The organism is Rhizobium sp. RU36D (assembly GCF_900176345.1).
GTDB lineage: Bacteria > Pseudomonadota > Alphaproteobacteria > Rhizobiales > Rhizobiaceae > Allorhizobium.
Map to the genome: position 1 here is coordinate 1 of NZ_FWXU01000034.1, position 40,571 is coordinate 40,571.

53 protein-coding genes are annotated in these 40,571 nt (G+C 60.4%); 10 read left to right on the plus strand and 43 right to left on the minus strand.

Annotated features, from left to right (window positions below; genetic code table 11):
* Positions 1 to 160: 160 nt before the first annotated feature.
* From B9A97_RS26570 to B9A97_RS26775, 43 genes are all read right to left on the minus strand, one after another.
* A complete protein-coding gene (locus B9A97_RS26570) occupies positions 161 to 460 on the minus strand; it encodes a hypothetical protein (protein ID WP_084368853.1) in 300 nt (99 codons plus the stop codon).
* 40 nt (positions 461 to 500) lie between these two features.
* Positions 501 to 752, minus strand: coding sequence for a hypothetical protein (locus B9A97_RS26575; protein ID WP_143530729.1), 252 nt, complete (start codon positions 750 to 752; stop codon positions 501 to 503).
* Between the two features lie 14 nt (positions 753 to 766).
* Positions 767 to 1,102 (minus strand): hypothetical protein, encoded by a 336-nt coding sequence (locus B9A97_RS26580; protein ID WP_084368855.1) that lies wholly within the window; start codon positions 1,100 to 1,102, stop codon positions 767 to 769.
* On the minus strand, positions 1,086 to 1,460 hold the full coding sequence (locus B9A97_RS26585; RefSeq protein ID WP_143530730.1) for a hypothetical protein: 375 nt from the start codon (positions 1,458 to 1,460) through the stop codon (positions 1,086 to 1,088). Before B9A97_RS26585 ends, B9A97_RS26580 begins: the two co-directional genes overlap by 17 nt.
* An 88-nt stretch (positions 1,461 to 1,548) precedes the next feature.
* Positions 1,549 to 2,049 carry a hypothetical protein gene (locus B9A97_RS26590; RefSeq protein ID WP_084368857.1) on the minus strand — a complete coding sequence of 167 codons (501 nt, stop codon included), beginning with the start codon at positions 2,047 to 2,049 and terminating at the stop codon, positions 1,549 to 1,551.
* Positions 2,050 to 2,073: 24 nt separating this feature from the next.
* Entirely contained in the window at positions 2,074 to 2,814 is a 741-nt protein-coding gene (locus B9A97_RS26595) for a peptidoglycan recognition protein family protein (protein ID WP_084368858.1), read from the minus strand.
* Between the two features lie 41 nt (positions 2,815 to 2,855).
* Positions 2,856 to 4,004 carry a phage late control D family protein gene (locus B9A97_RS26600; protein ID WP_210189735.1) on the minus strand — a complete coding sequence of 383 codons (1,149 nt, stop codon included), beginning with the start codon at positions 4,002 to 4,004 and terminating at the stop codon, positions 2,856 to 2,858.
* 1 nt (position 4,005) lies between these two features.
* Positions 4,006 to 4,233, minus strand: coding sequence for a tail protein X (locus tag B9A97_RS26605; RefSeq protein WP_084368859.1), 228 nt, complete (start codon positions 4,231 to 4,233; stop codon positions 4,006 to 4,008).
* Positions 4,234 to 4,236: 3 nt separating this feature from the next.
* Positions 4,237 to 4,671, minus strand: a complete 435-nt coding sequence (locus B9A97_RS26610; protein WP_084368860.1) for a phage tail protein — start codon at positions 4,669 to 4,671, stop codon at positions 4,237 to 4,239.
* A complete protein-coding gene (locus tag B9A97_RS26615) occupies positions 4,671 to 6,851 on the minus strand; it encodes a phage tail tape measure protein (protein WP_084368861.1) in 2,181 nt (726 codons plus the stop codon). Before B9A97_RS26615 ends, B9A97_RS26610 begins: the two co-directional genes overlap by 1 nt.
* Before the next feature lie 130 nt (positions 6,852 to 6,981).
* The gene (locus B9A97_RS26620) at positions 6,982 to 7,254 is read right to left on the minus strand and encodes a phage tail assembly protein (RefSeq protein ID WP_179145409.1); all 273 of its coding nucleotides are present in this window, start codon (positions 7,252 to 7,254) and stop codon (positions 6,982 to 6,984) included.
* 45 nt (positions 7,255 to 7,299) lie between these two features.
* Positions 7,300 to 7,824 carry a phage major tail tube protein gene (locus B9A97_RS26625; RefSeq protein WP_084368863.1) on the minus strand — a complete coding sequence of 175 codons (525 nt, stop codon included), beginning with the start codon at positions 7,822 to 7,824 and terminating at the stop codon, positions 7,300 to 7,302.
* Between the two features lie 38 nt (positions 7,825 to 7,862).
* Positions 7,863 to 9,092: a phage tail sheath protein gene (locus B9A97_RS26630; protein ID WP_084368864.1), complete on the minus strand. Its 1,230-nt coding sequence runs from the start codon at positions 9,090 to 9,092 to the stop codon at positions 7,863 to 7,865.
* A gap of 98 nt (positions 9,093 to 9,190) precedes the next feature.
* Complete coding sequence (locus tag B9A97_RS26635) at positions 9,191 to 9,415, minus strand: hypothetical protein (RefSeq protein WP_084368865.1); 225 nt, start codon at positions 9,413 to 9,415, stop codon at positions 9,191 to 9,193.
* Between the two features lie 170 nt (positions 9,416 to 9,585).
* On the minus strand, positions 9,586 to 10,068 hold the full coding sequence (locus B9A97_RS30065) for a hypothetical protein (protein WP_084368866.1): 483 nt from the start codon (positions 10,066 to 10,068) through the stop codon (positions 9,586 to 9,588).
* 9 nt (positions 10,069 to 10,077) lie between these two features.
* Entirely contained in the window at positions 10,078 to 10,944 is an 867-nt protein-coding gene (locus B9A97_RS29965) for a phage tail protein (RefSeq protein WP_084368867.1), read from the minus strand.
* 8 nt (positions 10,945 to 10,952) lie between these two features.
* Entirely contained in the window at positions 10,953 to 14,174 is a 3,222-nt protein-coding gene (locus B9A97_RS26650) for a DUF4815 domain-containing protein (protein ID WP_084368868.1), read from the minus strand.
* A complete protein-coding gene (locus B9A97_RS26655; RefSeq protein ID WP_084368869.1) occupies positions 14,174 to 15,370 on the minus strand; it encodes a phage tail protein in 1,197 nt (398 codons plus the stop codon). The genes B9A97_RS26650 and B9A97_RS26655 overlap by 1 nt, the downstream gene beginning before the upstream one ends.
* Entirely contained in the window at positions 15,367 to 16,236 is an 870-nt protein-coding gene (locus B9A97_RS26660) for a baseplate J/gp47 family protein (protein ID WP_084368870.1), read from the minus strand. Before B9A97_RS26660 ends, B9A97_RS26655 begins: the two co-directional genes overlap by 4 nt.
* A 26-nt stretch (positions 16,237 to 16,262) precedes the next feature.
* Positions 16,263 to 16,658 carry a GPW/gp25 family protein gene (locus B9A97_RS26665; protein WP_084368903.1) on the minus strand — a complete coding sequence of 132 codons (396 nt, stop codon included), beginning with the start codon at positions 16,656 to 16,658 and terminating at the stop codon, positions 16,263 to 16,265.
* Entirely contained in the window at positions 16,645 to 16,908 is a 264-nt protein-coding gene (locus B9A97_RS26670; protein ID WP_084368871.1) for a hypothetical protein, read from the minus strand. Before B9A97_RS26670 ends, B9A97_RS26665 begins: the two co-directional genes overlap by 14 nt.
* A 12-nt stretch (positions 16,909 to 16,920) precedes the next feature.
* Positions 16,921 to 17,454 carry a hypothetical protein gene (locus B9A97_RS26675; RefSeq protein WP_084368872.1) on the minus strand — a complete coding sequence of 178 codons (534 nt, stop codon included), beginning with the start codon at positions 17,452 to 17,454 and terminating at the stop codon, positions 16,921 to 16,923.
* The gene (locus B9A97_RS26680) at positions 17,451 to 18,260 is read right to left on the minus strand and encodes a hypothetical protein (protein ID WP_084368873.1); all 810 of its coding nucleotides are present in this window, start codon (positions 18,258 to 18,260) and stop codon (positions 17,451 to 17,453) included. The genes B9A97_RS26675 and B9A97_RS26680 overlap by 4 nt, the downstream gene beginning before the upstream one ends.
* Complete coding sequence (locus tag B9A97_RS26685) at positions 18,257 to 18,637, minus strand: hypothetical protein (protein WP_084368874.1); 381 nt, start codon at positions 18,635 to 18,637, stop codon at positions 18,257 to 18,259. Before B9A97_RS26685 ends, B9A97_RS26680 begins: the two co-directional genes overlap by 4 nt.
* Before the next feature lie 8 nt (positions 18,638 to 18,645).
* The gene (locus B9A97_RS26690) at positions 18,646 to 19,707 is read right to left on the minus strand and encodes a major capsid protein (protein WP_084368875.1); all 1,062 of its coding nucleotides are present in this window, start codon (positions 19,705 to 19,707) and stop codon (positions 18,646 to 18,648) included.
* Between the two features lie 86 nt (positions 19,708 to 19,793).
* Positions 19,794 to 20,501 carry a head decoration protein gene (locus B9A97_RS26695; RefSeq protein WP_179145410.1) on the minus strand — a complete coding sequence of 236 codons (708 nt, stop codon included), beginning with the start codon at positions 20,499 to 20,501 and terminating at the stop codon, positions 19,794 to 19,796.
* A gap of 50 nt (positions 20,502 to 20,551) precedes the next feature.
* Positions 20,552 to 21,889 (minus strand): S49 family peptidase, encoded by a 1,338-nt coding sequence (locus B9A97_RS26700; protein ID WP_084368876.1) that lies wholly within the window; start codon positions 21,887 to 21,889, stop codon positions 20,552 to 20,554.
* A 10-nt stretch (positions 21,890 to 21,899) separates the two neighbouring features.
* Complete coding sequence (locus B9A97_RS26705) at positions 21,900 to 22,157, minus strand: hypothetical protein (RefSeq protein ID WP_084368877.1); 258 nt, start codon at positions 22,155 to 22,157, stop codon at positions 21,900 to 21,902.
* Entirely contained in the window at positions 22,154 to 23,776 is a 1,623-nt protein-coding gene (locus B9A97_RS26710) for a phage portal protein (RefSeq protein ID WP_084368878.1), read from the minus strand. Before B9A97_RS26710 ends, B9A97_RS26705 begins: the two co-directional genes overlap by 4 nt.
* Positions 23,773 to 25,764, minus strand: coding sequence for a phage terminase large subunit family protein (locus tag B9A97_RS26715; protein ID WP_084368879.1), 1,992 nt, complete (start codon positions 25,762 to 25,764; stop codon positions 23,773 to 23,775). Before B9A97_RS26715 ends, B9A97_RS26710 begins: the two co-directional genes overlap by 4 nt.
* Positions 25,761 to 26,417, minus strand: coding sequence for a hypothetical protein (locus B9A97_RS26720; protein ID WP_084368880.1), 657 nt, complete (start codon positions 26,415 to 26,417; stop codon positions 25,761 to 25,763). Before B9A97_RS26720 ends, B9A97_RS26715 begins: the two co-directional genes overlap by 4 nt.
* Positions 26,418 to 26,598: 181 nt before the next feature.
* On the minus strand, positions 26,599 to 27,186 hold the full coding sequence (locus B9A97_RS26725; RefSeq protein ID WP_084368881.1) for a hypothetical protein: 588 nt from the start codon (positions 27,184 to 27,186) through the stop codon (positions 26,599 to 26,601).
* A gap of 218 nt (positions 27,187 to 27,404) precedes the next feature.
* Positions 27,405 to 28,070, minus strand: a complete 666-nt coding sequence (locus tag B9A97_RS26730; protein ID WP_084368882.1) for a transcription termination/antitermination protein NusG — start codon at positions 28,068 to 28,070, stop codon at positions 27,405 to 27,407.
* Complete coding sequence (locus tag B9A97_RS26735) at positions 28,063 to 29,241, minus strand: helix-turn-helix domain-containing protein (protein WP_084368883.1); 1,179 nt, start codon at positions 29,239 to 29,241, stop codon at positions 28,063 to 28,065. Before B9A97_RS26735 ends, B9A97_RS26730 begins: the two co-directional genes overlap by 8 nt.
* A 7-nt stretch (positions 29,242 to 29,248) precedes the next feature.
* Positions 29,249 to 29,953: a DUF4031 domain-containing protein gene (locus B9A97_RS30270; protein ID WP_084368884.1), complete on the minus strand. Its 705-nt coding sequence runs from the start codon at positions 29,951 to 29,953 to the stop codon at positions 29,249 to 29,251.
* Positions 29,950 to 30,483: a hypothetical protein gene (locus B9A97_RS26745; protein WP_084368885.1), complete on the minus strand. Its 534-nt coding sequence runs from the start codon at positions 30,481 to 30,483 to the stop codon at positions 29,950 to 29,952. Before B9A97_RS26745 ends, B9A97_RS30270 begins: the two co-directional genes overlap by 4 nt.
* Before the next feature lie 76 nt (positions 30,484 to 30,559).
* Positions 30,560 to 31,117, minus strand: a complete 558-nt coding sequence (locus tag B9A97_RS26750; RefSeq protein WP_084368886.1) for a Rieske 2Fe-2S domain-containing protein — start codon at positions 31,115 to 31,117, stop codon at positions 30,560 to 30,562.
* Positions 31,114 to 32,433 (minus strand): MT-A70 family methyltransferase, encoded by a 1,320-nt coding sequence (locus tag B9A97_RS26755; protein WP_244564371.1) that lies wholly within the window; start codon positions 32,431 to 32,433, stop codon positions 31,114 to 31,116. Before B9A97_RS26755 ends, B9A97_RS26750 begins: the two co-directional genes overlap by 4 nt.
* Positions 32,434 to 32,459: 26 nt before the next feature.
* Positions 32,460 to 33,164, minus strand: coding sequence for a hypothetical protein (locus B9A97_RS26760; RefSeq protein WP_179145411.1), 705 nt, complete (start codon positions 33,162 to 33,164; stop codon positions 32,460 to 32,462).
* 233 nt (positions 33,165 to 33,397) lie between these two features.
* Positions 33,398 to 33,568, minus strand: a complete 171-nt coding sequence (locus B9A97_RS29970; RefSeq protein ID WP_179145412.1) for a DUF6525 family protein — start codon at positions 33,566 to 33,568, stop codon at positions 33,398 to 33,400.
* Positions 33,568 to 33,759 carry a hypothetical protein gene (locus B9A97_RS26765; RefSeq protein ID WP_084368889.1) on the minus strand — a complete coding sequence of 64 codons (192 nt, stop codon included), beginning with the start codon at positions 33,757 to 33,759 and terminating at the stop codon, positions 33,568 to 33,570. Before B9A97_RS26765 ends, B9A97_RS29970 begins: the two co-directional genes overlap by 1 nt.
* A gap of 9 nt (positions 33,760 to 33,768) precedes the next feature.
* A complete protein-coding gene (locus B9A97_RS26770; protein WP_084368890.1) occupies positions 33,769 to 34,257 on the minus strand; it encodes a hypothetical protein in 489 nt (162 codons plus the stop codon).
* A 264-nt stretch (positions 34,258 to 34,521) separates the two neighbouring features.
* The gene (locus B9A97_RS26775; RefSeq protein WP_244564372.1) at positions 34,522 to 34,863 is read right to left on the minus strand and encodes a hypothetical protein; all 342 of its coding nucleotides are present in this window, start codon (positions 34,861 to 34,863) and stop codon (positions 34,522 to 34,524) included.
* Between B9A97_RS26775 and B9A97_RS26780 the strand changes: the two genes are divergently transcribed.
* From B9A97_RS26780 to B9A97_RS26830, 10 genes are all read left to right on the plus strand, one after another.
* A complete protein-coding gene (locus B9A97_RS26780) occupies positions 34,862 to 35,578 on the plus strand; it encodes a LexA family transcriptional regulator (RefSeq protein WP_084368891.1) in 717 nt (238 codons plus the stop codon). The two genes, B9A97_RS26775 and B9A97_RS26780, sit on opposite strands and share 2 nt — an antisense overlap.
* Positions 35,579 to 36,029: 451 nt before the next feature.
* A complete protein-coding gene (locus B9A97_RS26790) occupies positions 36,030 to 36,212 on the plus strand; it encodes a hypothetical protein (protein ID WP_084368893.1) in 183 nt (60 codons plus the stop codon).
* Positions 36,213 to 36,308: 96 nt separating this feature from the next.
* Positions 36,309 to 36,683 (plus strand): helix-turn-helix domain-containing protein, encoded by a 375-nt coding sequence (locus tag B9A97_RS26795; protein WP_084368894.1) that lies wholly within the window; start codon positions 36,309 to 36,311, stop codon positions 36,681 to 36,683.
* Positions 36,680 to 37,474 (plus strand): hypothetical protein, encoded by a 795-nt coding sequence (locus B9A97_RS26800; protein ID WP_084368895.1) that lies wholly within the window; start codon positions 36,680 to 36,682, stop codon positions 37,472 to 37,474. Before B9A97_RS26795 ends, B9A97_RS26800 begins: the two co-directional genes overlap by 4 nt.
* On the plus strand, positions 37,471 to 37,749 hold the full coding sequence (locus B9A97_RS26805) for a hypothetical protein (RefSeq protein WP_084368896.1): 279 nt from the start codon (positions 37,471 to 37,473) through the stop codon (positions 37,747 to 37,749). The genes B9A97_RS26800 and B9A97_RS26805 overlap by 4 nt, the downstream gene beginning before the upstream one ends.
* Complete coding sequence (locus B9A97_RS26810) at positions 37,742 to 38,644, plus strand: DUF5131 family protein (RefSeq protein ID WP_084368897.1); 903 nt, start codon at positions 37,742 to 37,744, stop codon at positions 38,642 to 38,644. Before B9A97_RS26805 ends, B9A97_RS26810 begins: the two co-directional genes overlap by 8 nt.
* Entirely contained in the window at positions 38,641 to 38,844 is a 204-nt protein-coding gene (locus B9A97_RS26815; RefSeq protein WP_084368898.1) for a hypothetical protein, read from the plus strand. The genes B9A97_RS26810 and B9A97_RS26815 overlap by 4 nt, the downstream gene beginning before the upstream one ends.
* On the plus strand, positions 38,841 to 39,077 hold the full coding sequence (locus B9A97_RS26820; RefSeq protein ID WP_084368899.1) for a hypothetical protein: 237 nt from the start codon (positions 38,841 to 38,843) through the stop codon (positions 39,075 to 39,077). The genes B9A97_RS26815 and B9A97_RS26820 overlap by 4 nt, the downstream gene beginning before the upstream one ends.
* Positions 39,074 to 39,889, plus strand: coding sequence for a DUF6551 family protein (locus B9A97_RS26825; protein WP_084368900.1), 816 nt, complete (start codon positions 39,074 to 39,076; stop codon positions 39,887 to 39,889). Before B9A97_RS26820 ends, B9A97_RS26825 begins: the two co-directional genes overlap by 4 nt.
* A gap of 112 nt (positions 39,890 to 40,001) precedes the next feature.
* Positions 40,002 to 40,514, plus strand: a complete 513-nt coding sequence (locus tag B9A97_RS26830; protein ID WP_084368901.1) for a hypothetical protein — start codon at positions 40,002 to 40,004, stop codon at positions 40,512 to 40,514.
* The last annotated feature ends 57 nt before the right edge of the window (positions 40,515 to 40,571 follow it).

The following is a 40,571-nucleotide window of genomic DNA, read 5'->3' on the forward strand; positions in this document are numbered from 1 at the left end:
CGTCATGTCACGAAGCCCTCAACCAATAGCCGCCACCATCGCGGCGAACAGGGGAATTGTTTGCGAAACGCCAAGCCCTAGCAGGTACACCCTTGGTTAGGGTGGGGCTGCCGCCCAGGCTAAAACCGCCCGAGCCTATTTTCATGGTCTTCATCGGCAATCACTCCGTAATGACCGAGATGACGACCGGCTGGTCGCCATCGGGGAAAAAGTAAAGGTTCGTGCTGGCATCATCGAACGCGAAGGACATGGGCTGGCGCCAGCCCATCGGCATGAAATCGAAAGCCGCCGTGCCTTCATCTGCGTCAGAGTCGGGCGCCGCGCTCGGCACGGCAGCGGCGGTCTTGATATAGCCCGAACCCGATGGCGTGCGGATCAACGCCAGCACCTTCGCCTTGCCGGTCGATATTGCGGTCCATTCATTGGCGTTGCAGCGCACGCCTTTCGTTGCAGCCGTCATTGGGCGCTCCTATCGCTGGTGATGGTGGAGAGGCGACGGTTCACACCGCTGTTACGGTCACGTCGAGGGTCCGATCCGTGCCGGAGCGGATATAGACGTCCTGTCCAGCAATGCCGGCCATCGAGAAGGGTTGGCCCGCGAGGCATTCATGATAAGCGCTGTTTGCATCCGGTGCTGTCGTGCCGATATACACATGGATCGGCCAGACCCAGCTGTGCGAGATCAGCACGTTCTGCAGGTCTTCAGAGATCTTCAGCCAGGCGCCAACAGGCGCTGTCCTCATGGTAGTCATATGAGTTGTCCTTGTTAGCGTTCACGCTCTCGCCGGGCGATCTCGCGCTGGATGCGCAGTTCCTCGCGAATGCGATCAAGTTCAATGTGCATGCGCTCAAGCATGCGGCCGAGTTGGCGGCCGACCTCGGTCATTTCCACCACAGCGTCCGTATGGGCTTCGACCGCGGCGCTTGCGCGGTTCAGCGCGGCGGGATCGACGATCACCGCAGCCACCTCAGCGGCCTTCGTGGCGGGCGGTGCGACCTGGCGTCCCTGGAACAGGCCGAGATAGCGAACACCGAAGATCATGGCGAGCACGGCGCCGAAGGTCACGATCGCCAGAGGAGGCAGTTTAGCCAGTTCTTCCATTGCGAATTTCCCCCTCGTCATGTGCCGCGCGGTGCATGTTGACCAGCTCGCTCACCGCAAACAGCGGATAGATCGCGAGCCAGGTCGATACGACATCGGAGGATGCAAATCCGTATGTGATGCCTGTCCAGATGATGCAGCCGATGCCGGCCGATACCTGCCTGATTTGTGGCGTGACCTTCGCTCTGGCGCCGTTGATGATGAGCCCGACAATCCGCAAGGCGCCGACGCAAAACATCGTCCAGCCCAGCAGATCCTCGCTGAAGAACAGGTCTTGAAAGGCAACATAGGCTGGCTGGTCGAATAGTTTGGAAGGAAGGATAAGGATCACACCGAACATCATCATGTGTCCGGCCATGAACCACTCCATCATTCGGGGGCCGAAGCGATGCTGGATCCTGATCCAGATCCCCGGCCCGACATATCCGCTGGACATGGCGACCTCCTCAGCGCTGCTGGAGGAGGTCGGGCACTTTGCTCATGATGATGTCGCGCAACGCGTCGGGCGAAACATCGAGCCGTGCCAGCGCATCCGGGTTCTTGTCTTCGACATAGCGCACCGCTTCTTTCAGCACTGCCGGCGCGATCGTCGCGGCCGAGGTCGTCAGACCGGATTTTGCCATGGCATAGCGCAGCGCATTGGCGGCCGATTGATGCAGCGCCTGGCGAAGCTGGGCCTCGATCTCCAGGCGCTTGGCATCGTCGGAGATCTTCAGCACGGCAAGAAGCCGAACCGCAATCCAAGTCGCCAGCGCCGGGCCGACAAGGGAGAAGAAGACGGCGACCACGGGCTGCACGATTGCCCACAGTTCCGGCCAGATCGAGGGAGCCCCAACCGCAGGCAGCGCCTCCGCAGCGGCGGCAAACAGCGGCCACAACACGAATGACGCTAGGGCCAGGATGACCAACAGCGCAAAGACACGGGAGAAGGTGATGAGACGGTACATGGAAATGTCCTCTTGTTGGCTTGCTCAGGCTGCGGCCGAGGCTTCGAACAAGTTGCGCAGAGCTGCGACGGTGGCGGCATCGAGCGCGCCGGTTTCCGGCAGGCCGCTTGCGAGCTGGAAGGCCTGCGTCGCGGCGCGAGTCTTCTTGCCGACGATCCCGTCGATCGGGCCGATGACGTAGCCGGCGCGCGTGAGCAGGCGCTGCAGATAGGCCGTGCGGCTGTCCGGCCCCTCAAATACCGGTGCGCTGTTCGGCGCCAGCGCGACGATTTTCCATGTGCCCTTGATGTCGGCCGTAGGCAGGCCGCGCGCCGCAGCCCACGGGATCACGTCGAAGGTCGGGCAGGCCTTCATGTGCTCGAAGGGTTCGATGATCCCGTTGCCATTCTTGTCGGGGCTGAGGTCACGATGGCCGCACCATTTGATGTCGGGAAAATCCCGCGTCAGTTCGCGCATGCGGCGCTCAAGCGTCGCGAGCTGTGCTGCCGAGATCGTCGAGAAATCGGGCTTGCCATCGCGGTTGATGCCGCCGACCAGCGACAACCCGTATGAAATCGAATTGAAGCCGGCGACATGGGCGCCAATCGCCATCTTGCCGCGGCCGATTTCCGCACGTCCGTCGGGGTTGATGATCTCGTTGTAGCCGATGTCCGACCAGCCCTGGGCTTTATGAATGGCCCTGATGCCGGCGACACCCCTGTCCCAGCCGGGCGGGGTTGCTGTCACATGCACGACGCCGAGCGTCGTCTTCTTGCGAGACGCCATGGTAGTTCTCCTGATTGTTGAGATTGGTCGCGCCGTAGCGCTCAGTTCTGATCTGTCCGGCCGTAGCGCCGGTTGTATTCCAGGTAGTTGTCCGAGCCAGCCGCGCTGGCGGTGGTTGAGCCTGTCGCGCCCGGACTGTCTTCGCCTGATGCCGACCCGGTCTTGCCGCTACCGGGTTTGCGTTCATCCTTGCCGGCCTCACCGGTCGGCTGTTTGATTTCGAGCGAGGTTGTCGCCCCTCCGTTTCGGTCAGCCTTTTGGGTCGAGCCCGAAATCCGATATTGACCATCGACACCAGGTCGGGCGCCGACCATGACGAATGTGCCTTCGGCTTGCGCGGTGACATCTAGATCAAGCTCGACAGAGCCTTGCCCCCCCTCCCGTTCGGCCTCGGATTTGCGGGCCTCGGCAATGGATTGAGCTTGGTCCTTGTCGGCGACGGCTGTCCGGACTTCGTCGGTCGCATCGGCGTCGATACCGGTTTCGACCTCGACTTCCTTGAAGCTCGCAGTCTCGCGATCGAAATACCGCACCTTGGTCTTGGAGAACTTGCCCCGACCCGTCAGCGGGGTGATGTTCCAGCTGATCACGTTCTGACCCACGACACCGATCACGGTCGGCAGTGCCGCGCCGGTTGCCGAAAGTCCCTGCCCGCGTTTGGCCAGCACCGCCTGATCGCCGCGGATCTTGAACGTGCCGCCAAGTTCACGGGCGAGCTTCTGCCCCACATGCAGCAGGCTCTCGCCATTGGCGGACCAGTAATCCCGCGTGATCTCGGCAAAGGCGGGGTCGATGACGATGGACGATAGCCCGGCATTGCGGGCAACCTTGTCCATGAACTGCTGCAGCGTGCCGCCATCCAGGTGATGCGACTGCAACTGCTTTGCCTTGCCCTTGGGGTCGAAACCCTTGCCGGTGAAAGCCAGTATTCGGCCGCCACCTCTGGAGCCCGTTGACCGCACGGAATCCACCTTGCCCTGAAAGGCCGAGGCGCCCTGCAGGAAGATCTCTATACTGGACTCGTCGGAGGGCAACTTGAGCTGCCCTCCGCTGTCGTCGAATTCGAGACTGCATGTGTCCCCGGCCGAACCATCCTTGTCAGAAACGCTGATCTTTGTGAGATACGGCGTCATGCCGGAGGTCATGTTTTCGCCGTCTATCCAGACGGCCCATTCTACCGACCAGGCCATGTCAGCCTCCGAAGATAGAAACGACGGGGCGATAGACGAAGCGATTGGGCGTCGGTCTGTCCGGAATGGTCAGCACCGTTCCCAAAGGAAGGTACGGGCCGAGCCGCCCCAGACCGGGATTTTTTGCGAGCGTCTCCTCCAGGAGCGAACGGCCTTCGACCCCATAGGCTTGGTGCAGCAAAAGCTCGACCGTCATGTTTTCACGGCGGATCTGGAACGTTTGAGGCATAGCTCACTCCAGCAGTCCAAAGAGAGAAAGAATGGTGCCGATCACGGCGGGTGAAGACGAGTCTGGCCTGTCTTTTGTCAATTCAATAGAGTGTCGGATGAAGAAGCCGACACCATCGCGCATCAGCTCCTTGTGCCCTTCCGAGATCTTGTCGATTGTGAACCAGCCAATCCGGGCGCCGTCCCCGCGAAGAACAGGCAGTGGCCGCCCAGCAAGCATCATGCTATTCGCAAGTTCAAGTTCTGTCAGACCCCCCGTTTTAAATGGTAGCAGCTGGCCTGAAAGCGTCATTTTGCCGGCGGCCTCCCCTACGAATTCGCGAGACGGCATTGCGCCGATCAGCGGCTTTTCCGCAAAGTCCACCGATCTGGTGCGCTGCATTTCATCCACGCTGAAAGGACGGGTATCGAGCGTGAGTGCGCCGATGGAATACAGCATCAGGCTACCCCATAGTTGGTGTCGGCATAGATCCCGGCCACTTCCTGCCGCAGCTGCTGACCAACCCGGTTAACCACCTGGTCCGCGATTTCCTGCGGATTGGTGACGCCATGCACGGACATGGAAACCGTCAGATTGATGTTGGGAGCCGGCCGCGGATTGGTGATGTTGACGTCCTGCACGCCGCTAGGCTGCACAAGGGCATCTATGCTCGAGGCGTCAAGGCTGATCGGTTTAGCCAGCCCCGAGGCATCTGAACCACTGGGAGCGTTCCCGCCTGGCGAGTTCGACCCAGGACCAGTCTGAATACCAAAATGCTCGCGAGCATCGAAATCAGGCTCAGCAGCCTTACCCCACCAGAACCTGTCCCAGGCAGAGACACCTTTCTCGTCGGGGTTAAGACCGAGAATTCGCTGCAGATCTTCTCGATATTGCTTTTGCAGGCGTATCTGATCTTCCAGCGTATCACCTGGAGTGACAGACATGGCCTCTGCCATAAGACCTGGCGCCGCCGCTATGAACGCACCTTTAAACCAGGTGGAGATGCCCGACCACCACGCGACGGGAGGCGCACCACCAGTGCCTGGTGAATTCTTGCCCGCAGGCGGTCCGCCGCCCTTCGGGAAGGTGCCACCTGAAACAATGTCTGCAATGCTACCGACAGCCTTCAATGCCGCCAGAATGGTAGAGGCACCAGAGACCAGCATAAGCGCGCCAGCGAGGCTCCGGATAGTGCCGGCCAGCATGGCAATACCGGCGCCCCAGAGCATGATCTTAAAACCATAGGGCGCGAGGTCGGCAAAGAACTGGGCAATCGGGTTTTCCTTGATGGCATCGTTCAGTTCCCGGATCGCCACGCCCCATTGCTTCGCCTCCATGAAGATGCGTCCGATCTTGTCGCCGGCCTCTGGGTCGATCTTTCCGAAAATCAGGTCGCCAATTCCGTCGACGGCTTCGCGCACGTCGCCGTAGCCAAGGCCATTTGCGAAACCCTGAATAGATGTCTGGATCTCGTCGAAGATCGAGACACGGTCGTCGAGCGTGTCGAGAACATCGCCGATTCCGAGGGCCGCTTCCTTGATCGACGGGAGCATGTCTTCGCCCATGCCGAGAAAGACATCGGACACCTTGTTGCCAAGGAGCGAGAGGACATTGCCCGTGGTATTCGCCCGCTCGACATATTCCTTGAATGCCGAGCCCGAATATTTTGTCCGGTCGCTGACGCTGTCCAGCGCCTGTTCCAGCAACCCGATATTGCCGATCAACGGCGCGAACGCCTTGGCCTCGTCACCGAAGAAATCGGACAGCAGCGCGAGATGCCGATCTTTCGGTGCCTTGCCGATCGCGGCCAATACCTTCCGAAGCGCCTTTGGCGCATCCTTCTGCATGTCCTTGGCGATCGTGGGCAAGTCCAGCCCTAAAGCCCTGGCGACGTCCTGTTGCGACTTCTTCGCAGAGGCTCCACGCGTGAGGGCTTTGACAACGTTCTGCATGGCGGTGGCCGCCACCTCGGCTTCGGCGCCGGACGCGATCATCGCACTGCCGATCCCGGCAATCTCTTCCTTGGTGAAGCCGCCCATCTCCGCGAGCGCGCCGACCCGCAGCATATATGCCGTGATATCCTTTGCCTTCGACGCCATGTTGTTCGAGAGGTGATTGATGGCATCGGCCATGTCGCCGGTCTCGGCCACCGTCAGACCCAGCTGGGTCTTGAGCTTCGCCAGGCTTTCGCCGGCATCGCCGGCCGTCATGTCGAAGGCGATACCGACACGCGCCGCCATTTCGGCAAACGCTTTCAGGTCGTTGGTGGCAATGCCGGACTCACCGGCCGCGGCGAAGAGGGCGGCAATGTCGGTCGCGGCGATCGGCAACTCGGTCGACATCTCGCGGATGGTCCGCCGCATGTTCTCGAACTGCTCTTCATTGGCATCGACCACCTTGCGCACATCGGCGAAGGCGCTTTCGAAACCGATGGCAGCACCAGCGGTTCTGTTTAACCCCTCGGTCACCCCGAGATAGGTTCCGCCGAAAGCAATCGCCTGGCCGATCAGGGACCGGAAAGGTGCACCAAAGGACGTCGCCTGGCGCTCAAGCCCGTTCAGGGCGGCATTGATGCCGCGTGCGCGGTTGCTGATTTCGTCGAGCAGCGTGAGGCGCAATGTGCTCTGGGTCGTTGTCATCGTCGCGTCTGCTTCTGCTTGGGAGGCTCGAACATCTTCCGTGCCCGCTTGAAATAGCGGAGCAGCTTTTCAGGTGACCACCGTTCGATCACATCAAGGGGGGTGCTGGCGTGATGGGCGACGTAAAGCGCTACGCCGCGCCAGTCGTCGCAGAGGTCCCGTTTCCCACCAGGTCCTTGCAGCGGTCCATGATGGTGTAAAAATCGCGGGTGGCGATTTTTCTGAATCTCTCGACTGGCACGTTGCACATTGCGGCAAGCACAATCACCAACCGCCGATACTCGGTGGTTGCATCCTCGGCATCGAGCATGTCGCCGACTTCAGATTCGCGGAAAGAAAGCTCGGTAACTTTCTGACCGTCAATTTCGAGCGGCCTGGAGAGCGTGACTTTGACTGCGTTCATTGTGATCATCCTTTTGAGGTGAGAGTGGTAAGGCGGCGCTTTGTCCTAGGCCCCCAGGGCGCGCCGATGGGTGGCGAAAAGGTCCTTGCCACCGACGCGCAGGATGCGCTCGTAGCTGTCGACGTAGAAAAGCTCCACGCCATCGAGCACAAGCTCGTAATGGGTCACCTCCGCGAAGGTGTGCGTGCAGCCCTGGAACTCGGCCGGGTCGCTTTCGTCAGGCTCCCATGCGGTGATCGCGCCTTCAATGATCGCACGCGCCGGCACGACCGATCCGCCACCGGGTGCGCGCTTGTTATAGGCGCCGGCAAAAACCCAGCGTTCCGGTTCGCCCATGCCGGTGAAGATCTCGGTATCGATGCCCTTCGCCGAAAAGGCCGGTTCCGGCGCTTCGATGCGCGGCATCGCGAAATTCACCGCCATCACGCCGCCACCAGGATTGTGCTCCCCGGTAGCGAAGGTGAGGCCGGGCATTGTGAGAGACGAAATCGTCGTCGCGCGGGACGTGTCGGCCTGGGTGGCGCGACGTACGTCGACGGCAGTCAGAAGGTAGAGAGGTGCCTGAGCCATGACAGCTTTTCCTTTCGGCAGGTCTGGAAGACGGTGGATTAGGAGACGGTGGAAAGGCGGGAGATGATATCAGCCACCAGGCCTTCGACTGCCGGCCGGTAGCGCCGGACTTCATGGCGCGCCAGCTTGAACGCCGGTGCAGGCTCGATGCCGAGGTTGACGGTGAGATGTCCGAGCCGGATTTCCTCCGGGCTGTTTTTGTCGGCGCGGAATGCCACGTCGTAGCCGAGGATGTCATTATCGGCCTTGTGATCCCGAAGCATGAACTTGATGCTGTTGAGCCAGGCCTCGGCATGGTCGGCGGAAATCTTACGGCCGAGAAACAGCCGCGTGATCTCCATGATTTTCACCGTCAGATAGTCAGCCCCGCGCACCTGGTGGATCTGCTTCCAGAGTTCGCCCGTCGTCGTGTTGTCGGTACCGATGAACACGAAGCCGCCATCGGCGATCGCACCATCGACTCCGCTTTCACCGGCAACGACGATCGAGACCTCGCCTTCAAGCATTTGCTGCCCCTGGGTGGAGCCGTCGAGCAGGGAGAAGGGAATGGTGCGGGACAGACCCGCGATGCCATAGACGGCCCGATTGGCGATCGGGTCGAAAGGCTTGCCACCGTTCTCGGAATCCACCCGCTGGAACAGCCCTATGATGCGCGGCCCCATCGGACGGGTGACGAGGTTTTCACCCTCGTAGACGCGGGCGGCAACGCCGACCGGCATGATGCGCTCGGAGCTGAGGGTTTCGCGGGCGTCGATCGCATTGGCGGATGACGTGTCGTCGACGTCGCAGACCGCAACAGCCAGCAGCCGTTCGCATGCGGCATGAAGGGCGACGGCCACAGGCCCGGCCGTATCGAGGTCGAGACGGTAAGCGGAACGGCCAGCCCAGACCAGACGCGGCGTGGCATTCACGGCCGAGGGTATCGCGGCGATGTTTGTAGGCGCCAATGCAGTGGCAATGCTTGCAGCGGTCGCAGCGGCATTCGCTCCCTCTGCCACGCGGTAGATGGTGACATCGGCACCTGCGTTCAGGCCATTGAGCTGCTGATTTATGCCGTTGACGGCATCGCGCAGGTTGCCGGTACCGAGCTTGGTCACCATGCCCGCGTCAGCAGTCGATATACGCACAGGCTGGCCGATGGGATAGGCCGTCCCATCAGCATCGGCCGAGGTCTCGATCAGCAGCGCCTTGGAAAAATCCGCCCCAAGCACCGGAACCGGCTCGTCATCGGGGCGAGAGAAAGTCATGCCGAACACGGGATCGGACATCGTGAACTCCTATGAATTTGGGGAGCCTTGCCAAAGGGCCGATGAGGCACAGAAAAACCCGCCGGAGCGGCGGGCTTCATGATGGTGTGATAGTCGGTTTAGAGGGGCAGTGAGCGGTGCAGGGCTCGAACCGCAGAAAGAAGAGATGCGAGCCGCTCAAGGCTGGTATCGACCGCGCAGAGTGCTCCAACCGCGCCGTTGCGCCGGCCTTCTCCAAGGTCTCCGGCAGCCGTATCCACGGCGTTCATGATATCCTCGGCGTCCTGCTGCATCACCTTGATGATTTGTGTGAAGGCTACCAGTTTCCGCTGTTCGTCAGTCATGTCGGGCTCTCCGTTTCAATGACCGCACATTCGCTCTGGTCGGGGCCGAAGTGGAGCAATCGCAGTGCTGAGTTTCCCCACGGGGAAATCAGTTTTGCTGACAAGCCCCGCAATCGCCGGCATTGAGCAATAAAACTGCTCAGGCCGGATCGCCGCCGAGATCAACCCGATCAGGCATAGGTAGCGACAGCCCAGGCCCAAAGGCTATCGAGTTCGCTAGCTGCGATCCCCTCGGCTTCGGCCATGGATGTCAGCAGCGGATCGTTGCGGCGGTAGATCTGCGCATCATCGAGATAGGCAATGGCTTGAAGGCGTGCGAGATCGTCTGGTATCGCGTCGATACGGCTGCGGATCCCTGACTTGGTGACCCCAATCTCGGCGGCGGCCAGCCAGAAGGCCAGGCGCGACAAGGGAGCGGTCAGGGGATCGACAGGTTCAGGTTCTGGCGTTGGCGGCGTGTCCGGTTCCGTCTCCGGCACATAGCCCCAGACGCCGTTCCTGAAAACCCGAAGGTAGCCAACGGCCACAACAGGCGGTGTGGCCTTTGTGGCGTGGGCGGGGATCAGGAAAACGCCGGGTTCCAATGGACTTTTATCGGCCGTGGATGAGCAGATGAACTCGCCAGACAGCGGATGGTAGTGATGGATGAGCATCAGGCGACCTCAATATTTGATGCAGTAGAGCAGCGCGATGTTGCGAGGCCGTGCCTCGCTGCCGCCACTGGCCTGAATGCTGATACCTGTACCGACATGGCCAGTGTTGAGCGTGTTGTCCGAGTCCCGTGCGGGGAACGGTCCGCCTGCATAAAGGCCACCGTTCCAGGCCCTCGTGTAAGGGTGCGAGTGTCCGGGATCGTTAACGCCGTGGCTGTGCGTCAGGTTCTGGCTGCCTTGCGCCGAGCCGAAGCCCCGGCTGGCATCGATACCACGGGCATCGTCCCAGCCACGCACAAACTCTCCGCGCAGGTCGGGCAAATTGAAGGTGGTTGAACCGTCGCCGACACCGAACGTGGTTCCGATCGCGGCAAACAGGGCCGAATAGGTTGAGCGTGAAACAGCCGCTCCGTTTGCTTTGATCCACCCCACTGGGGCCGATGACATTGCGAAGGCTGAAACAGCGCCAGGTGGCGCGACCTCCCGAAGAGAAGCGGAAAGGCCCACGATATCAGCCTGCGCATGCTGATGCGGACCAAGGGCCGCGATGGCCGAGGATGGCTCCCATGTGCCAGTCGTTGATTTGACCAGCACGTAATTGACAGCAGCGCCGGCGGCGCCCTGCACATCCGACAGGCTGTCCAGGCTGAAAGCCGCACCGGCATCCTGTTTGGCCGCAAGCGCAGCCGAAAGTCCGGTGATATCGGCAATGGCGTGGGCATGGGCGGCGTTTGCCTTGCCGGCAATGGCGCCGGCAAGGCCGAACATATCGTCATCGATCTGGTCGAGTGTCGTCTGAAGCCGAAAAAACTCATCGTCGACATTGGCTTCAGGATCGGGCTTGGCCCAGCCGTAACGCAGGGTGTAGGTCAGCATGTGATCTCCTAGAAGATACCGGCGCCGAGATCGCCGATGACGACCCGCGCGGCCGGGCCACCGGTTGCCGTGATGCGAAGCCGGGCGGTCGAGCCGGTCAAGCCAGTCGCCTCGTGCTTCCGCTCGGTCCATAGCGGGAAAGCCAGGGCCTGGGTGTCATCGAGGGGCAGTGATGTCCATGCGCCGCCATCGATCGCATAGTGCATAGCGGCGGTGGCGCCTCCTGGGAGGAAAGCCTTGTAGTAGGCGGCAATCCGGACCGAGGTGCCCAGGTCGAAGGCGCGGGTGATGTAGGTCAGTTCTTCCGCGATCTCGCCAGCAACGAGCTGGATCGGCGCATAGAGAACCGGCGACAGCTTCTCGGTACCGGTGAGGACCGCTCGCAGTTCCACCGTGTCGGTTAAGTATTCCGTCAGCTGCAGCACCTGGTAGGGCAAGAGCCGATAGATCGTGCCGTTGGACCTCTCCAGTTCGAAGACGACGGAGCAACCGGCCGAGGGCAGCTCCACCGTGGCGCGGACCTGAAGGTCGGAACAATCGACCAGGTCATAGGTGCCGAGATCCACGGTCTTCGTTGTCACCGGGTAGCGGGCGGCTACGAGCCTGAAGGTCAGGGCTTCATCCTGATGCGCCGTCCAGGTCTCGGCATTGACCGACGAGAAGCGTGGACCGGTGACATAGGGATGCTGGGTCACCCATTGCTGATTGATGGCATCAAAGGCTCCGAGCTTGGCAAGGGCAATTGAATGATTGCCGTCGTCGGTCTTGATGACGAAGGCGTGCTTGCGGTCGGCCGGAGTGGTCACGGGCAGCCTGTAGCGGGCCGATTTCCAGCCCGTCGCGGCTCCCACCATCGAGACGACCGATTCCGCCAGGACATCGGTCGTCGGATAGCCCGTGTCGATCGACACCTGGTCGACGAGCAGATGGTTGCTGGTGTCGCCGATCGCGCAGAGCCAGAAATCGACACCGGCGATCTGGCGCATTTCCGGAACGGCGAACATCTGCGCCTGCGGGTCAGACTGATTGCCACGCCCATCACTGGAGTTATCGTTGTTCGTGTTCGCCGCGGCCGCCTGGATGATCACGAGCTGCTGCTGTGTCCAGTTGTTGATGGTGGTCACCCGACGCATGGTGTCGACCGAGATCGTACCCTGCCCGGTGAAGATCGCGGTGGCGGGCGTCCCGCCGGCGCCCTGTGCCCTGACCAGCTTGGTGCCAGCGGTCATGTTGGCGGGAATGGTGAAGGCGCCGCTGATCTGCCCCGCGCCATTTGCCGCCGGCAGTCCACCCGGTAGCACATTGACCCCGTCGAAGGTGAGAGACGCAAGGATCTCGCCGACGCCGAAGCCGGAGATGGTGAAGGCGACAGAGATCTGGCGCAGGAAAGCGAGCTGCTCGGTCCGCTGGTCAACCAGCTGGTTCTCGGCATTGACGGTCTGTAGCGGACCGCCATCGGTGCGAACCCCCTGATTGAACTCGAAGGTGGCGGGAGATGTCCAGTCTGTGCGGCTTTCCGACCAGAAATCCACGGCCGGCGACAGAGACATGGCCCCCGGCAAGGGCGTGAAGTTCTGATAGGGATTGATCTTCTCGCATCCGGTGCGCAGCGCCTGCGTGGTGATGATCTCCTCGACATGGTCGAGCATGACAGGACCGGATAGAGCCACGTCGAAGAAGGTAGGTGCAATTGACAGCATCAGCATGCCGTTCCCGATCGCACCGGACTGGGTGGCGCCCTGGTCCCGATAGGTATCGTCGGTGAAGGGGTCAACGAACACGCCTTTCTTGGCAACCGGCTCCCTTGCATCGATCCCGCTCTTCAGCCGCTCCAGCTGTATCAGCCGGTCGTGGTCGAGGATGCGGTTGAAGAACCGGGTCTGTTCGGCGACCGAGAAATAGCGCACTCCGTCATTGACGACGACGGGTGTGCCCATCCAGTTGTTGGTCACCGTTGCCAACGCCAGAAGCGTCGAGGGGACAGAGGGTGCACGCGCATTGGTTCTGGCGGAGACGCCCTTGACGTAGACCCCGGAGCCATCCTCTGCGAGGCAGACGACATCGATGCGCGGCAGCTTCTGGGTATAGGCGACGATGATGTCGCCTCCGGTCGCCCCACCCGAAACCGTGATGGTCCGATCGTCGAAACTGTCGGCCACCACGCTATCGCGATACCGGTAGGTCACGTTGTAGCTTGATCCACCGGCCGGCTCCGCGCCGACAGGCGCCCAATCCACGTTATTGCCGACCAGGGTGTAGCTGGTACCGGCGACATAGGTCGTGCCGCCCTGGACGACTGACACGATGGACACGATGCTGCTGTCCGGCAGGCCGTCGGCCCCATTGACGATTGCGCCGCGGGTGATCGTGACGGTCTTTTCCTTGGTGAGCAGGATGGCGTTGATGACGCCGATCGGCGCGAGATCGACCGCGAAGGTATGGCTGGCGCCGCCGGCATAGATATGCGTCTCGCCGGGGATCGCGAGTTCGTCCCAATCCTCCGCCTCGGAGATCCGGAGCGAGGCATAGCGGGTCCGCTTGAACCCGTTGATATTGGCTTCACCCTGTTCGATGGCGAAGACCTGCGCGCCGGCCTCGGCGCCAAGCGCGGTGACCCGGCATCCCGATACGATGTAGGAGCCATTCGGCCGATCATACACGGCAAGCGCCTGGCCGACCGGGTCGAGCACCGCAGGCGAGGTCTGGTCGATGATCGTGCCGTCCTGCAATGCGTAAACGGCGTAGAAGTCGCCTGCACCGCCGTCATCCTGGCGCGCCCATGCGATCGAGGCGACCTCACGGGCCGCACCGGGTTCGCCCTCGGCAAGCGAGCCCGGCACCATGCCGAGAAGCGAGGGATCGTCTTCATGGGTCACCCATGACTTGGTGAGCCTTACGCCGATCTGCGTGCGGCCCGTCATCGGCACGTCGGCAAGGACGGCCTGCGCCACCGGAAAGACGTCGCCGGCGACATAGATCTCGCCTGACGTCAGGGTGACAGTCTCAGCTTCGATGTCGACAATGGCTTCAGCGCGCACGATGCGCTGACCTTCCTTGGCGAGCAGACGGCCGACGCGCTTGGAACGGCTGCGCGAAATGGTCTGCAACTCGTTCAGTTCGGCCGACTGGATGAAGGCGCGGTCGCCATAGAAGACAACGGACTGTTGCTCGGGGTGGCCGGCAGCGCGGTCATAGGCATGCGGCAGGCCGCTTTCATGTTCGAAGGCCATCAGAACCTCATGAGGAATTTGATCTGTTCGCGCACGGTGGCGCGCAGGGGAATGTTGACGGCCGTAACGGCAATGGGTGTCCCGCCCAGCAGTTCACCCGGTTGGAGCCAAAGCCGTCCTGGCGGCACGTCCGCAACAGGCTCGCCGTCTATTGTCAGTTCGACAGAGGCAGCGATTACGCTGTCCGCGTCGCCGAAGTCGGTCATGGCCTCGATATAGAGCGAAGTTCCGCCGACCTCGGCACGATAGGTCTGGCCACCGAAGTTATACTGGCCACCAAACCGCAGCGCACCAGGCCTGATCGCCCTGCAAGTGCGATGCCCAATGATGTCGCCGTCAGGGTCTCGCATGGTGACGTAGACGGACCTGCCGACAAACCAGGCGGCCATTATGGCAGCACGTGCCGTGATGCCGGGAGATGCCCAGAGGACACTCGCATCGATCCATGGATATTTCGCGTCTACCCAAGGCAGACCAGGGTCGAAATCTGGTGGCGGAACCTCACCGGCGGAGAAGCCGCCATCGCCGGCGGGGAAGGACACGGGGAGCCATGCGGTCTCGCCGGCAGAGACGCGGTCTAGCCAGTTGCCGATGGCAAGACCCTCTTCCTCAGTCAAGACATGGGAGATTTCCGTTACCCGGCCGAACGACCACAATGTGCCGGCCTGCGTTACGGAAATGCCGCTCTCCCGCTCAATCATCGCCTCGTCAAATCGCGAACATTCAGCCGCGGCCGGAGGGGCATCGTAGTGATGAACACCGCGCCGAAGGTCGGAGCGAAAGGGCAGAGAAAGTCTTGTGACGCCCTCGATTTGCTCCAGTAGCGGCAAGTCGTTTTCTGGCAGCGCCGGGAAGCGCAGTTGCGACGAATTCCACCAGGCACGGCCATGCCATGCAGGTTCTATGGTGGCGGTAATGCCGACAAAGGACAGGCCACGCTTTACACCTGCATACGTGCCTCTCAGTCGCTGCCACCGAATGCCCTCTCCGAGGAGGTCGTAGAGGTTGGGCACATAAGGCGTGAGCATGCCCAGGCCATATTCCCACACCAGAAACGGAAGAAACGAAGGCGGTGGATTTTCTTTAGCCGTTGTGATGAGGGGAACAGCCGACCCCATTCTCTCCCAGCGTTCGGCCTGCGCAGCCTCCATCGCCTGTTCGAAAAGGCCAGCATTTTCTGGAAGAAGAGAGTTCAATATGCCCTCCCCTTGAGCGTGAGCGTGATCGTGCCAATGGCAAGAGCCTCCGCTGGAGGCGCGATGCTGTCTGCGGATGGCGCCGTCGGTGCGACCTTGTGGACCCCGGCGATCATCAGTTTCGAAACCCACCACTCGCGGACAAGATCACGGCCAAGGGCTTGCTCCAAGGCCCAGGCGGCACGCAAGGCCTGTGCGGAGCGGGATACAGTCCCTTCGTCAGCATCGGGCAACAGCCAGATGTCGGCGGCAATATTGACGACGCTGAGTACAGCGGAGGACACGACGAACTCATCGTTGACCAGCTGTACTGCTTCGTCCATCAGCGCCGACCTCACAATGTTGAGTAGGTCCGTGCTTGCCGCACCGTTCGGCTCGGTGGAAAAAACCGCCACGTGAATGAGCGGGCTACGTCCCACCCGATAGACCTCGACGCTATCGACGCGCAGATCCGCGCCCATAGCTATGCTTTTGTATCTTTCCTTCGGGCCACCGGTGGAGCGCCCTTGGATGGCGAGGATGACGCGGAGCTTCAGCCGGGCATCGGTTTCCCCCGGCAGTCTCGTCACATCGTAAAAGATAGCCAGCTGATCGAGGTCGCTCTCGAAGGCGAAGGCAAGAAGCCTCGCCCTTGCCGCATCATTGATGGCGGAGAGAAGATTGGCCTCACGATACGATTCCGCCTGGTTCACGACCACGAAAGGGTCGGTTTCCAGCATCGTTACGTCATAGTCAGGTAGATCTGGATAAGTCTGCCGCAGAGCCGCCCATTCGGATTGAAAGGCCGCGTTCTGTCGCGCCGTAATGGCTTCGTAGCTCACCTCCGTGATGACCCGAGGTGGCGGCAGCGTGGTGAGATCGAACATGGGACACTGCCTTCATCATTGGTGCATCAGGCGCCGCGGACGCTCACCCCGCGACCAAAGCTCACTGTGAACCCCACGACCCTGTCGACCGTGAAGTCCCCGAGATGGCCTCGTGGCCGATAGTCGGCTTCGATCAGAAGCCCGGCACGGCCAAGACGAATTTCGTCAACAGAGCCGGTGGGAACGAGGCGCCGCACCGAAAATCGCGGCTCCCAGATATCGATGGCTGTTGCTATGAGTTGCTGCCAGGCAGCAAACAGCGGAGGTGTCATCGCGCGGCCGAGAAGTTCGATGACGGCGGCCCCGATCTCGCGCCGCATGACGCGGCTTGCAATCCGCGTGGTCAGGATAACCTCTACCCCCTGATAGGCGGATGCTAGATTGTCGATTACCCGACCTGTGCGCCGGTCAATCCCTGCCATCGGCATCACCGGGGGCAGCGGTCGCAGCCGGCCAGTCTGCCGGAGTCGGCTCCGAGGCCGGAGCGATGCGGCCGAGACCAAGATCAAAGGCAGCTTCGATCTTGGTGAGCGCGATCGTCGTCTGATCGCCGACCGGCTTTCCGTTGATCCAGGTCACACCGGGCTTGATCCGGTACTCGACTGCCTCAGTTGCGGACACAGCAGGTTTCGTGACGCCGGCTGCGGCCGGCGCGGAAACAGTCTTCTTCATGATGTTCTCCTGTTAATCGGCGGCCGACACGACCGACGAACCCTCTACAATCGGCCAGAGTCCAGCCGAAGAACCCGACTTGACCTCGACGAGATCGCCCACGCGGGCCACCGGCTTGCCGCCTTCGCCGCCGAGTTCTACCGAGGGCGCATTGACCACGACCTTGGACGTCCCGGAAACGTGCAGAATGCCGTTCTTGACCTCGAGCCGAACGCCGGCATCTTCGAAGACATTCGCCTCCATGTCGTCGTTGGGGCTTTTGTGATCGCCCGAATAGCCGCCCCGGATCATGAAGCCCTGACGCGGATCGCCGCTGGGATTTACTACGCCGACGATCTGCCCCTTCTTCAGGGGGATTGAGGTCTTGCCCGTTTCCGGATGCGGATACCATGGCGAAAGAAACGGCTCTTCATCCGAGCCGCCGAGTCTCAGTCGATAGCCCATGTCCTTGTCGATGATCTCGACCGGACCGACCTGCAGCGATTTGCCAAATGCGGTCTTGAGCATCTCCAGATCGAGACGCATGGCGATCAGGTCTGATATCATGACCCTACCTCGATGACGTTCAGGCCTGCGACCTCGATTGTGCCCAGCTGCATATCCGGCGTTTCGCCATCGTCGATCACAGCAAGAGGCAGGTGGCCCATGGCACGCATTTCGTCCGATGTCATACCGTGGCGGCGCTGAACGGACTGCCATGAAAGAGGCGAGCCGGCGAGCAAGGCGCGGATCTTGGCCGCTTGCTTGACATATTCCTCGTTGCCACTGGCCTCCATGGCACCAAGGAATGACATGAATGGGCTGGCTTGATCCGGAAGCTCTCCCTTCAAGGGGTCGTCGATCAGCTCGACAGTAATCCGCATCTGGTGGCCGGCCAGCTTTTGCGCGTCGTCTGCGCTGCGAGCGCCGGCAAACTCGATCCGCAAGACCCGGTAGTGTAGCCCGCGATAGATATCGGCCCAGGCATTCTCGGGATCGGTCAAGGCGTCACAGATCTGCCGTTGCACAATATCGAGGAAGAATTCCTGACTGCTGTCCGAGGCCGGGATGTTGATGCCGATGATGACCGTCTCACCCTGGTCATTGGTGTCAAGCATGGCTGACGACACACCGATATCGAAGACGATCTCGCAGGCGCCGTTTTCCACAAGTGACCGCCCCGTCATGCCTTCAGCCTTCCCCGAGGGGGTGTAGACCGCCACAAAGGGGCGCTCCTCACCGGTTCGAAGCGAGCCATCGGCCTGAATGTCGAGGGCGCCGTTCGGCGTATCCAGGACATTCTCACCCACCAGCGTCCTGCCCTTGAGGGCTTCGACGGCGGCGATACGCAGGGCTATTCGGGCAAGGCTCATTTTTCACCAAGCTCCAGGATAAGACGGCTTTCGCCGCGATCGTCGACCCGCAGGACTTCGAACCAGGGCTCCCCACGCCGAGCGATTGCCCTGATCGAGTCCCCTTTTACGAAATACAGATCGGCATACTTCGATAGGTCGATGTGCAGCTCGGCCTTGCCGGCAGCAATTTTCGTATGCCAGGACCGGCTGGAGTGGCCGGCGGCGCTGGTCACCTCGCCGCCGCCCACCCTCAAGACCGCCTCGATTTCTCGGACCGGCCGGGCCGGATCCGCCCTCCCGTTCTTCTGGAATGCGAGCTGGATGGGCTCTGCAAAAACCCTATCCACGGCCGCGACCGTGCGGTCGCGGATCTGCTGAAGACGAGAGGTCAGCATGACTAGCCTCAGTTAGAGGAGACGACTTCCACGATGGTGTCAGGCTGCTTGCAGACCGCCAGGGCGTTGGTCTGCGACTTCAGCTCGATGCCCATCCCGTGGTCGAGTTCCTTGTAGGAGATGAAGATTGCACCTTCTTCACCCTCGCTGGACGGCGCCTGGTTGACCCGGTCGATATGGTAGGCGGGCGCGTCGAACGTGCGGAACATCGACTGGGTGCCAGAAGGATAGGCATTGCCGGAGTTGTCTGCGACGTTCTTGACGTTGGAGATCGTGCCGTCATTGTTCTTGACCGGCAGGGAGCCCTTGTATTCGCGCCAGATGATATCGCCGAACTCGAAGACGCGGCCCCAATTGCCGCCAAGACGCTGGCGTTCGAGCTGGGTGTGTAGACCGGAATTCTGCGCCTGAACCCAGAATTTCTCGACATTCGGGTGGCTGATGAGCTTGCCGAAGAACTTGCCGTCGACCAGCGCCTCTACCGTACCAACAGTTTCGCCCTTGACGCTGCTGATGATGTGATCGCTGACTTCTTCGCACTTCTCGCGAACGTTGGTCCCAGCCGTACCCAGCGTGAAATCAACCGTCTTCTTCGTGATCCCGAACACGTCATAGAGATTGTAGAGGGTACGCAGCTTTCCGTCCTTGATCTCCCCGCGCAACATGCCGAGACGCAGGAACTCCCGCGTGATCGCATGGTTCTTGCGGATGATGGCAAGCTTGCGAGCCAATTCCGCGTCCAGCGACTTCTCGGTCACGACGCCATTGATCACCTCGAGCATGCCGTCGATATCGCCGACGAGGATATTCTCGAAATGGGTGAAATGCGGGATCGAAAGGATCACCCCTTCCTGCGGATTGTCGTCCGAGGAAATCTCGCCAGGCGCGCCCGGCTCCTGGTGAGAAAGAACATGGACCTGGCCTTCGCGGAAGTCGATGCGCACCAGGCGCGACCGCTTGGGTTCGGAAGGTGCAATGTTGAGAGCGTTGAGAAGACCGAAGGTGTTCGGAATGCGATTGACCTCGGTCGTGAGGTCCACATTGGTATAAGGGAAGATGATTTCCGGCATGGCCGATGGTCCTTTGATAAGTCAAGCCTAGGCATTTCCGCGCCTCACGAGCGCGGAGTCATGCCGGCGATGGGTGGTGTCAGGGATCAGGTGCGGGCGATGAGCCCAAGGCGTTCTTCGATGTCGACCAGCGCGCGCGCTGCAGCGTCAGCGGTGATGCCATCCGGCCAGACGATTGCCGTTGCGTTGATGATTGAAAGGCGGCGCGAATACAGCACAGCGCCCGGCGCATCCTCACCATCAGCGGCTACGCATGTTTTCAGGCAGATGCCGTGAATGATCTGCCGACCGTCGGTTCCGGCTGGATCCCAGGCGACCACCTTGCCGTCGTTTACGCCGGGCGCGATTCCGACATCGATGAAAAACTGGTCTCCAACAGCAAAGTCGGTGGCACCGTCGGCGATTGTGAATCGTACCTGCTTGCCGAACAGCGTTCCGGTCTTGCCAGCGCCGACGATCGCGCCGTTCGGACCTTCGACCTCGAACTCACCGCCGTTCGCTTTTTCAACGAGATAGGTAACGGTGTAGCGGCCGGGCTTTACTGCGGCGGTATAGGACGGCGCGCCAAGCGTTAGAACACCGTTTCCGGCATTGGTTCCGGTCGTGACAGTAACCGTCGTGGCCCCACCATCCTTCAGCTTTCCGACGAATTCGCCCATCTTGAGTTCGCGGGGCGAGCCGTCGCCAGCCAGCAACGTGGCTGTGGCGCGGCAAAATTCGGGATCGATTTCTTTCTTGAGCAGCGACGACATGCCGGCCGTGGCTGCGATCTTCATATAGGGAAGGTGGCTCATCGCCATGTCCTCTCAAAGGTTGGTTGCAGACGGGGAACAAGGGGCGTGAGTTACGCGCCCTTCTTGATGCTGGCGATCTGAGCGTCGATACGTGCAGAAAGGCCAGATTTTGTGGGCTTTTCAGCGCCAGGAGCGGCAAGGCCGGCCCCGGCCATGCGAGAGGCTTCATAGCTGGCAGGTGCGGCCTGCGAGGGCTGGGCCGACGCGACATTCCCGGCAACGAAAGCTGCGACGTCTTCGCCGCTCATCGAGGGAGACTTCACCGCAAGATCAAGGGCGGCCGACATGCGGGCAGAATCCCCCTTGATGCCTTCGGCGCTGAGGGCGGCGCAAAGCCGATCGGTTGCCAGCTTCGCGCCTTCAGCGCGGCCGGTATCGGTCGCCGCCTTGACCGCCGCATCGTGTTCAGCTTTCGAGATGCCGCCACCGTCGGCGGCAGGCGTGCCAGAATTTTCCATTGCAGTCTTCCTCTTGGTTACAAGTTGGTTGCCCCTCGCAGCGGGCTTGATCAATTCAGCAAGCACATCTTCAAATGTGCCCAAGCGATCGGCGATGCCGGCATTGACGGCCGCCTGCCCGATAAACGTTTTCGCTTCAGTCGCACGGGCAGCTTCGACGCCGAGTCGGCTACCTCGCCCCTTAGCGACGGTTATGAGGAACTGTTCGTAAAAGGCAGTAACCTCACTCTGCAGCTGGTCTCGAACATCCGCCGGAAGAGGTTCGAACGGGTTGGCGTCAACCTTGTGCGCGCCAGCAAAGATTAGGGTGGGCGTGACACCTTCTTTTGCAAGCATTTTCGAATAGTCCGCGTGTAGCATCACGACGCCAATCGAGCCTGACACGCCGGTCTCTGTGGTGATGATTTCGCTGCTTCCGCAGGCGATTGCGTAGCAGGCCGAACAGGACTGGCCGTTGACGATAGCTACTGTTCGCTTCTTGGCAGACAACGAACGGGTTAGCGCCGCCACCTCAAAGGCACCCGTTGCCTCACCGCCTGGGGAGTGCAAATCGAGAATGACCGAATGGACTGCATCGTCCGCCGCCGCAGTCTTGATCTGGTGGCTTATGCCCTCGTATGAGGTAAGACCAGAATTAGCGCCCACCCAGGCACCTCGATTCACCAGAGATCCAGTGATGGTGATGATCCCGACGCCGTCCTTGACATTGTACGGCTTCGTCTTGGCGACACTCTCTCCCCAGCGATTTATTGTGCGTACTATGTTCCCTTGCTCATCACGCTCGATGTTATCGCCCTCGAAGCGACTGGCCTCCGGCCCGTTAAGTCCGATGCGCGCGGCCAGTACCGACATGATGACCTGGGCCTTTTCAGGCGTGATCAGAAGCGGCCGGTTCAACGCTCGGTCGGCAATATGCAACAGAACTGACATAGCTGGTTCCTTAGCGTGCCCAGCCTACGCTCATGGCGTGCCGGCGGCGTTTTCCTTTGCTGCGGTCGCAAAGGCCCTCATACTTGATGATAAGATCGTCGAGGCGGGCAGGATTAATCTCGGCGAACTGAACTTCATCTTCACCGAACCGCGTCCTTGCGACTGTCCCGCCGGTGGCGAGAGTGAAGCGCGCTTTCAGCAATGCATCGAGGATGGCGCAGTTGTCGTGAATATTGATTTCAACCCCATCGATCATGACCGTCGTCATTCGTCCGTCTCCTTTTCTTCGTCGTCTTTTTCGGGAGACGGTGGGCTTGGCGCCGATCCTGCTCGATCATATGGCGAACGCATGCCACGGGAGATGTACCAGTTATGCTCCATCTCCTGACGTAGCATCAGTTCATCGGCATCGTGACCGAGTTCCGCCGCTTCAATCTCGACCGAACTGTTGTAGTTCTCGAGGCGTTTGCCGGAGGCATCGGCGCTTTTCTTGTCGTCGGCGGATGGCTTGGCAGGGCCGCGCCATTGCGCCCACAAAAGGCGATCCCGATTGGCACGAAATGCCGCATACCCACCTTTGAAAGGGATGCGCCCGAAAAATATCGCCTCATCCAGCCATGGCCCATACATGGCGTCTCCGATTGGAGCGACACCCCGTTCACGTCGACGCAATACGATCGGCCAGATGGATGAAATACCCACGCGCGAGCTTGCATAAGTCGAATTGCGATTATCGAGTGTGAAGCTTTCATAAGTGACGCCAATCGCCCTCGCCATGTCGCGAGATAGGCTCATGTTGAACGGATCATATTGGGGACCAGGCGTCACGCTGCCCTTGACGTCTAGTTTTTCCCCCGGCGCCAGGTGGTTGATGTTCGGATCGCTTCCGAAATAGAGCTTGGATTCCCGAGCCTTCTTGATCTGTGCAGCGTATAGGCCGACGAACTGATCAGCGAGCTGCTCGGTAATCTTGGAATCGCCGCTTTCGCGTAAGGCATTCAATGCCTCAAATGCGTCTTGGCTGGGCGCTTCGCTGGTGAGACTGATACCGATCGCAGTCTGCAATACCGCCATCTGCAAGGTCGCATCCTCCAGCATCTCGTGCTGGATGTTCTTGCGGATCGCGGCCGCAAGCGGTGAGATGCCACGCACGTCGCGGGAACCAGTCGGCTCGAACACATGAAAAGTCTTGACGTTTCCCGCTTGGTCGTAGGCGGGCCAATCATGCGTCGAGAACGACAGACTGTCCTCGGCACGAAATCGGTAGGCTACAGGACGCCAGTTCTTGTCATGCAGGACACCCTGGATCATCCGTTCTGTTTCGACTGTGTCCTGCACCAGCCTGGTCGGCGAGAGGATGCAAGATTTTGTACCCGTCGTTACGCCATAGTGCGCGCGCGTTGGCGCATCCATCCAGTCATTGATCCCAACCGCCTCGCCGAACACCATCTGGTCGCGCAATCCGATCTCGAACTGCTGCTGAACGATGAATTTGCCCCGCAAATGCGACTCTCGCGGATTCCAGGAGTAGAACTTCCACTCGCTCTTTATCAGGCTGATAAGGTCGCGGATCTCGGCATCGTTATAGCCGAGCCGACGAAGCGTGACGGGGTCCGGCGTGGGATTGAGTTGCAGCTCGGTACCGATGGTATCGGAAACGATCTGATTCAATGCTCCGGACAAACGCCCGGAGTTCCGAACCATGTCCTGCGCCAGGCCTGCCACCCGGCGCCAGGACTTCCGGATCTCGTCCCGGCTATCCGACAGAGGCGCTGGGCGGGTCGAGATCACGGCTGACCTGGTGTCGCGCAGATAGCTGCTTGACGCTTCAGGTCGTGCCGGCGCCCTAATGGATGCCGGCACGATCGACGGTACGGAAGTTCTCATCGCCTATTCCACTCTTTCGCGAGATCGTCGAGGCTCATTGGCTTCGATACAGGGGGAGGGCTTGGCGTGCTGGAGACGGCCGAGAAAAGGCCGTCTTCAAAATCAAGCTGCGCATCTTGCGCGGGCGTTTCCCGCTCAAGTTCCAGGCGCTGCCAGATGGCTTCAGGCAGGCTACGAACGCCGAACTTGATCGCCGCAGCCTCGGCCTGGTTCATCGTGTCGAGGCCTTCGTTCGCCTGATTTGCGTCCTTTTCCCAATGATACTCGACGAAGCCATCGTTCGATTTTCGCTTCTTGGGAACCCGCCGTTCAGCCGTCAGCTGACGGTAGTATTCGTCTTCTAGGCCACGGGGAAAGCCAACATAACCACGTTCCAGAGGATCGGTTTTGCCAACGTTTCGATAAAGCGCCATCTTCAGGATCGAAGAGTTGAAGTTGTAAAACCGCTTGGAATACTTCAACACCATGCCGGTCTTGTGGTTGCGCTCTTTCTTCACCCGCTGCAGCAGCGGCGCATTCTCGCTCTTGGCGCCGCGGACCATGATCAACTTGCTGGCTGGGTGTCGTCGAGCCCACTCCCAAACCTCTTCGGTGTAGGCATTACCATCGATCGCGGCGAGGTCCGGAGCGATGCGATGACCGCAGGTATTTGACCAGGTTTGTCCAAGCAATGCGTCAAGCCGCTCCTGACATGCCTTTTCGGATATGTGGCCTGGGATAATGCCGTAATCGACAACCCAGCGCCGAAACTCAGTGCCCCAGGCTACCGCCTGCCACTCGACCCTGTCTCCTTGGCAGTCGATGCCTAGCGTGAGGACCAGCCCCCCAATCGGTATCTTGCCGAGATCACGATCAGAGCCAGCACCACGATCGCGCAAGGTCTCCCAGGGCGGCGCCTCACCGGCTGTTACATAGGCCCGGCCGACGGTATCGTTCAGGAAGGTTTGCTCGGAGGCAGGATCACCCTTTGCCGCAAGCCATTCGCGAGCGATTCGCTCCCAACTCTGCAGCGTCGAATAAGCCGACCAGATGTAGAACGAGCGATGAAAGCGCATCTGGCTGGGATTGTGAGCCCGCCACTGCAAAGCATCGACCATCTGCTGCCGATGATACTGCCTGATCTCAGCACCACATTCGATACAGGTGAAATGCGCGTTTTCCGGATGGGCCTCATCCAGATTTGCAAGCATGTTCTCCCATTCGAGAACCTGATAGTGCCCGCACCCTTCGTGGGGGCACGGGACATAAGGGTACTCCTGACTACCGTCTTCGAAGTTCTTGGTGATCCGACAGCCCGGCATGACCAGTGGCGTCGATATCTTGAAGATCTTCGCTTCCTCGACCCCGCGGCTTCTGCTGTCTGCCTGCGATTCCGGGTCGCCGCCCTTGTTCGTTTCCCATTTCGACAAGTCATCTTGGACCTGCCTCTTCATGGTAACTTGCGATAGAGACGCCGGTGAGTTGGCGCCGGAAATCTGAATGGCGCCAAGGCCGTCGATGCGCTCCTTGTAGAGAAGCGAGTCTGACCCGTCGCGGCTCTTGTTCGAGACGACGCCGTCGCGGTTCTTGCCCAGGAAGATGTTCGCGAGTGCCGTCGTGTTGCGAAGCATCGGAGCAAGCTTCATCTTGCTCCAGCGTTCCGCATTGTTTTCCGTGGGATGGACATAGAGGAACCAGGAAGGGTCCATGTCCATTGAGCCGCCGGTAAAGATGTTGGCGATGACCGTGCCGCCGATCTGCGCCGACTTCATGAGCGATACGATGCGGCACAGGTCGTCAGGCGACAACGCGCGCAGCAGTTCGTCGAAGTAGCGAAAGAGGCTTCGATTGTAGGGGCCGGGATAGTCCGGACTTTCCAACTTTGAGAACACGATGTTCTCTTCGGCCCAGCTTAGATAGTCGACAGCAGTAGGCGGCTCGATGACATTGGCGACGACGTCATAGGCGATGCGTTCCGCGTTCGCCGTATGGATCGCCATCGTCGTCATGAGCTTTCAACCTCCAGTTCGGTGGCTATTTCGCTTTCGACCAAATCCGGAAGCGCCACGGCCTTAAGGCGCATCTGTTTGCTGGCGCTCTCACGCACCTTGCGGAACTGCTGCCGCATCAGATGCTTCACGTCGCGCTCAGGAAGCTGGAAGGCTGCAGAGATCGCGGTGGCCATATCGTTCAGACCACCCTCGAAGATCTCAAGCATCGATGTTGCCACGCGCCCCATGGCTCTTGACGCCTCGGACGTCTCCATGAGACGTCCGCGCTCCTTCGCGTCCTCGATCGCAGCGTTGCGGTTTGCACGTTCCGCCTGCTCGAGCTTTGCCTGCTTAAGGCGCAAGTCGATGTTGGGAGGCAGTGGCTCGGAAGGCAGCGTCGAGGCAAGAGGCGGTGGCCGATCAAACGGCAAGCGTTCTGCTGTGACGGGTGCATCCGGATCAAGGCGAGTGTCGAGCCCATTGCCGAAACGCTGCGAGACATCGAGGCAGAGACGAAGATCAGCTTTCGCAAGTTCAAGATCTATCTTCGCTCGCTGCCCGTGCCCCACGATTGCAGCCGCACTAATCTGTCCGGCCTTTATGAATTGCGAAACCCGACCAGGCGAAACATTGATGGCAGCCGCAAACTCTCCTTTCGAAACCAGTGGCATTGCTCAAACTCGACCTTTAATCTTTTAGCGACTTTGAGAACCTTTAGGCTTCAGTTTTAGGGTCAAACTGCGGATATTCGGCAGTCGCGCTTGCCCGTGTGGCGGCTTTTTCCGGATACGGTCCCTAAGTGGGGGGGGTGTGGCGGGTCTGCCACAGGTGGCCGCCTCGCCCTGCATCCGGTCAGGGGACCAGTTTGGCCAAGGCCGCATCGACACGTTCGCGAAGCAGCGGACCGGCAATGCGTTCAAATGCTGCTTTGGTCTGGCCACTCGTCATCTCGACAGGGATCACGACCCCGGATCGAGCAAACGTGAAATGCCGACTTCCACCCTTAACGCTGGCATGCCGGCCTACGCGCACCATGGCATGACCGTTCCAATCTTCCACTTCGACCCGATTTGGCCACCAACCTGCCCGCATGAATGCACCGGGATAGAGCGTCGTCTTGCCGAAAGGCTTTGCCACCACGCCCGCCTCGGTTTCCCGTGCGGCGAGATACTTCAGGCGGATGTTTCCACCGCGCGTCACCATCTCGTAGGAAAGCTTGCCCGGCCTGGCGACCGTCGGATTGCCCACCGCCTTGACGATTGTCTCGCGTGGAAGGCCGGTTTGCTTCGTCAGATTGCGAATAACCTGCGTTTTGGCGCGGTTGCCCACCTGGTTGACGATGCGGGGCAGCACCTTCGGAAACTGCTTATGCAGCAATTCGATGCGCTTGCCGTACTTCTTGAGATTGCCATCAGCCCATCTCGCAATGAGGATCGCCATGGCACCTACCTGTCAGAAAAGAAAAAGGCGACCAAACCGGCCGCCTGTCGTCTTCGCATAGCTGTCGCACTGACCTTGAATCGAAGTCCTCATTGGACCGTCAAGGCTGGGTTCCGAATGACCTACTCCCTTGGCTCTCACTGAAGCCGGTTCTCGCGGCTTTCGCCGGGATCGGAGGGTGCGGGTACAAATTCGCAGTGGCCGTTGACGAATAGCTCTCATAGCTTTTTCAGAAAGGCAAGAGGCATATCGGCGATTTCAAACGGGTTGCCGTCATAGACGATACGTACCCTCACACGTCCTTCGCGGCTCCATTTGACCGCCAAAACGGTGCACACCAGCTCAGCGAACGGACCGTACGCGATCACGGCTTGAGAGCCCTCGCAGATCGTCTTGTCGGTCGGCATTCGGGATACGGCACCTGGTCTTAGCCGCTGAAATTTCTGCACTTCCTCGCTGTTCACAACCAGATAGCCGTGAGCGCCGGACACAAATCCAAAGACATTCTTCTGCCTGCGCAATCCCTCGAAAGCCTCAGGTGAAGGAACAATCTTCGTGAGCAGATATCCGGAAAAGTAAGCCCGCTCGGAAGCGATTTTCCGGCCACGACGTACCAGCGTCACCTTTTCCCGAGGCGCCAGCACTTCCACGCCGCAATCCGAAAGCAGCTTTTCCACTGTAAAATCGTGCCCCGATGCCACCTGCAGGCAGTACCACCGCGCCGAATCAGGCTTGGCCTCGACCTTCTCGCGTGATGCCGCATGGAGCTGCGCGCGCGCCAGTTTCAGCACGCGGCCTTCGCGGGCCTTGCGACGTTCGGCCAAGGCCTGTGTTTCCTCAGGCGAGAGCGCCTCAAACGCGCGGCGACGCTTCAGATTACCCATTCTGCACCTCACTGATTTTCTGTTCGAAAGCGGCAAGCGCCGCCTCCACTTGCGCGTCCAGATCGCCCGTCACGTCGTCGATTGCCGGGAAGAACACCCAGTCCGAAGGCTGTTCGATGAAGGGCCAGCCACGGCGGGCATGTAGCCGCTTCCATGCGAGAAACACCGCCCCACCCCGCTCTGCCTGACGAAAGGCCGCCGCGATCGGGGCCAATACCGGGCTGATGAACAGCTTCCGGCGCGATCGGAACGTGTCGATCATCGCATTGGCTTCCGGCCAGCCCGAGGCCATCCGCTTGGCACGCATCAGCGCTTCCACAGTGATCTTGCCGTCGTCGATCTGCCGGCGATCGAAGGTCGTCACCACGAAATTCTCCACGGCGGGCTTCAGCAGCAGCGAAAGCCGATGGGCCATCCAGAGCTTGCCGCAATAGGCGGCATGCACGCGGTTATCGGCGGGCAGCTTTTCCCACGGCCTGGTGCGCAAGTATTCGGCCGGGCTGCGCACCCGGTTCTTTCCCTGGCTCCACTGCAACCATCCCGGCGTCAGGGCAATGCAGGCCTCGCGTTCGGCCGGCTTCAGGCGAAACCATTCCCGGCGCGCCTTGTGAGCGCTGTAGTCGGCATAGCCGGGCCAACTCGGCAGCCAGCGAAGGAAGGCGGCTTCGATCTTGCGCCGTTCGTTCCCATCGGCTCGCGCGCCTGCGCTATCTGGAGAGTTAATGGGAGAGTTATTATCCTGGGGTAGCTGTTCCCCCACCTTCGGGGCGTCAATTCCCCCACCTTGAGCAGCCATTTGCCTCACCTCTTCGTCTTCGCGGATATCATCCGCCGGGGTGTCGCCAAGGCCTGAATCGGTCGCCGGTTCATCGGGCCAGCGTGCCCGATAGTCCTGTCGACGCCATTTCTGGCCGCTGAAAAATCCGTGGCGGACTTCAAGCCAGCCACGGTCGCTTGCAATCTTGAGATGCGTGCGCACGGTCTTCTTTGTCCGACCCGTCAGCGCGCACAGGTCATCGATCGTGGGAAAGCAGGAGCCGCCATTGCGGTCCATCTTGTTGCCCAGCATCGCCAGCACATGCCGTGTCGTGGCCGGCAGATCGGAGTTCGCCACCGCATGCCGCCAACGCCACACCAGGGATGTCCTTGGCGCATGGTCCTGCCCTGCCATTGCCTGCCTATCCCTCACGTCGCGGCGATCCCGGCTGTGGCCGCTCCCAGCCACTGGCTGCAATCGCCCGCATCACGGTACGTTCCAGCATCAGCAGATGCCGGTCTTCAGGCCGCAGCGTCCCATAGGCAGAGCGCGTGGCGTTGAGAGCGGCAAAACGCACGTCCACAAACCGCACGCCCTGGACGAATCCACATTCCTGCAGGATGGCGCGAAGCACGCTCGCATCGCGCAGGATCACGCCATCAGGAACGGTGAGCAGCCATTCGGCGCGTTTGGCATCGTCGAGGCAGTCGGCGAGCTCGTCGATGATCGGCAGCAGATGGGCCATGGCTTTTGCGCCCCTTCGCGCGCCCCTCAGTTTCTCGATGTTGGAAAGCTTCGCCCGTGCATGATCGGCCCGTACCTGGTCGCCGTTCGCCACCGCCGCCGAAAGCGCCAACCGGGAGGTGTGCTCAATCGGGCCGTATCGATCCGTCTCGATTGCGCCATTGCGGATGGCGAGCTTGCGCTTGGAAAGCGCGATGTCAAAATGCACCCACCTCGCCTGTCGGTGAGGCCCGAAGCTCAAATCGGGATGACCCTGTATCCATTTGCGCTGCACGCCGATACGGTCGGCCATGGAGAGCAATTCGGCATCGCTGTCGGCCCACATGTGGCACATCAGCATGTTGCCAAATCGGGCTTTCATATCGTCCACATAGACACTCATGTGTCACCTCGCTTCCAAAGCCAGAAATCGTTGCGCAGCTGCTGAAACGCCGCCTTCACCGCGGGATCGCGGTCGATCTCGCCTTTGCTTTTGATCTTGAGAAGTTCTTTCAGCCTGGCGTCGGCGGCATCTGCATCGGGCACAGAGCCATCGCCCCGCGTCTCCAGGAAGCGCCGGAACAGCGGTTGCTCGCAGAGCGATTTCGCAGTGAAGCCGAGATTGTCCCGCTTGGGCTTTTCAGCGGGTTGCGGTTTCGGGGCCAGCTCACGGATCCGCGCCGCCGCCCGGTCGATCAGGTCGAGCGCGAAGCCAAGCGTTTCCAGCGCACGGCACAGCACCTCAATTTCATCGGGTGATGCGCAAGGATGGATGGTGGCGACGCGATCGAGGTCGCCGCTCTTGCGCCAGGCCATGAGATGCGTTCCGCTGGAATCGGCCTCCACCTCCCAGGTGAAACCGGCCAAGGCTTCCCGATACTGCCGCAACTGCCGCAGGCGCCGCCGTTCCTGTTCGCGATCGGGAGCGCTCATATCGACCCCCTGGCCTTTGCCAGAGGGTGAATATCCGGGACCGGCATACCGTCAAAGAGATCACGGGAATGGATGGTCATTCCACCACCTCGTGAATTACAGGAGGCGGCAGAACAACGCCGGTCGCGGCATCTATCCGCAAGAGATGCAGCGGGCAGGTGATCACGCCATCGACCGGTGCCTGATCCACCAGCGAGACATTGCGATGCGGGCACATCCAGCCTTGACCGGAACGTCGCGCCCGTCTCCCGGTCCATTCGCGGAAATGGCAATGCCATTGCGGAGAGCGGCTCGCCAGTTCGTAGAAAACACCAAGTTCGGGATTGGCGAGCCGCTTGCACATGCGTCGCCGCCACACGGGTGTCGGCAAGCCATGGGGATTGAGGCCACCCCTGCTCATGATCGGCGAACCGCCTACCAACCGCCAGAACTGGCCATAGCAGGAAAACTCCGGCACGAAGCGCGGATCGATATGATAGTGATCGTGATCGAAACCGAGGCAGTGGCGGTCATTGTGCTTTGGCCCGATCACCGGCCAGTCGCGCACCATGCAGGACCATTCGGCCCGCACCGTCGGCACCAGGTAATACTTGCCGATTTCGACCGGCGAGGTCAGTTCGTCCAGCCGCTTCACGCCGCCACCTCGCCGTCAGTCCCGGCCGCCTCGAAGCCCCAGAAATCCCATTTTCCGTTCAGCCTGACATCGCCTTCGACAAGGCTTTCGCGGCGATTGAACAATTCGAGCTTAGGCACACCGGGAAATAGATGCTCAATCGTTTCCGCGAAAAATTGCGGCTTGGCACTGTGCTGCCCCTTCGCCTCGCGATGCACGGTTTGCGGCTGAGTTCCAGGAAGTGGCGCGACTGGACTGCCTCGCTTGCCGATCAGCAGCAGCTCATGCCGGTCGCGCCCCCAGTATCCGGTTCCAGCAACTTCCTTGTCCCATATCCAGTGATGCACATAGGTGAAGCCCCAAGCCTCCATTACGCGCAATCCATCCGGCAACATCGGGTTCGTAGCCCAAAGAAACAAAACGCAATCTGCTTTGGCAGGCGCGCCGATCTCCGGAAAGAGATCGCAGATTGCACCTGTCGGCATGGTCGGATAGTGGTTCTCGGCGCTCTTGTCGCGGCCCGTGACCTCAGACCTTACGCCAAATTGCCATGGCGGATCGGCATAGATGATCGGGTATTTATGAGCGACCTGTCCGGCCTTCGCACTGCCGTTCGCCTGGACAAAGCTCATATGGGTCAGCCGCACAGCATGACGGACTTCGGAGAGCTTGCGGCGGTTTTCCTTGGTGTCGGCGGCCTTCTGTTTTTCTTCGGCAAGCGCAGCCTCGACATAGAGGATCTGCTTATCCGGGTCGACCTGCTTCAGGCGATCAAGGAAAACCCCACTGTCGAGGCGCGTGCCGCGTAGGCGATGCAAGGCCATTTCGGAGATGCTTTCGCCTCGCGAAACGTCCTTCTGGACGAGGCTTTCCGATCTGCCGGTCGCCTCAGCAGTTGCGGCCGTGAAACGCTTCGGCTGACAGATCGAGGGTTCGTAAACTTTACGAACCCTCGTATGCTGATTTTGCCCTAGTGCCGTATCCGGATATTTTTCAAGATAAAGCTCTTTCCGCCGCGCCGTGAACAACGCCCTGTCTGCGACTGTCAGTTCCGCACGGCAAAGGTTTTCATCGATCTCCCAAAGCTCGGCGTCCAGCGCATCGCCCTCGACAACGAAGGCCGGTATCCATTCCTCGCCCAGCTGCCGCATGGCTTCCAGGCGGTGCATGCCGGCCACCAGCGCCAAATGATCGGTCCCATCTTCGCCAGCGGGAACCACGCGCAGGGTTATCGGCGTTTTCAGCCCGATCTCTCGGATCGAAGCCTTGATGGCATCGACCTTCGCCTGATCGAAATAGCGCAGACGCTTGCCGATCTGGATCGCGGCAACCTCCACCGATTCTATCTCCCGCCGGCGCCCCATCAGTCGAGCCTCGGGAAAAGCTCGCCTTCGAAATGTGGCCAACGCAAAACACCAGAGCTGCGCCCAGAACGAAATGCGTTGAATGCCTTGATGAAGACCGCCGCCTGCTCCAGGGCACTCATACGCGTTCCGCGCCGTGTCTGAGCAAGATGGCCCATGAACCGTTTTCGCAACACGAAAACAGGGTCACGATCTGAATCTATGCCGATGCCCGTGGTCAGAGAATGCACGAAACTGTCAAGCATCGTTTGTTTCGAACGGGCACATATATGCGCTGCCCCGGCGATATAGCCCTTGGAAAGCTGGAATTGCCGGGAAAGCTTGTCAGTGGAATTCAGGGCTTCGCGAATGGCAGGGTTCGCATCGAGCACGTCCATCATTTCTTCCGGAGAAGGATAACTCCCTGCAACGCGATTGCCCTCATACAGCCACACGAAGGAAATGGCAGTGGCCAGCGAATTGGCATTCTTCTCGCCATACATGGAGAGAATATTCCCCGGCGTCCGGGCGGCGCCTTGATCGACGGTGTGACGGCTGTCGCGATCAAGGCCGAAAGCCAGCATCATTGGCACGGTCGTGCCGCTGCGGATGACCGCATTCAGGCGATGCTGCCCATCGTTCAATGCACCGGATCGGGAGATGATAATGGCCTCGCCGTTCAGCAGCCACTCGCCTCGCCGCATCGCATCGGCATAGGCCCGCACGGATCGCTTGGCGCCCTCGATCCGTAGCGGCCGGTTGTCGGCATTCGTGGCAAGAATCCGCTCGGCCAGAACAGGCGTCATGTCGACCGTGACGGTGAAAACCTCTCGCTCGCCACGCCGTAACCACTGAGCGAAATCATCAGGCGGTGCAGCGCCGCCAGCACCAGCTGTTATCGCCGGCGATACATCTTTGAGCGGGTTGTTCTTGGAAATGCGATGGGAACGGGACTTCATCAGATGATCCTCTTTGCAAGGCGGCGGTCGATCACCGCAATCAGCCGCGCCACGCGCGTGGCGCCAAACCCGCGCTTCAGAAACCGCAGGGCAATCCGGGGATGAAAGGGAAAGGAGGCGGCCGCAATCGCGCGGCGCACCTCGGCGGGCAGGCTGTCGAACAGCTCCATCAAGCCGCCCTCCCCACATCCATCAGCTCGCGCACTTCCGCCTCGCTGAGACCCGTGCGCCGCGCGATTTCCGAGAGAGAAAGACCGTCGCCGATCAGGACGCGGACCCGCGCCGCCTTGGAGGTGCGGATCAGATCGTCCGCTTCTTCCTCCCCGGTCGTCCAGGACGCGGCGATTGCAGGCTCTGCCATTGGGCATCCTCAGCGCTCGGAAACGATACGCAGGCTGGCATCGCCGCCACCACGGGCCTTGATCTGGGCCAGGCTGGCGCGAAGGTCCGATAATGCGGTTTCCAGAGATGCCGCGACCCGGTCAACGGTTGTCGCTTCCGAGGGCGATACATGCCCGTCCGAAATCACCACTGCCATGGTCCGCGCCAGTTCGGCCGCCTGAAGCATCGTCTCGGCATGCGTCGTCATGATTGAAACATCGGCCTGGCGCTCAAGATCAGGATCAGTCAGGCGCCGACCGTTGGCCTCTGCCATAACGGACGTGATCAACGGCTGGCCACAGTCCGCCTCCAGCGCACGGACGGCACCGACGGGCATCAGGTCGGGATCGTTGGGGTTATTCCAGCGTCCCACATGGCTCTTGCTGAATCCGGTGATAGATTCGGCACGGGCAATGCCGCCGCAGCGTTCGATCAGGTCACGCTGAGCCGCCTTCATACGATAAAGAAATGCATCCATCTGATTTCCTCCAGACAAAAAAACACACGTTCCCGCGCCGGGAATTCGGCGTGGGGATTCCCGTAGCGGGAATGTTCAGGAAGTGAGAAGAATCAAGCCGTTACCAAGTCGGGGGCGGCCCACATGTCATTGTTGATGCAAGCAACGAAAAGTCAGCGCCGAGGCGGGTCCGCCTACGCAGTATCTGAGACCGCTCGCCTCGGCGCACGGCAGGCAGCGAGGAGGATGTCGCGCCAGGCCGGAAGGTATTATTTTGACCGCCTCTCATGCGGCAGCCTCGTGTTGGTTCGAGGATGGCCTATCAATCCCACCCTCCGGCCAAGTCGCATTTTCTGGCCAATTGAGTGAGAACCAGCGAATCGCATCATTGAAGCGGGCAGTTGTCAGGTCGGCGCCACCCCGCAGAGCGGCCAACTTCTTGCTGTCTCCAAAAACCCGACCGCTCACGGTCTTTTCCTCCACGCCGCAGGCGCGTCCGTAGGCTTCTGAGATGAGCAACAAGTCAGCAATCTTAAACATGCGCGGAATATCGGTTAAAAAACCGAATTTGGCAACGGTTTTATTACCGATATCAAAGTTTCTGCAATCTGGTAAAAATACCGACATGGAAACAACGCTTTATACGAGAATTAAGGAACGCCTCGATGCACTCGGCATGACCGAGAGCGCCGCTGCTGCAAAGGCTACTTTGGGAATAGATGCGATCCGAAACCTTCGACGTCGACACGACGCGGGGGAGCTGTCAGCAAGCATGTCTACAAAGTCTCTGGAAAAACTGGCGCCGGTTCTGCAGGTTTCTGTTGAGTGGCTACTCCACGGCGACAAATCTAGTGGGTTTGAAAGCTCTTCGACGATAGGCCGCATACCATCAGCCAACGCAAGCTTCCCACCTCGCTACCAATCCTTTGACCGAACGTCATCGGTCCCGCTACTAGGTCAAGCAGCGACCGGCCCGAACGGAATGTTCGTCCTTAACGGAGCTGAAGTAGGCAGGCTGTTCACACCGCCAATGTTGGAGGGTGTCGCCGGTGCATATGGCGTTCGCGTGTTCGGAACATCGATGGTCCCACGTTACGTCGCAGGGGAAACAGTTTGGATCAACCCACACGAACCGGTGCGACAAGGCGATGATGTTGTGGTGCAAATACTTACGGACGTTGAGAACGAACGACAAAGCTACATAAAGCAGTTTGTCTCGCAGTCATCCAAAGTAACGCGCCTTCTCCAGCACAATCCTGAAGAAGGCGAGGAGAAAGAACTGATATTTCCCACCGATCGCGTGTTCTCAGTTCACAAGATCGTCTTTCACGCGACCATATGACGAATCATCGAGCCAGGTGGGCCGGATCGTCAAATTCCTGAAAGCCGGCGCCAGTGGTGGGCATTCGGCGCAGCGGAAACGCTGACAAAGCTCTTGATATGTCTGAACCCCTTTGCGAGATGCCATCATTATTTCAGGCATGCGCAGGACACTAGACCTCCCACAATCGTCGCAGGCCACATAGACGCTGGTGAGCTCGACGACCAGCCTCCGCGATTCGGGATGATTGACGGGAGCGCTGCAAAACATAATACCCTCCTGTATGTTCCTGATACGTTCTCACTTTTTAAAACCATAAGGCGGCAAAGAGTCCAGAGTGATTCGGCGGCAGAACCAAAAAAGTTGCGCAGATGCGAATTCGGTTAATTTACCGACCGCATCTTGCATATCGGTTTTATTACCGGTATGTGTTTCGCAATCGGTAATTTCACCGAGGCGAAGGAGCGCTCACATGCACAAGTCCGACAAGAAAGCACAGACCGAAATCGTCAACGCCATGGTCAACCTCTACCTTGAGCGTGGCGCCATGACCGATACCGATCTCATCCGCGCCGGCTTCAGCCAGGAACAGGTCAATACCTGCGCCCCACTGGCCGCCGCCCGCATTCGCGAGACCGAGGCGATCGCTGCCTGACCCCACCTACGATCCGCTTTGGTGCCCGGCTCCCTTACCACTTGCCCCGCCCGGCGAAGGGAGCCGGCATCCCAACCGGATGAAAGGTAACCTCCCATGACCCGCAAAGAATTAACCGGTCCGATCGACCGGGCAGCAGGCGCGCGCCTATGCGCCATCCGCAAGGCACGCAACGTCAGCCAGGAAAAGCTGGGCGCCGAAATCGGCGTCACCTTCCAGCAGGTGCAGAAATACGAGAAGGGCACGAACCGGATCTCCATCTCGACGCTTATCCTCATCAGCAAGGCACTCGCCTGCCACCCCATGGATATCATCGGCGAGGCCGAGGACATGCCGCAGCGCCTGTCGCTGGACACGCTGCTTGCGGAAAAGAAGGAGGCGGATGCGAGGCTCGCCCATATCGCCAGCCTTGCCAGCCGCCGGCCGTCCACCGCGTCATCCGTCTCACCAACAGCCGGAGTCGCCCAATGAGCAGCGATCGGGAATTCTATCTGGGCTGGTTTCACGCCCGCTATCTCTGGCCGTTGCGCACCTTCGTCGACCACGCCCGCCTCGTCCATCTCCTGCAGTTCCTGGATGGCATCATTGTTCTGGAGCCCTGCAGTTCAGGCGGCGCCTATGTTGTCGCCATCACCGGCCATGCCATGGTGGTGATCCACGATAGCGACGCCTCGATATCAGTTCCATGCACGCTCGACATTCCGGACGCTGCATTCGAAGCCGCCAAGCCCGCCGTTGGACCGCTGATGGACTATTGCGGACAGAGCTATCGTCCGGACCCGCCCGACTGGATGCAGCCGGGCCGCGTCTATGTCTACACGGCCGGGATCCACATCATCCCTGCCATGCGCCACCCCGTGTGGGCAGAGGAAGAGAACGAATTCCAGCCGTGCTTCTACGCCCGTACGGCAAGCGTTAGCGAGCATAACCGGGGCCTGGATTTCCGGATGACGAAGGGCAGGCCGCTGGATTGGCGCGCCTTCCTGAAATCCACGCTTGAGTTGCCGGATGCCGCGAAGGCGACGACGCGCTTCGATCCGCACATACCCGCGCTGTTTGCACCGCTTCTGGAGATGCTTCGATCTACCGCCGATACCCCGCCTGCGATCATGTCACACACCACGAAGACCCACCCTTCAGGACAAAACCCGGTCATCCTGCAGATATCGGGACATCCGGAAGTCCTTGGCGTCTGGGTAGGATCGGCAGAGGCGGAGCCATCTCCGATCCCGGCGCACTTCACGGCCGAGGCGAGCACATGAACCCTTGTCACCGGACCCCACCCAACAACGCGAAGCTGCCCGACGATCTCGGTCTCGCCCGCCTGGCCGCTGCAGGCTTCAGCCGCCGCGAAATCGCCGAGCACTACGGCGTGCGTCAACAGTCGGTGCGCGACCGCTTCTCTGCGATCGGCATCAAGGTCGCGCTCGACATTCACCGCGCACGCCCGAGCGACACTCGCAAGGTGATTAAGGCGGGACCGACAGGCCCGATCTCTCTCCCTGCCCTCAGTTTTCTGGAGAAGAGCAATGGCTGAGAACTCCGCGATTTCTTGGACCCGGCACACTTGGAACCCATGGATGGGCTGCACCAAAGTAAGCCCGGCATGCGACGGATGTTACGCCGAAGCACTCATGGATAAGCGCTACGCCAAGGTCCGATGGGGCAACTTTCCCCGCGCCCGCACCGGTGCGAAGACCTGGAATGACCCGCACCGCTGGAACAAGCAGGCCGTGGTCGATGGCGACCGTCCTTTCGTGTTCTGCGCAAGTCTCGCCGACATCTTCGACAACCAGGTGCCGACTCAATGGCGCACTGACGCCTTTGAGGTGATGCGAAATACGCCGCGGTTGGTCTACCTGCTGTTAACCAAGCGACCGCAGAACATCGTTAGGCTGTCGATGGAAGCTGGCGGCCTGCCGGTCAACGCGGCGCTCGGCACGACATGCGAGGACCAGCCGCGGGCCGATAAGAACTTGCCGGCTCTGTTGAGCGCCCACGACCGCGTCAACTCTCTCTTCACATTCCTCTCTTGCGAACCACTGCTTGGCCCGATTGACCTATCGCAGTTCGACAGCTTTCCCGACTGGGTCATCGCAGGTGGCGAGACAGACCAAGGCGAACACAAGGCACGCCCTACGCATCCGGATTGGTTGCGCGATCTGCGTGATGCCTGCGCTCAGGTCGGCGTTCCTTTCCATCTGAAGCAATGGGGCGAATGGACGCCTGGAGAGAACGTGCCGCACACAGTTCGCGGTCGCAGACCATCGGCCCATTTCTTCGACGGTGAGTGGGACATTGGATCGACTGACATGAGCGATCCGGAAGATGGGTGGATGGACGAACCCGACGTCTACAGGGTCGGCAAGAAACTCAGCGGCCGCATGCTCGATGGCGTCACCCACGACGCGTTTCCACAGGTGCCGGCATGAGCATCGTCCGCCATGAAGGCAGGATGCAGGTCACCTGCGACAGCTGCCCCGCCACCTACCGCCGCACCTATAAGGTCGAGGATTTCGACGTTCTGATTGCCGACATCACGTCGGAGGAATGGAAGAAGTTCAAGCAGGAGGGCCAGTGGCGCCACCGCTGCCCCGATTGCAGCAAGAGCGTGGAAAGGCGGCTCGTATGACGACAATCAGCCCCGCCACTCCCGCCGCCATCGTCGCGGCCCTTGCCGCAGCGCAGGTCAAGCTGCCCTTGCGCATGTCCGAACAGGATACCGGCGTCATCCTGGATGACGACGGCCACGACATCATCACCATCGACTCGAACGGCAAGCGCGAAGATGACCAGGTCGACATCATCGCCATGCTGGTCGTCAGCGCCATCAATCACCTCGCAGCTCCGGAGCCTCAGACATGATCGCGAAGCCCGCCATCAACATGACCATCGGCGATCTGCCGGAACTGGATTTCGTCCCGCTCCGGCAAATCCGCGTCGATGACAGCTATCAGCGCCCCCTGAAGGAGAAGCGCGTTGCCCAGATCCTGAGGGACTTCAACTGGGCACAGTTCGGCGCACTGATGCTGGTGCGCCAGGAGGACGGTACCTACACCGTTTATGACGGCCAGCACCGCTTCGAGGCCGCGCGCAAGCATCCCGCGATCGACCAAGTGCCGGCGACGATCGTCACCTTGAACGCAGCTTACGAGGAGGCCCAGCACTTCCTTGGTGTCAACATCAACCGATCGGCCATCACCACGGTAGAAAAATACTGGGCAGGCATCGAGGCCGGCAATGACGAGATGATGCGCATCTGCGCCGTGCTCGAGGAGGCTGGTTGCGAGGTTGTACCACCAGGCAGCAAGTCGCCGGCCGCCAACCGTACATCGTCGATAGCAGCGATCGAGCGCAGCTTGCGCCTCTATGGCGACGACGCCGTAACCCAGGCCTGCAAGACCTTGCGGGAGGCATGGCCGAAGGACGTGCACGCCCTGAACGGCGTCATGATCCAGGCGCTGGCCCGGCTTTACCGCAACAACAAGGGCACGATGGATCGGGAGCGCATGGCGCTGAAGCTGAAGGGCAAGGATCGCAAGATCCTGACATCGGATGCCGAGATGCTGCGCAAGATGGGTGGAGGCGATGCGCCGCTCGCCGTCGCAAAAGCCCTGGTCGAGGTCTACAACCGCGGCCTGACTTCCAGCATGATCCAAGTGGGAGCGAAGAAATGACACCTTCCCAGGGCTTCGCCTCTCTCCTCCTTTTCGCCGCCGTCATCACGGGCATCGCCTGGTTTACTGCTCTTCCGACAATCGGCCTCCTCTATATCCTGGGAGTTATCCAGTGACCGAACCATCAACACAATTCCGCGAGGCCGTGACGCGCCTTATTGAAAGCGTCGAATTCGACGTCAACGGGAGCAGCGGCCAGGGCGGCAATGGCGGCCTGATTTCCGACAAGACCATTCGCGCCGCCGGCGAGCTGCGCATCCTGCTGAGCCGTACCCCATCACCCTTGCAACCGGACATGTCGAAGGTGACCCGTTTGGTGGCGACTATGATCGACGTTCTTAGACGCGAGATCTCGTATGGCGACCGGGACCGAGCCCGTGAGAAATTCAATGAACTGGACCGCTTCTTCAGGAAGCATTTTCTTGGCGATGCCGATGATGAGACTTCGCCGAATACACTCATGCCCTCACCTATCGAAGCTGAGATATTGGATGCCATACGGCCGTTTCTCGGGCAGCCGATCACCCAGTCTCTTTGCCATGAGATCGTGCAGGCTCTCTGCCGGATCGGAAACGCCTCAGTCCCACCCCCCACACCCTCATCGAATGTGGGGCCGTCCGAATGATCTACGGCTCCGTCTGCTCCGGCATCGAGGCGGCGACTATGGCTTGGCATCGGCTGG

What these genes read in the sequence shown, in the direction of transcription:
- B9A97_RS26570 (WP_084368853.1), bottom strand. Translation starts at nt 460, where the DNA reads ATGACGGCTGCAACGAAAGGCGTGCGCTGCAACGCCAATGAATGGACC.
- B9A97_RS26575 (WP_143530729.1), bottom strand. Translation starts at nt 752, where the DNA reads ATGACTACCATGAGGACAGCGCCTGTTGGCGCCTGGCTGAAGATCTCT.
- B9A97_RS26580 (WP_084368855.1), bottom strand. Translation starts at nt 1,102, where the DNA reads ATGGAAGAACTGGCTAAACTGCCTCCTCTGGCGATCGTGACCTTCGGC.
- B9A97_RS26585 (WP_143530730.1), bottom strand. Translation starts at nt 1,460, where the DNA reads ATGGCCGGACACATGATGATGTTCGGTGTGATCCTTATCCTTCCTTCC.
- B9A97_RS26590 (WP_084368857.1), bottom strand. Translation starts at nt 2,049, where the DNA reads ATGTACCGTCTCATCACCTTCTCCCGTGTCTTTGCGCTGTTGGTCATC.
- B9A97_RS26595 (WP_084368858.1), bottom strand. Translation starts at nt 2,814, where the DNA reads ATGGCGTCTCGCAAGAAGACGACGCTCGGCGTCGTGCATGTGACAGCA.
- B9A97_RS26600 (WP_210189735.1), bottom strand. Translation starts at nt 4,004, where the DNA reads ATGGCCTGGTCGGTAGAATGGGCCGTCTGGATAGACGGCGAAAACATG.
- B9A97_RS26605 (WP_084368859.1), bottom strand. Translation starts at nt 4,233, where the DNA reads ATGCCTCAAACGTTCCAGATCCGCCGTGAAAACATGACGGTCGAGCTT.
- B9A97_RS26610 (WP_084368860.1), bottom strand. Translation starts at nt 4,671, where the DNA reads ATGCTGTATTCCATCGGCGCACTCACGCTCGATACCCGTCCTTTCAGC.
- B9A97_RS26615 (WP_084368861.1), bottom strand. Translation starts at nt 6,851, where the DNA reads ATGACAACGACCCAGAGCACATTGCGCCTCACGCTGCTCGACGAAATC.
- B9A97_RS26620 (WP_179145409.1), bottom strand. Translation starts at nt 7,254, where the DNA reads ATGAACGCAGTCAAAGTCACGCTCTCCAGGCCGCTCGAAATTGACGGT.
- B9A97_RS26625 (WP_084368863.1), bottom strand. Translation starts at nt 7,824, where the DNA reads ATGGCTCAGGCACCTCTCTACCTTCTGACTGCCGTCGACGTACGTCGC.
- B9A97_RS26630 (WP_084368864.1), bottom strand. Translation starts at nt 9,092, where the DNA reads ATGTCCGATCCCGTGTTCGGCATGACTTTCTCTCGCCCCGATGACGAG.
- B9A97_RS26635 (WP_084368865.1), bottom strand. Translation starts at nt 9,415, where the DNA reads ATGACTGACGAACAGCGGAAACTGGTAGCCTTCACACAAATCATCAAG.
- B9A97_RS30065 (WP_084368866.1), bottom strand. Translation starts at nt 10,068, where the DNA reads ATGCTCATCCATCACTACCATCCGCTGTCTGGCGAGTTCATCTGCTCA.
- B9A97_RS29965 (WP_084368867.1), bottom strand. Translation starts at nt 10,944, where the DNA reads ATGCTGACCTACACCCTGCGTTACGGCTGGGCCAAGCCCGATCCTGAA.
- B9A97_RS26650 (WP_084368868.1), bottom strand. Translation starts at nt 14,174, where the DNA reads ATGGCCTTCGAACATGAAAGCGGCCTGCCGCATGCCTATGACCGCGCT.
- B9A97_RS26660 (WP_084368870.1), bottom strand. Translation starts at nt 16,236, where the DNA reads ATGTTCGATCTCACCACGCTGCCGCCACCTCGGGTCATCACGGAGGTG.
- B9A97_RS26665 (WP_084368903.1), bottom strand. Translation starts at nt 16,658, where the DNA reads ATGGCAGGGATTGACCGGCGCACAGGTCGGGTAATCGACAATCTAGCA.
- B9A97_RS26670 (WP_084368871.1), bottom strand. Translation starts at nt 16,908, where the DNA reads ATGAAGAAGACTGTTTCCGCGCCGGCCGCAGCCGGCGTCACGAAACCT.
- B9A97_RS26675 (WP_084368872.1), bottom strand. Translation starts at nt 17,454, where the DNA reads ATGATATCAGACCTGATCGCCATGCGTCTCGATCTGGAGATGCTCAAG.
- B9A97_RS26680 (WP_084368873.1), bottom strand. Translation starts at nt 18,260, where the DNA reads ATGAGCCTTGCCCGAATAGCCCTGCGTATCGCCGCCGTCGAAGCCCTC.
- B9A97_RS26685 (WP_084368874.1), bottom strand. Translation starts at nt 18,637, where the DNA reads ATGCTGACCTCTCGTCTTCAGCAGATCCGCGACCGCACGGTCGCGGCC.
- B9A97_RS26690 (WP_084368875.1), bottom strand. Translation starts at nt 19,707, where the DNA reads ATGCCGGAAATCATCTTCCCTTATACCAATGTGGACCTCACGACCGAG.
- B9A97_RS26695 (WP_179145410.1), bottom strand. Translation starts at nt 20,501, where the DNA reads ATGAGCCACCTTCCCTATATGAAGATCGCAGCCACGGCCGGCATGTCG.
- B9A97_RS26700 (WP_084368876.1), bottom strand. Translation starts at nt 21,889, where the DNA reads ATGTCAGTTCTGTTGCATATTGCCGACCGAGCGTTGAACCGGCCGCTT.
- B9A97_RS26705 (WP_084368877.1), bottom strand. Translation starts at nt 22,157, where the DNA reads ATGACGACGGTCATGATCGATGGGGTTGAAATCAATATTCACGACAAC.
- B9A97_RS26710 (WP_084368878.1), bottom strand. Translation starts at nt 23,776, where the DNA reads ATGAGAACTTCCGTACCGTCGATCGTGCCGGCATCCATTAGGGCGCCG.
- B9A97_RS26715 (WP_084368879.1), bottom strand. Translation starts at nt 25,764, where the DNA reads ATGACGACGATGGCGATCCATACGGCGAACGCGGAACGCATCGCCTAT.
- B9A97_RS26720 (WP_084368880.1), bottom strand. Translation starts at nt 26,417, where the DNA reads ATGCCACTGGTTTCGAAAGGAGAGTTTGCGGCTGCCATCAATGTTTCG.
- B9A97_RS26725 (WP_084368881.1), bottom strand. Translation starts at nt 27,186, where the DNA reads ATGGCGATCCTCATTGCGAGATGGGCTGATGGCAATCTCAAGAAGTAC.
- B9A97_RS26730 (WP_084368882.1), bottom strand. Translation starts at nt 28,070, where the DNA reads ATGGGTAATCTGAAGCGTCGCCGCGCGTTTGAGGCGCTCTCGCCTGAG.
- B9A97_RS26735 (WP_084368883.1), bottom strand. Translation starts at nt 29,241, where the DNA reads ATGGCAGGGCAGGACCATGCGCCAAGGACATCCCTGGTGTGGCGTTGG.
- B9A97_RS30270 (WP_084368884.1), bottom strand. Translation starts at nt 29,953, where the DNA reads ATGAGTGTCTATGTGGACGATATGAAAGCCCGATTTGGCAACATGCTG.
- B9A97_RS26745 (WP_084368885.1), bottom strand. Translation starts at nt 30,483, where the DNA reads ATGAGCGCTCCCGATCGCGAACAGGAACGGCGGCGCCTGCGGCAGTTG.
- B9A97_RS29970 (WP_179145412.1), bottom strand. Translation starts at nt 33,568, where the DNA reads ATGGAGCTGTTCGACAGCCTGCCCGCCGAGGTGCGCCGCGCGATTGCG.
- B9A97_RS26765 (WP_084368889.1), bottom strand. Translation starts at nt 33,759, where the DNA reads ATGGCAGAGCCTGCAATCGCCGCGTCCTGGACGACCGGGGAGGAAGAA.
- B9A97_RS26770 (WP_084368890.1), bottom strand. Translation starts at nt 34,257, where the DNA reads ATGGATGCATTTCTTTATCGTATGAAGGCGGCTCAGCGTGACCTGATC.
- B9A97_RS26780 (WP_084368891.1), top strand. Translation starts at nt 34,862, where the DNA reads ATGGAAACAACGCTTTATACGAGAATTAAGGAACGCCTCGATGCACTC.
- B9A97_RS26775 (WP_244564372.1), bottom strand. Translation starts at nt 34,863, where the DNA reads ATGTCGGTATTTTTACCAGATTGCAGAAACTTTGATATCGGTAATAAA.
- B9A97_RS26790 (WP_084368893.1), top strand. Translation starts at nt 36,030, where the DNA reads ATGCACAAGTCCGACAAGAAAGCACAGACCGAAATCGTCAACGCCATG.
- B9A97_RS26795 (WP_084368894.1), top strand. Translation starts at nt 36,309, where the DNA reads ATGACCCGCAAAGAATTAACCGGTCCGATCGACCGGGCAGCAGGCGCG.
- B9A97_RS26800 (WP_084368895.1), top strand. Translation starts at nt 36,680, where the DNA reads ATGAGCAGCGATCGGGAATTCTATCTGGGCTGGTTTCACGCCCGCTAT.
- B9A97_RS26805 (WP_084368896.1), top strand. Translation starts at nt 37,471, where the DNA reads ATGAACCCTTGTCACCGGACCCCACCCAACAACGCGAAGCTGCCCGAC.
- B9A97_RS26810 (WP_084368897.1), top strand. Translation starts at nt 37,742, where the DNA reads ATGGCTGAGAACTCCGCGATTTCTTGGACCCGGCACACTTGGAACCCA.
- B9A97_RS26815 (WP_084368898.1), top strand. Translation starts at nt 38,641, where the DNA reads ATGAGCATCGTCCGCCATGAAGGCAGGATGCAGGTCACCTGCGACAGC.
- B9A97_RS26820 (WP_084368899.1), top strand. Translation starts at nt 38,841, where the DNA reads ATGACGACAATCAGCCCCGCCACTCCCGCCGCCATCGTCGCGGCCCTT.
- B9A97_RS26825 (WP_084368900.1), top strand. Translation starts at nt 39,074, where the DNA reads ATGATCGCGAAGCCCGCCATCAACATGACCATCGGCGATCTGCCGGAA.